Source organism: [Flexibacter] sp. ATCC 35208, from assembly GCF_001975825.1.
Taxonomy (GTDB): Bacteria; Bacteroidota; Bacteroidia; order Chitinophagales; family Chitinophagaceae; genus Chitinophaga.
The window spans coordinates 57,672-115,342 of sequence record NZ_MTKN01000020.1 but is presented as its reverse complement, the minus strand read 5'-3'; the positions used below and the strand labels follow the sequence as shown (position 1 = coordinate 115,342).

General features: G+C 44.4%; 52 protein-coding genes and 1 pseudogene (2 of these 53 cut by a window edge). 24 read left to right on the top strand and 29 right to left on the bottom strand.

All coding sequences use genetic code 11. The annotated features are described in order from the left end of the window. Window positions 1-772, bottom strand: partial view of a DUF3298 and DUF4163 domain-containing protein gene (locus BW716_RS14765; protein WP_083723335.1) — the 5' portion only. The gene continues 314 nt to the left of window position 1, outside the view; only the first 772 of its 1,086 coding nucleotides appear in the window; its start codon is at window positions 770-772; the stop codon falls past the left edge of the window. 120 nt (window positions 773-892) lie between these two features. Between BW716_RS14765 and pdxH the strand changes: the two genes are divergently transcribed. Next, window positions 893-1,537 carry a pyridoxamine 5'-phosphate oxidase gene (pdxH, locus tag BW716_RS14760; RefSeq protein ID WP_083723361.1) on the top strand — a complete coding sequence of 215 codons (645 nt, stop codon included), beginning with the start codon at window positions 893-895 and terminating at the stop codon, window positions 1,535-1,537. Window positions 1,538-1,595: 58 nt separating this feature from the next. On the opposite strand, the gene BW716_RS14755 is transcribed toward pdxH, so the two are convergent. The 6 genes from BW716_RS14755 to BW716_RS14730 all read right to left on the bottom strand — a co-directional run bounded on the left by BW716_RS14755 (window position 1,596) and on the right by BW716_RS14730 (window position 7,459). After that, window positions 1,596-1,724 (bottom strand): 30S ribosomal protein THX, encoded by a 129-nt coding sequence (locus BW716_RS14755; RefSeq protein WP_072362758.1) that lies wholly within the window; start codon window positions 1,722-1,724, stop codon window positions 1,596-1,598. Window positions 1,725-1,927: 203 nt separating this feature from the next. Continuing rightward, window positions 1,928-2,197 carry an HU family DNA-binding protein gene (locus BW716_RS14750; protein ID WP_012788562.1) on the bottom strand — a complete coding sequence of 90 codons (270 nt, stop codon included), beginning with the start codon at window positions 2,195-2,197 and terminating at the stop codon, window positions 1,928-1,930. Between the two features lie 307 nt (window positions 2,198-2,504). Next, the gene (locus BW716_RS14745; protein WP_083723334.1) at window positions 2,505-2,807 is read right to left on the bottom strand and encodes a DUF4286 family protein; all 303 of its coding nucleotides are present in this window, start codon (window positions 2,805-2,807) and stop codon (window positions 2,505-2,507) included. A gap of 15 nt (window positions 2,808-2,822) precedes the next feature. Continuing rightward, on the bottom strand, window positions 2,823-3,587 hold the full coding sequence (locus BW716_RS14740; RefSeq protein WP_083723333.1) for an exodeoxyribonuclease III: 765 nt from the start codon (window positions 3,585-3,587) through the stop codon (window positions 2,823-2,825). 71 nt (window positions 3,588-3,658) lie between these two features. After that, window positions 3,659-6,409 carry a methionine synthase gene (gene metH, locus BW716_RS14735; protein ID WP_083723332.1) on the bottom strand — a complete coding sequence of 917 codons (2,751 nt, stop codon included), beginning with the start codon at window positions 6,407-6,409 and terminating at the stop codon, window positions 3,659-3,661. Window positions 6,410-6,442: 33 nt separating this feature from the next. Beyond that, the gene (locus BW716_RS14730; RefSeq protein ID WP_083723331.1) at window positions 6,443-7,459 is read right to left on the bottom strand and encodes a homocysteine S-methyltransferase family protein; all 1,017 of its coding nucleotides are present in this window, start codon (window positions 7,457-7,459) and stop codon (window positions 6,443-6,445) included. Between the two features lie 272 nt (window positions 7,460-7,731). Here BW716_RS14730 and BW716_RS14720 point away from each other — a divergent pair, with 272 nt between their 5' ends. After that, entirely contained in the window at window positions 7,732-7,932 is a 201-nt protein-coding gene (locus BW716_RS14720; protein WP_083723329.1) for a hypothetical protein, read from the top strand. Between the two features lie 114 nt (window positions 7,933-8,046). Here the strand turns inward: BW716_RS14720 and recR are convergent, their stop codons facing one another. From recR to BW716_RS14705, 3 genes are all read right to left on the bottom strand, one after another. Beyond that, complete coding sequence (gene recR, locus BW716_RS14715) at window positions 8,047-8,664, bottom strand: recombination mediator RecR (protein ID WP_083723328.1); 618 nt, start codon at window positions 8,662-8,664, stop codon at window positions 8,047-8,049. A 47-nt stretch (window positions 8,665-8,711) separates the two neighbouring features. Continuing rightward, window positions 8,712-10,226 carry an Ig-like domain-containing protein gene (locus tag BW716_RS14710; protein ID WP_179091138.1) on the bottom strand — a complete coding sequence of 505 codons (1,515 nt, stop codon included), beginning with the start codon at window positions 10,224-10,226 and terminating at the stop codon, window positions 8,712-8,714. Window positions 10,227-10,309: 83 nt separating this feature from the next. Then, complete coding sequence (locus BW716_RS14705; protein ID WP_083723326.1) at window positions 10,310-13,468, bottom strand: ATP-dependent DNA helicase; 3,159 nt, start codon at window positions 13,466-13,468, stop codon at window positions 10,310-10,312. A 54-nt stretch (window positions 13,469-13,522) separates the two neighbouring features. Here BW716_RS14705 and BW716_RS14700 point away from each other — a divergent pair, with 54 nt between their 5' ends. The 5 genes from BW716_RS14700 (at window position 13,523) to BW716_RS14680 (ending at window position 16,221) form a co-directional block, all read left to right on the top strand. Beyond that, complete coding sequence (locus BW716_RS14700) at window positions 13,523-13,984, top strand: SRPBCC family protein (RefSeq protein WP_083723325.1); 462 nt, start codon at window positions 13,523-13,525, stop codon at window positions 13,982-13,984. Window positions 13,985-14,060: 76 nt separating this feature from the next. After that, on the top strand, window positions 14,061-14,564 hold the full coding sequence (locus tag BW716_RS14695) for an RNA polymerase sigma factor (protein WP_083723324.1): 504 nt from the start codon (window positions 14,061-14,063) through the stop codon (window positions 14,562-14,564). Next, entirely contained in the window at window positions 14,565-15,056 is a 492-nt protein-coding gene (locus tag BW716_RS14690; RefSeq protein ID WP_083723323.1) for a hypothetical protein, read from the top strand. A 47-nt stretch (window positions 15,057-15,103) separates the two neighbouring features. Continuing rightward, complete coding sequence (locus BW716_RS14685; protein WP_083723322.1) at window positions 15,104-15,487, top strand: hypothetical protein; 384 nt, start codon at window positions 15,104-15,106, stop codon at window positions 15,485-15,487. A gap of 230 nt (window positions 15,488-15,717) precedes the next feature. After that, window positions 15,718-16,221 carry a lipocalin family protein gene (locus BW716_RS14680; RefSeq protein ID WP_083723321.1) on the top strand — a complete coding sequence of 168 codons (504 nt, stop codon included), beginning with the start codon at window positions 15,718-15,720 and terminating at the stop codon, window positions 16,219-16,221. A gap of 43 nt (window positions 16,222-16,264) precedes the next feature. On the opposite strand, the gene BW716_RS14675 is transcribed toward BW716_RS14680, so the two are convergent. The 8 genes and pseudogenes from BW716_RS14675 to kbl all read right to left on the bottom strand — a co-directional run bounded on the left by BW716_RS14675 (window position 16,265) and on the right by kbl (window position 23,907). Further along, window positions 16,265-17,167, bottom strand: coding sequence for a LysR substrate-binding domain-containing protein (locus BW716_RS14675; protein ID WP_083723320.1), 903 nt, complete (start codon window positions 17,165-17,167; stop codon window positions 16,265-16,267). 57 nt (window positions 17,168-17,224) lie between these two features. Next, window positions 17,225-17,500, bottom strand: a complete 276-nt coding sequence (locus BW716_RS14670) for a hypothetical protein (RefSeq protein WP_083723360.1) — start codon at window positions 17,498-17,500, stop codon at window positions 17,225-17,227. A gap of 327 nt (window positions 17,501-17,827) precedes the next feature. Next, entirely contained in the window at window positions 17,828-18,472 is a 645-nt protein-coding gene (locus BW716_RS38990) for a flavodoxin-dependent (E)-4-hydroxy-3-methylbut-2-enyl-diphosphate synthase (protein ID WP_368677476.1), read from the bottom strand. 417 nt (window positions 18,473-18,889) lie between these two features. Beyond that, window positions 18,890-19,771 (bottom strand): annotated as a pseudogene (gene ispG / locus BW716_RS38985) ((E)-4-hydroxy-3-methylbut-2-enyl-diphosphate synthase); the annotation flags it as partial. 56 nt (window positions 19,772-19,827) lie between these two features. After that, complete coding sequence (locus tag BW716_RS14660) at window positions 19,828-20,622, bottom strand: tetratricopeptide repeat protein (protein WP_083723318.1); 795 nt, start codon at window positions 20,620-20,622, stop codon at window positions 19,828-19,830. Beyond that, window positions 20,619-21,653: a VWA domain-containing protein gene (locus BW716_RS14655; RefSeq protein WP_083723317.1), complete on the bottom strand. Its 1,035-nt coding sequence runs from the start codon at window positions 21,651-21,653 to the stop codon at window positions 20,619-20,621. The genes BW716_RS14660 and BW716_RS14655 overlap by 4 nt, the downstream gene beginning before the upstream one ends. A 183-nt stretch (window positions 21,654-21,836) precedes the next feature. After that, window positions 21,837-22,649, bottom strand: a complete 813-nt coding sequence (locus BW716_RS14650) for a penicillin-binding transpeptidase domain-containing protein (protein WP_235643709.1) — start codon at window positions 22,647-22,649, stop codon at window positions 21,837-21,839. Between the two features lie 70 nt (window positions 22,650-22,719). Beyond that, window positions 22,720-23,907 carry a glycine C-acetyltransferase gene (gene kbl / locus BW716_RS14645; protein WP_083723315.1) on the bottom strand — a complete coding sequence of 396 codons (1,188 nt, stop codon included), beginning with the start codon at window positions 23,905-23,907 and terminating at the stop codon, window positions 22,720-22,722. A gap of 362 nt (window positions 23,908-24,269) precedes the next feature. Here kbl and BW716_RS14640 point away from each other — a divergent pair, with 362 nt between their 5' ends. The 5 genes from BW716_RS14640 (at window position 24,270) to BW716_RS14615 (ending at window position 30,844) form a co-directional block, all read left to right on the top strand. Further along, on the top strand, window positions 24,270-24,755 hold the full coding sequence (locus BW716_RS14640; RefSeq protein ID WP_083723314.1) for an RNA polymerase sigma factor: 486 nt from the start codon (window positions 24,270-24,272) through the stop codon (window positions 24,753-24,755). A 26-nt stretch (window positions 24,756-24,781) separates the two neighbouring features. Next, on the top strand, window positions 24,782-25,828 hold the full coding sequence (locus BW716_RS14635) for a hypothetical protein (RefSeq protein ID WP_083723313.1): 1,047 nt from the start codon (window positions 24,782-24,784) through the stop codon (window positions 25,826-25,828). A 52-nt stretch (window positions 25,829-25,880) separates the two neighbouring features. Beyond that, the gene (locus tag BW716_RS14630; RefSeq protein ID WP_179091137.1) at window positions 25,881-26,789 is read left to right on the top strand and encodes an outer membrane beta-barrel protein; all 909 of its coding nucleotides are present in this window, start codon (window positions 25,881-25,883) and stop codon (window positions 26,787-26,789) included. Window positions 26,790-27,197: 408 nt separating this feature from the next. Beyond that, window positions 27,198-30,113, top strand: a complete 2,916-nt coding sequence (locus tag BW716_RS14620; protein WP_235643707.1) for a pitrilysin family protein — start codon at window positions 27,198-27,200, stop codon at window positions 30,111-30,113. Between the two features lie 143 nt (window positions 30,114-30,256). Then, on the top strand, window positions 30,257-30,844 hold the full coding sequence (locus tag BW716_RS14615) for a murein L,D-transpeptidase family protein (protein ID WP_083723309.1): 588 nt from the start codon (window positions 30,257-30,259) through the stop codon (window positions 30,842-30,844). A gap of 193 nt (window positions 30,845-31,037) precedes the next feature. On the opposite strand, the gene BW716_RS14610 is transcribed toward BW716_RS14615, so the two are convergent. The 3 genes from BW716_RS14610 to BW716_RS14600 form a co-directional block, all read right to left on the bottom strand. After that, a complete protein-coding gene (locus BW716_RS14610) occupies window positions 31,038-31,973 on the bottom strand; it encodes an alpha/beta hydrolase (RefSeq protein WP_083723308.1) in 936 nt (311 codons plus the stop codon). A gap of 72 nt (window positions 31,974-32,045) precedes the next feature. Beyond that, window positions 32,046-33,959, bottom strand: coding sequence for an acetate--CoA ligase (acs, locus tag BW716_RS14605; RefSeq protein WP_083723307.1), 1,914 nt, complete (start codon window positions 33,957-33,959; stop codon window positions 32,046-32,048). Window positions 33,960-34,187: 228 nt separating this feature from the next. Further along, on the bottom strand, window positions 34,188-34,481 hold the full coding sequence (locus tag BW716_RS14600) for a hypothetical protein (protein ID WP_083723306.1): 294 nt from the start codon (window positions 34,479-34,481) through the stop codon (window positions 34,188-34,190). 372 nt (window positions 34,482-34,853) lie between these two features. Between BW716_RS14600 and BW716_RS14595 the strand changes: the two genes are divergently transcribed. After that, entirely contained in the window at window positions 34,854-35,477 is a 624-nt protein-coding gene (locus BW716_RS14595; protein ID WP_083723305.1) for a helix-turn-helix transcriptional regulator, read from the top strand. A gap of 176 nt (window positions 35,478-35,653) precedes the next feature. Next, window positions 35,654-36,130, top strand: coding sequence for a hypothetical protein (locus tag BW716_RS14590; RefSeq protein ID WP_083723304.1), 477 nt, complete (start codon window positions 35,654-35,656; stop codon window positions 36,128-36,130). Here the strand turns inward: BW716_RS14590 and BW716_RS14585 are convergent. Further along, window positions 36,125-36,646 carry a 5'(3')-deoxyribonucleotidase gene (locus tag BW716_RS14585; RefSeq protein ID WP_083723359.1) on the bottom strand — a complete coding sequence of 174 codons (522 nt, stop codon included), beginning with the start codon at window positions 36,644-36,646 and terminating at the stop codon, window positions 36,125-36,127. The two genes, BW716_RS14590 and BW716_RS14585, sit on opposite strands and share 6 nt — an antisense overlap. 94 nt (window positions 36,647-36,740) lie before the next feature. On the opposite strand from BW716_RS14585, the gene BW716_RS14580 reads away from it, so the two are divergent. The 7 genes from BW716_RS14580 (at window position 36,741) to BW716_RS14550 (ending at window position 47,898) form a co-directional block, all read left to right on the top strand. Further along, window positions 36,741-37,487, top strand: a complete 747-nt coding sequence (locus tag BW716_RS14580) for a DeoR/GlpR family DNA-binding transcription regulator (RefSeq protein WP_083723303.1) — start codon at window positions 36,741-36,743, stop codon at window positions 37,485-37,487. 14 nt (window positions 37,488-37,501) lie between these two features. Further along, window positions 37,502-38,659, top strand: a complete 1,158-nt coding sequence (locus BW716_RS14575; protein WP_083723302.1) for an MFS transporter — start codon at window positions 37,502-37,504, stop codon at window positions 38,657-38,659. A gap of 574 nt (window positions 38,660-39,233) precedes the next feature. Beyond that, window positions 39,234-42,050, top strand: a complete 2,817-nt coding sequence (carB, locus tag BW716_RS14570) for a carbamoyl-phosphate synthase large subunit (protein ID WP_083723301.1) — start codon at window positions 39,234-39,236, stop codon at window positions 42,048-42,050. A 473-nt stretch (window positions 42,051-42,523) separates the two neighbouring features. Beyond that, window positions 42,524-44,464 carry a ComEC/Rec2 family competence protein gene (locus BW716_RS14565; RefSeq protein WP_083723300.1) on the top strand — a complete coding sequence of 647 codons (1,941 nt, stop codon included), beginning with the start codon at window positions 42,524-42,526 and terminating at the stop codon, window positions 44,462-44,464. A gap of 11 nt (window positions 44,465-44,475) precedes the next feature. Further along, on the top strand, window positions 44,476-45,990 hold the full coding sequence (gene purH, locus BW716_RS14560) for a bifunctional phosphoribosylaminoimidazolecarboxamide formyltransferase/IMP cyclohydrolase (RefSeq protein ID WP_083723358.1): 1,515 nt from the start codon (window positions 44,476-44,478) through the stop codon (window positions 45,988-45,990). Between the two features lie 77 nt (window positions 45,991-46,067). Then, window positions 46,068-46,664 (top strand): RNA polymerase sigma factor, encoded by a 597-nt coding sequence (locus BW716_RS14555; protein ID WP_083723299.1) that lies wholly within the window; start codon window positions 46,068-46,070, stop codon window positions 46,662-46,664. Then, on the top strand, window positions 46,639-47,898 hold the full coding sequence (locus BW716_RS14550) for a TonB family protein (protein WP_083723298.1): 1,260 nt from the start codon (window positions 46,639-46,641) through the stop codon (window positions 47,896-47,898). Before BW716_RS14555 ends, BW716_RS14550 begins: the two co-directional genes overlap by 26 nt. Here the strand turns inward: BW716_RS14550 and BW716_RS14545 are convergent. From BW716_RS14545 to mutY, 7 genes are all read right to left on the bottom strand, one after another. Beyond that, on the bottom strand, window positions 47,892-48,101 hold the full coding sequence (locus BW716_RS14545) for a YqaE/Pmp3 family membrane protein (RefSeq protein WP_083723297.1): 210 nt from the start codon (window positions 48,099-48,101) through the stop codon (window positions 47,892-47,894). The genes BW716_RS14550 and BW716_RS14545 overlap by 7 nt on opposite strands. A 24-nt stretch (window positions 48,102-48,125) precedes the next feature. Further along, the gene (locus tag BW716_RS14540; protein WP_083723296.1) at window positions 48,126-49,502 is read right to left on the bottom strand and encodes a LutB/LldF family L-lactate oxidation iron-sulfur protein; all 1,377 of its coding nucleotides are present in this window, start codon (window positions 49,500-49,502) and stop codon (window positions 48,126-48,128) included. 126 nt (window positions 49,503-49,628) lie between these two features. After that, window positions 49,629-50,204: a DUF3109 family protein gene (locus tag BW716_RS14535; RefSeq protein ID WP_083723295.1), complete on the bottom strand. Its 576-nt coding sequence runs from the start codon at window positions 50,202-50,204 to the stop codon at window positions 49,629-49,631. Window positions 50,205-50,267: 63 nt separating this feature from the next. Beyond that, window positions 50,268-50,903, bottom strand: a complete 636-nt coding sequence (gene gldD, locus BW716_RS14530) for a gliding motility lipoprotein GldD (RefSeq protein WP_083723294.1) — start codon at window positions 50,901-50,903, stop codon at window positions 50,268-50,270. Window positions 50,904-50,921: 18 nt separating this feature from the next. After that, complete coding sequence (gene gldE, locus BW716_RS14525; protein ID WP_083723293.1) at window positions 50,922-52,280, bottom strand: gliding motility-associated protein GldE; 1,359 nt, start codon at window positions 52,278-52,280, stop codon at window positions 50,922-50,924. A 167-nt stretch (window positions 52,281-52,447) separates the two neighbouring features. Beyond that, window positions 52,448-52,903 carry a single-stranded DNA-binding protein gene (locus BW716_RS14520; protein ID WP_083723292.1) on the bottom strand — a complete coding sequence of 152 codons (456 nt, stop codon included), beginning with the start codon at window positions 52,901-52,903 and terminating at the stop codon, window positions 52,448-52,450. Between the two features lie 178 nt (window positions 52,904-53,081). Beyond that, window positions 53,082-54,146, bottom strand: a complete 1,065-nt coding sequence (gene mutY / locus BW716_RS14515) for an A/G-specific adenine glycosylase (protein WP_083723291.1) — start codon at window positions 54,144-54,146, stop codon at window positions 53,082-53,084. A gap of 519 nt (window positions 54,147-54,665) precedes the next feature. On the opposite strand from mutY, the gene BW716_RS14510 reads away from it, so the two are divergent. From BW716_RS14510 to BW716_RS14500, 3 genes are all read left to right on the top strand, one after another. After that, window positions 54,666-54,956: an HU family DNA-binding protein gene (locus BW716_RS14510; RefSeq protein WP_072362799.1), complete on the top strand. Its 291-nt coding sequence runs from the start codon at window positions 54,666-54,668 to the stop codon at window positions 54,954-54,956. A 23-nt stretch (window positions 54,957-54,979) separates the two neighbouring features. After that, window positions 54,980-55,822, top strand: a complete 843-nt coding sequence (locus BW716_RS14505) for a M48 family metallopeptidase (RefSeq protein WP_143708856.1) — start codon at window positions 54,980-54,982, stop codon at window positions 55,820-55,822. 434 nt (window positions 55,823-56,256) lie between these two features. Then, on the top strand, window positions 56,257-57,671 hold the 5' portion of the coding sequence (locus BW716_RS14500; RefSeq protein ID WP_083723289.1) for an Rne/Rng family ribonuclease. It continues 136 nt past the right edge of the window; 1,415 of the gene's 1,551 nt are visible here — the first part of the coding sequence; its start codon is at window positions 56,257-56,259; the stop codon falls past the right edge of the window.

Sequence of the window (57,671 nt, the reverse complement as noted above, 5' to 3'; positions counted from 1 at the left end):
TGCCATGTGCGCCACCTGTATACTCATAGGTAAATGATTCAACGCTCAGGTAAGGATAATGGTTATACACTACTCTCATATCAGCATCGGCTGACCAGCTGGCGGTGGCAGGAATTTCCTCTGTGGTATCGATATCTTTTTCAGTCGTTTTGTAAGTGACGAGGAAGGAGTCAATATCCCTTCGGAGGTAGCGAACCGGATTGTCCAGGGAAGGGTTGCCGGTGACCGTGTTGCGAATGAAAGCCTTTGTCTCCTCATCCAGGGTGGGCGCCGGCCAGATAACTGCGTTAGTAGCTACCGCTACCGGGGAGGCAGGATTGCCAGGCAGCAGCTTTGCAGAATCTTCTCCATAATATACACTCAGGGGAGTGGTCTCTTTCATATCAGGTGTAAGGGTGTACTCATAGGTAGTCCCTTTTCCTCTCCATTTGCCCTTATATACACCTGCACTGTCCAGTATACCTGTGAAGAAGCGTTCTTCCTTTTCATCCGTACTCTCATACAATACCAGCATTTTGTTCTGGTCCAGGTTTCCCCAGATGGCGATCGGCTCCCCGGTTTCTTCGTAACTATAATATCCACGGTACATGGCCGGATTGGCTTTGGTCAGTTCCATCGTAATGTTCTTACCTGCCAGCGTACCTTTCAATTGTACATAAAAGTAGGGCGTGGTCTTGAAATTGGGGAGACTTGCAGCAGCCTGTTTGGGATGCCTGTCGCCACAGGATATCAGTAAAATAGCTGAGATAGTAAAAAGGAGTATGGTTCTCATGCGTTAAAATTAATAATTATTCATATTCTTTTATCGCGTTGGATGCTGATGACAATCAAGCATTTTAGCATTTTCATGCAGGGGGCAACCTGTATCTTTGTATCCGTAAAATATTGGCCAATGCTAAATAAAAAAGTTGCTGACCTGCGTAAGGATTATACCCTTGCCGAGCTGGACGAAAAAGAAGTAGCCCAGGATCCCTTTCAACAATTTGAAAAGTGGTGGAATGATGCCATCACCGGAGAGATAGACGAAGCCAATGCGATGACGCTGGCCACCAGTAGCTCCGCAGGTATTCCTACTACCCGCATCGTATTGCTGAAGAGCTTTGATGCAGATGGTTTTGTGTTTTTTACCAATTATGATAGCCGTAAAGGTCATGAAATGGCGGCTAATCCGCATGTATCCCTGTTGTTTTTCTGGAAAGAACTGCAAAGGCAGGTGCGTATAGATGGAATTGTATCCAAAGTGGATGCGGGGATGAGTAATGAATATTACAACAGCCGTCCGCTGGGTAGTCGTATTGGTGCTATTGCTTCTCCACAGAGTAAGGTGATTCCTAACAGGAATTTCCTGGAAGAGCAGGTAAAAACAGTGACTGAAAAATATGAGAAGAATGCGCCTGAGAGACCGGAAAACTGGGGTGGGTATATTGTGAAACCGGTTGCAATTGAGTTTTGGCAGGGCCGCGGTAGCCGGCTTCATGACCGTATCCAGTACAGTCATGAAGGGAGTAGCTGGAAGATAGAGCGCCTGGCGCCGTGATGATAAAAGAAATTATAAGAGGCTGATCATGATTAAGTGGTCAGCCTCTTTAATAATTTTAGGCTTGTTTTGCAGCAGCCTTTGCAGCTTTAACAGCAGCAGCTTTAGCTGGCTTAGCAGGTCTTGATTTTCCGAAAGAACCACTGAAAATCTTACCTTTTTTGGTTTTGATATCACCTCTACCCATTGTTAGACAGTTTGATTGTTTATTATTAATTGGTGCAAATTACGTAAAAAAGGAAGATACCACAAACTGAGGGATTCGTGGCCATTTTACTGACCTGTGGTCGAAGAAGCATCGAAGAAGCATCGAAGACGAGGTGGACCTATATAAAATAAAAAAAGCAAGAAACAGTAATGTTCCTTGCTTGAATAAGGTAAGCTAACAGATTAAAGCTTGTCGGACAGAGCCTTACCAGCTTTGAATTTAGCAACTTTCTTAGCTTTGATCTTGATGATCTGGCCAGTCTGTGGGTTTCTACCGTTACGAGCAGCACGTTTAGAAACAGAGAAAGTACCGAAACCTACTAAGGTTACTTTACCACCTTTTTTCAGGGTATCAGCAACAGCCTTAGTGAAAGAATCCAGTGCTTCGTTAGCTTGGGTTTTAGTGATACCGGCATCTTTTGCCAGTTTGTCGATTAATTCGGCTTTGTTCATAGCTAGTAAGATTTAACTAGTGAATTAAAATGTTTGATGTGAGCAAATATAGCGCGTTTTATCAGATTACCAAATTTTTTGCATCTTTTTTAAGCAAAATTTTATCGGCTGAAAAGGGCTACAGGTAACGGTTACAGCTGATTCGCTCATGATATGGATGTATGAGCAAAACAGGAGTTAACGTCTGAAACCCGCTGCTAGTGGCAATTTGCTACTGGTTTTATAATTAACGTAAGAGTGTTCCAAGTATTGTACCAAACTCACAATCCCTGATAAACAGTGGATTTCCTGTGGATAAGTTTAAATGTTAAACTACCTGCATCACTGTTCTAAAGGCTACAAACTGGCTTCCAAACAGGTCATAAGCCCTTTTTTGGAGCACTGGCGCATACTCGTCTATGTAAGTTTGGTAGTTCTCGAGTGTATCTGCAAAGAATTGTACAGAGTAGGTGAGACCATCTTCCTCATCCTGTTCCAGCAGCCTGCACATGCGGTAATCATGGAATAAACCGGTATTCATGATAGCAGGGATCTGGTCTTCTTTCATCCATTGCATCCATCTGTCGTTGATAGGATGCGACACCATTGTGGTAACGTTAAATATGATCATAGTTGGAAATCCTTGTTAGTGGCTTAATTGCAGGTATATAGGGCAGTGATCAGAGTGCTTTACATCGGCATAAATCTTTGCCTCTTTCAGCTTTTCCTGCAGTGGAGTAGTGACACTGATATAATCGATACGCCATCCCTTATTATTATTGCGTGCATTGGCGCGGAAACTCCACCAGCTATATTGGTGCGGATCATTACAGAAATGACGGAAAGTATCTACGAAGCCGTTTTCATATAACTTGTCCAGCCATGCACGTTCTTCAGGCAGAAAGCCACTGCTGTTTTTGTTGCCTACGGGATCATGAATATCGATTGGTTTGTGCACGATATTGTAGTCGCCACACACAATTATATTAGGTCTTGTGGCTTTGAGTGTATGGAGGTAGCCAAAGAACTCATCCAGCCATTGGTATTTATAGGTTTGTCTTTCGTCTCCACTGGTGCCTGAAGGGATATATGTGTTAATGAGTGTAATATCCCCAAAATCGAGGCGTATTACCCTGCCTTCGGCATCGCTCTGCATGTAGCCATTTCCATATTGTACATGGTCTGGTTTTATCTTAGTGAGTACAGCTACACCGCTGTATCCTTTTTTCTGGGCGGGATACCAGTAGTGTTCATAGCCAAGCTCGTCAAACTGTTGGAAGTCTACATTGTCTTTGTGTGCTTTGATTTCCTGTAAGCAGATGATATCGGCGGGATCAGTTTTGAGCCATTCAGTGAAGCCTTTTGTCATGGCGGAACGGAGCCCGTTTACATTGTACGATATAATTCTCATACTGTAAATATACGAATGCCGGTGATTGCAGCGCAACCACCGGCATTCAGCTAAAAATTATAACGAAGTTTTTACATGTCGTATTCGAGTACCGGTCTAAGCCATTTCTCTGCTTCTTCTACAGTCCAGCCTTTGCGCTCAGCATAATCTATTACCTGGTCTTTCTCGATCTTTCCTATACCAAAGTATTTGGCAGCAGGGTTGGCAAAATACCAGCCACTTACACTTGAAGCAGGATACATGGCCAGTGATTCTGTGAGTGTGATACCAGTGTTCTCAGTAGCATCGAGCATATCGAACATCTTGTATTTCTCTGTATGTTCAGGACAGGCAGGATAACCAGGTGCAGGACGAATACCTGCGTATTCTTCTTTAATCAGGTCATCTTTGCTCAGGTGTTCTTCTGAAGCATAGCCCCAGAATTCCTTTCTTACACGCTCGTGCATCAGCTCTGCAAAGGCTTCTACCAGTCTGTCTGCAAGGGCTTTCAGCATGATGCTGCTATAATCGTCATGGTCTGCTTTGAACTTTTCCAACCATTCTTCAATGCCACCACCTGTAGTAACGGCAAAGGCCCCCATGTAGTCCTGGATACCTGTATCGGAAGGGGCGATAAAGTCTGCCAGTGATATATTTGGCTGACCAGGCGCTTTCTTGATCTGCTGACGCAGACATTCCAGATTTACGGTACCCTGACCTGGTTTTGGCGACAATACGGTGATGGTATCATCTGCTGTTCTGCTGGCAGGAAAGAGGCCAATTACGGCATTGGCGGTTAACCATTTCTCTTCAATGATGCGTTTTAGCATCACTTTGGCATCTTCATACAGGCGACTTGCTTCCACACCGACTACTTCGTCCGTCAGGATCTGCGGGAATTTGCCGTGCAGTTCCCATGAGATGAAGAAAGGCTGCCAGTCTATATACTTAGCTATATCAGCCAGTTCATAGTTCTTAAATACCTGTACTCCAAGTTGTTTTGGAACTACCGGATTGAATCCGGTCCAGTCGCTGATCGCCTTGTTCTGGCGGGCTTCTGCTATAGGCAGGTATTGTTTTACTGGTTTCTTATTGCGGAAGTTATCATTGAGTTTGGTGTACTCAGTTGTTACATCCTTCAGGAAGTTTTTTCTCAGGGCTTTGTTCAGCAGGTTACCTGTTACGGTTACGCTGCGGGATGCATCCAGTACATGTACCACGCCGTGTTCATACTCAGGTGCAATTTTTACAGCGGTATGGGTACGGGAGGTAGTGGCACCGCCTATTAATAATGGTACTTCAAAGTGCTGGCGTTTCATTTCTCTGGCCACGTGCACCATTTCGTCCAGACTAGGGGTGATCAGGCCACTGAGGCCAATGATGTCCACATCTTCCTGGCGGGCGGTCTGCAGAATTTTTTCAGCCGGGACCATTACCCCCATATCGATGATTTCGTAGCCATTACAGCCCAATACCACACCTACGATGTTTTTACCGATGTCGTGTACGTCGCCTTTTACAGTGGCCAGCAGGATCTTTCCGGCTGATTTGATCACGCCACCATTCTCTGCGACCATCCTGGCTTTTTCTTCTTCAATAAAAGGTGTCAGTACGGCCACGGATTTCTTCATCACACGGGCGCTTTTCACTACCTGTGGCAAGAACATTTTACCACTGCCGAAGAGGTCGCCGACGATGTTCATACCGTCCATGAGCGGACCTTCGATCACATCCAGCGGACGGGGATATTTTTGTCTGGCTTCTTCGGTATCAGCTTCTATATAGTCAGTGATACCATTTACGAGTGCGTGGCTCAGTCTTTCTTCTACGGAGCCGTGGCGCCAGGTTTCGTCTTTTTCGATCACCTTGCCTTTTGCCTTTACGGTTTCAGCATAGGCGATAAGGCGTTCTGTAGCATCTTCACGGCGATTCAGGATGGCATCGTCACAGAGCTCGCGCAGCTTTGGTTCAATTTCATCATAGATCTGCAACATACCGGCATTCACAATACCCATGTTCATGCCCGCTTTGATCGCGTAGAACAGGAATACAGAGTGCATGGCTTCGCGCACCAGGTCATTTCCTCTGAAGGAGAAGGAGATGTTGCTCACACCACCGCTTATGCTGGTCAGCGGCATCAGTTCCTTGATACGGCGGGTGGCGTTGATGAAGTCCACTGCGTAGTTATTGTGTTCTTCGATACCTGTGGCAATCGCAAAGATGTTCGGGTCGAAGATGATATCCTGTGGATCAAACCCTACTACTTCTGTCAGGATCTTGTAGGAGCGATGACAGAACGTTACTTTTTTCTCTTCTGTATCTGCCTGTCCATACTCATCGAAAGCCATTACGACTACAGCAGCACCGAAGCTTTTGCAGATAGTAGCCTGTTCAATGAATTTCGCTTCGCCTTCCTTGAGAGAGATGGAGTTCACGATACATTTACCCTGCAGGCATTTCAGACCAGCTTCAATGATGCTGAACTTACTGGAGTCGATCATCACCGGGATCCTTGATATATCCGGTTCTGCGGCGAGCAGGTTCAGGAAGGTGGTCATTGCCAGTTCACCATCGAGGAGGGCATCATCCATGTTTACGTCCAGTACCTGCGCACCGTTTTCTACCTGCTGGCGGGCTACAGACAGTGCTTCTTCGTACAGTCCTTCCCTGATCAGACGGGCAAATTTTTTAGAACCGGTTACGTTAGTACGTTCACCAATATTGATGAAGTTGGTTTCTGGTCGTACTATCAGTGGCTCTAGGCCGCTCAGGCGCAGAAATGGTTTGATGACAGTTTGTTCCTGTCCGGTGGCAGTTTGCGCGGGATTGAGTGTATCGCTCATGGGTAGCTATAGTAATTAGCGGATAAATTAAAATTAAGCCAGTGTTGTTTCCTTTACTGGTAATGGTCTTGGCGCGATTGTCTTCACGTGCTGAGCAATGTGCCGGATATGATCCGGAGTGGTGCCGCAGCAACCGCCAACGATGTTTACAAAACCTTCTTTAGCAAAGTCTTCGATGATGCAGGCTGTATCGTGCGGCGTTTCATCGTATTCTCCGAATGCATTTGGCAGGCCGGCATTTGGATAGCAACTTACATAACAGCCAGCTATCTGTGCCAGTTCCGCCACGTGTGGACGCATCTGCTCACCGCCCAATGCACAGTTTAAGCCGACAGAGAATGGTTTGGCGTGCATTACGGAAATATAGAATGCTTCCAGGGTCTGACCACTCAGTGTACGTCCGGAGGCATCGGTGATGGTACCGGAGATCATGATAGGTAGTTCTGGTTGTTTGATATCCCTGAAGTATTTCTTGGCAGCGTAGATAGCGGCCTTACTATTGAGGGTATCAAAGATGGTTTCGATCAGCAATATATCTACGCCTCCTTCGTGCAGACCACGAATCTGCTCGTAATAAGCAGTCACCACTTCGTCAAAAGTAACGGAGCGGAAGCCTGGATTGTTCACATCGGGGGAGAGGGAGAGTGTTTTATTCAGCGGACCGATCGCACCAGCTACAAAGCGGGGCTTTTCGGGGTTCTTCGCTGTATAATCGTTTGCAGCTCTTTTTGCAATTTGTGCAGCAGCTATGTTCAGTTCAAAAGCGAGTGCCTGCATATCGTAGTCGGCCATGGCGATGGTAGTGCTACTAAATGTATTGGTTTCGATGATGTCGGCGCCAGCTTCGAGGTATTCCCTGTGAATGGCTTCGATGATCTGTGGCTGAGTCAGGTTGAGCAGGTCATTGTTGCCTTTTACATCCATATGGTAATCCTTGAATCGCTCGCCTCTATAATCTGCTTCTTCCAGCTTGTAGCGCTGGATCATGGTACCCATAGCACCATCTATGATCAGAATACGTTCTGCCGCACACTGGGATAATGATTTCATATCGATAATGTGTTTACTATTTTTTCTGGAAAGACATACAAAGATACTTATTAATTGCCTCATTATATGAAATATCACCAGCGGAAGATGTATTTGCAGAATTTTTTACTTTATTCAGGAAAATGAGAGAAAATTTTGTTTGAAACCAAAAGTCTACTATATTTGTAGGGTAATACAACAATGGATCAGTATACCACCATCTGATTACTACCAGGGAATCCACCACTTTGCCCGCATAGTTAACAACCTGCTTAAACAAAAAATTTAAGACAATGAGCATTGCGAAGCATGTACAGAGCTTACAAAAGCATTTAGCGCAATTTGGTTTATACCCGGTTCCTGAGGATGCTGAGAATGAGGCCTCCACTGTATTTAGAATCTGCTTTCTGAATAAGTATGAGATTGAGCGCTGGCGCGAGCTGCGCAATGAGGAAGAGGGCGGCGGAAAACTTAAAGACAAAGACCAATCATAGCTTTTTCATAACGTGGAATTACAGGTTAAACACACACGGGTGTTGTTGAGCACTCGTATCTTATTTAAAAAACGCTGAAAGGCAGCTGCAGAACGCTGACACCTTCAGCGTTTTTTATTTCTGTACATAACTTTCAAGTGGTAAACGATTAGAGATGGATCTGGCCAGCGTCATTTCATCCGCATATTCCAGTTCGCCGCCGAAGGCGATACCACGGGCGATGGTGGTGATCTTTACAGAGAAATCCTTCAGCTTTTTAGAGAGGTAATAAATGGTTGTGTCTCCTTCGATTGTCGGGCTCAGCGCCATGATGATCTCTTCCACATCTTGCTGCTGTACCCTTTCAACCAGAGAATAAATATTCAGTTGGTCCGGACCAATACCATCGATAGGGGAGATGATGCCTCCAAGTACATGGTATACCCCGTTGAACTGCTGGGTATTTTCAATTGCCATAACATCGCGGATGGTTTCCACGACACATACCAGTGCTTTATTGCGGGAAGGGCTGCTACAGATAGAGCAGATTTCATCGTCAGAGACGTTGTGGCAGTATTTGCAGAATTTGATCTGGTCACGCATGCGGGTAACCACCTCGCCGAATAGCTTCACCTGGGCCGGGTGCTGTTTGAGGAGGTGTAATACCAGGCGAAGCGCTGTTTTCTTGCCTATACCGGGCAGCCGCGCAAATTCATTAACAGCATTTTCTATCAGAGCGGAAGAAAAGATCATGGTACAAAAATAATGATTTTTCGTGGGGGCAGTGTGCCCCCGGCCGGTTATAACTGCAATTTGATCGGGACTCCCCAATTGGCTTTGATGTTCTCCTTTTTAGGGAAGTTCACTACTCTTTCGGGTTGTTTTTTGGGTGTACCATAGTATACCCCACGATCCCATTTGCCATTATTGTTATCATCAATCAGGATCCTTACTTCATATTCTGCAGGGATAATGCGCTTTTGGATCCAGGTGCCATTTACAATTTTGCCCGAGTATTTTATGTCTTTTTCTTTCACCAGCAGTGCCACAAAGTGCATGGTATCTCCACCTGCAGCTTTCAGACTATCGCTGAGTGTGAGTGAGAGCATTGCACTGCCGTAATCTGATTCTTTTTTGGCAGTGAAGAGGATCGTATCGGCTTTGGACTTTTCCTGACCAAGGGTATCTAGTACGGCCTCTTTAGGAATGGTGAGGCGGTATAGGGTACCTTCTTTCCAGTTGTAAACCAGGTGCAGCACTTTGCGGGTAGAGTCGAAGAAAGTGGTGAAGGCCACTGGTTTGAATGTAGTATCTTCTGCCAGGAGTATGTGGGTGGTATCCAGTGTTTTTACAGGTGCACTGAAGTTCACGATCAGCGGTTGGCCAAGATCCTGGGAGTTTTTCTCGCCCAGGGTAGCTGCCAGGAAGATCTTTCTTTTCTTTTCTTTCTCTTTTTCTTCTTTGCTCTTGTGGTCTTCTTCTTCAGGAGGGGCATTGTTACTACCTGAAGGAGGGCCACCTGCTTCGCCACCAGGGCCGCCCATCTCGTCCGGACCACCTTTGAGGGTAGAATCTTTTTCCAGGAAGGTGAGCAATGGTACATCGTACAGGTTTGTTTCGCGCAGGTGTATCAGGCTATCATGGAAGGCGATCAGTTCTTTGGGGTCGTTGTATTGTAAGTCTTTGTTCTCTTCTTTGATGGCGAATAATTTATAATCGCCGGGAGCCAGGTTTTTGAACCAGAATGCACCATTGCCTTTGGAACGGGCATAGTATACCGGCTTTTCCTTGGAAACCACGGAGTCTTCCAGGTGGCGGTACATCATAACAGATACGTTACTATCCGGTTTACCAGTTTCGGCATTGATGATGAAGCCTTTTACCTGCAGAGAGTCGAGGTAGTCGCCGGTAGATATTACGTAGGCATAGTCCAGAATGGGGTTATGCTCGTTGATATCGCGGATGGCGTCTGCAAAGTTGAATGTATAAGTGGTGTTCTTATCCAACGTATCCTTGATGACCATGGTGATAGTTCTCAATTTGGCTGTCACGGTCGGGGTACGCTTCAGGGTCGGGGATACGATCAGCTTTTCGAAGATGTTGTCCAGCTCTATGTATTCATTGAAAGACAGGACAACCTTGTGGGAGTTGAAATGCAGACTGGAATCCACTGGACTGGCATTGAGTAATACAGGAGGTAAAGTATCCTTAGGGCCTCCACCGGGCGGAACAATATTCGCACAGCGGGGGAATAAAAGTACACTTGCTATGATTACAATAAGCAGGGAAACCCAGCCACGGAAGTTCTGATTCATTTTTATCATATTATGCCAAAAACCGGGTCCAAAGATCAAATTTGAATCAGTAATATCCAAATATTGCCGGAGCGCAGGAAATGTTAAAATTGTAATTCACTCTCTTCCTCGAGGTCATGCAGTGCGATGTGCAGCTTATGATCCTTCACAAAGTTGCACCATACGCAGTCTTCTTTACCACATCCGGTATAGAAGTCTTTGTTCTGGATTTTGGTCCAGGTGTCCACGATCTGCTGTGTTACAGCTGCGATATCGTCTGCTGTGATAAACACTTTTTCCTTGTGATAAACCTTTTGCTTATTTGGCTCGATGAAGTCAAATTCTGTACTGGATACCTGCCAGCTCTTGGAGCGGTAGTTGTCCAGCATGATCTTATAAAATACAGCCTGGCGCCAGTAGTCGCCGCCGTTTGGATTTTTCTCGTTTGGACGGTCAAACTTTTTGTAGTCTTTGATGGCTTTTTCGTAATCACCGGTTTTGTAGTCCACTACATTCACCTGATTGCCTTCAAATTCCAGTTTATCCACCTTTCCTTTTAGCGGTACGCCACTCACTACGATATTGCGCACATTCCTTTCCACACTTACAATTTTGTTCCAGGTGCCGATGTAGGTATCGTAGTAGTTGGCCAGAATATCCTTTCCATACTCCATCCTTCTTTCAAAAGATTCGCGGGTAAAGCATTCGCGATTACGGCGCATGCTCCATACGAAGTCTTTGATGAATTCTTCGCGGGTAGGGAAGGCGTTGTTGCCCGCTTCCTGCATTTTCTGGAAGAGTTTTTCCAGTGCATAGTGTACGGCAGAACCAAATTCGGTATTCTCTGAGCGTCCTGTGGGGATGCGTACGAGGTTTTTATAGAAGAAGCCCAGTGGGCAGTCCAGGTAATTGTTCAACGCAGTCACGTTCATGGTAAAGCTGGAGAGCAGGTTGTCGATGAACAACTGATCTGCACGGGCAATTTCCGGTGCCAGGTTTTTGCTGTAGTGGAGAGATTCGAAGGCGAAAAGCGCTTCGTCGGAAAGTTCCACTTTTTCGTTTGGCAACTGGTGTTGTTCCAGTATTTCGGTGATGAACATGCTGGGTTCCAGTGGCTTTCCGTCCAGTCTGAATTCCGGGTAACTGATGTACAGGTATTTTTCTGCACGGGTGATTGCCACATAAAAGAGGCGGCGCAGTTCCTGTTCATCTGAACTGATGGATTGTGTAGCAAATACCGTATCGGGGAAGGAGAAACCGCTGTTGTTTTTCTTCTTCTTTTCCCAGAGGTGGGAGTTGGTGCCTGCCAGGAAAATATATTCGAATTCCAGGCCTTTTGAACCGTGTGCTGTGATCAGGTTAATACCCTTTTCATTGCCGGACACCTGTACCAGTGGAATCGGAATTTTATTGGCTTCCATGAGGTCTACCATTTCTACAAATGGTACGAGGCTCAGGTCAGGATTACGGCGGGTTTCTTCTTTGATAAAATCGAAGAGTGCCTGCAATACTTTCATTAGCCACATCTTCTCAGGCGAATCCATAATATGGGAGAGGATACCTCCTTCGCTGATAATGCTGGCAAAGAGTTGTTGCAGGGTGAGATTATGTGCTTCTTTGATCCATCCTTCCAGCATTTTGCTCATCTCCATCATGGCCTGTTCAGGGGCTTCAGTAAAGAGTGTGAGGTTACGGGTGGCCTGCCACTCCTGCAGGTATTGACGCATGGAAGATTTCTCTGCATATCCTTTTTCGGCAACCCGTATACTTACTTTCGCTATTTCGACAGGTGGTATATCGTAGAAATCAAAGTGCATGATTTTGAAGAGCAGATCGTCTCCGCTGTAAGGCGTATCGAGTTCAGCTGCCAGGTAGCGAAGTATGGTGAGTACTTTTCGTGCAAACGGATTTTCAAAAATGTTCACATGCTTTTTGGAATAGAATGGAATGCCTTTGAGCCGGAAGTATTGCGCCAGCTCTTCGCCAAAGCGGTTCTCACGGTAAATCACTGCTATCTTGCCGGCGGGAACGCCTTTTTCAAGCAGTGCTACCATGGTGTTTGTCAATCCGGCCATTTCATCGCGGGGCGTGTTATAGCGCTGGATGACGGGTGTGATATTGAGGTGCATCAGCTTCTCGTTGCTGGACGTTAGTTGTTTACTAAGGCCAGGCAGCTGATTTACCAGACGGGAATCGCCGTTATTGTCAATCAGGGTCATGGAGGCATCCAGGATATTCTGGACAGAACGGTAGTTCTGTGTAAGCACGATGGTGAGCAGGGTTTCTGCAAAGCCCCCGGCAAACTGTTCCATATTCTCAATATTTGCACCCTGAAAGCGATAGATGGATTGATCGTCATCGCCTACTACGAATACGTTTGGCAATTCCTCGCCATTGATGAGTTGCTGTATGAGTTTATTCTGGGTACCACTGGTATCCTGGTACTCATCGACGAGTATGTATTGAAAGCGTTCTTTGTAGTCAGCGAGTAGGTTGGGGTTTTGTTCAAAAGCCCTGATCACCCAGTTGATCATATCGTCAAAGTCATACCGGTTAGCGGCATGCATGAGGGAGGTGAACACGAGGAACTGCTCTACAGCAGCTTCCAGGCGGGCTATCTTTTCCGCTTCGGCTTCAATTTTATCAGTGCGGATATCGCCTTTTTTAAAATTTTTGGTCGCTCTTTTGCAGATAAATTCATCACGGTTAGGCAGGTCGTCTATATAAGCTTTAATGGCGCCTTTGATGTAATCAACAGTCCAGCCTTCCCGCTTCATGGTGGAGAAGAGGTTGGAAAGGTTGTTCATATCAAAGTATACATCGCCACGATAGCGTTTCAGAGGATTTTGCTTATCAAATCCGTCGATAAGTTTTTTGAGCAGCTGTATTTTTTCCAGCTCGGATATCGGATCAAGGCTGTTCTTTTCAAAAAAGCCAAGGTTGTCCTGTATCACTTCGTTACAGAAGGAGTGGAAGGTATGAATATTGACACGGTAAGAATCGGGGCCGATGAAATCGGTGAGTCGTTTACGCATGGCGACGGTACCCGCATCGGTGTAAGTAAGGCAGAGAATATTTTGTGGTAAAAAGTCTGTATCGCGCAGAATTTTGCCGATACGCGATGCCAGGATCTGCGTTTTGCCGGTACCGGGACCGGCTATCACCATCACAGGGCCTTCGGTATTATCAACGGCTTCCCGCTGTCGTTCGTTCAACCGATTATATACTTCCTCGAAACGTTGTTGATATTGATCTCTGGACATGACTATATTTGAAAATGGATTAGCATCTGGCGACACTAAAATATATATGAAGTTATGGCAAAAATCTATCGGTTGCGGTATGAGCAGGTATTAAATACATCAATATCGGAGGCATGGACGTTTTTTTCCCGGGCAGATAACCTGGAAAAAATCACGCCCTCGTATATGCGATTTGACATTACTTCGCCTGTGACAGATCAACCTATTTACGCAGGGGAAATTATTACTTACACTATTCATCCTGTATTGGGTATACCACTTAGCTGGATGACGGAAATTACACATGTGAAGGACGGTGTGTACTTTGTGGATGAGCAGCGGAAGGGGCCCTATGGTCTGTGGCATCACCAGCATCATTTTGAGGAAGTGAAAGAGGGCGTAAAGATGACTGACATCGTACACTACTCACTGCCATTAGGTCTTTTGGGTAGGGTCGCACATGCTCTTTTTGTACGGCATCAGCTAGAGGGAATCTTTGCCTACAGGCGAAAGAAGATTCAGGAGTTCTTTGTATGACATTTATATGTTATAACAAGAAAGTTGATGGTTATTGGAAGAATAGCTATCTTAGTTATAGTTAAACCGACAACATTTGGGACAGGCTGCTGTTCATATTGATGAGCATTTACTGATTGAACGCTTGATTGCTGATGACCCCGGGGCCAGGGAGTTATTGTATGACTACTATGGTCCAGCTCTTTTTAGTTTAATTTTACAAGTGGTTCCTGATAATAAAAAGGCTGAGGACATCCTTACTACTGTGTTTGTACGTATATATAGTGAGGTATATACCTACAAGCAGTCCGGCAACGCCACGCTCTTCGGATGGATGATGCGCCTGACAAGGGAAATAGCCCTTTCGGAGGGGTGTCATACAGATGGGAAAATAGTGGGTGGAGTCACTATTCAGGGACAACATTCGCTACAGCGATTTACCAACACCCTGCCACAGGGAAAACAAAAAATCTTTTACCTGTGCTACTTCAAAGGCTTGCCTAAAGAAGCAATCGCTAGGATGATGGGGGTGGAAGCAGAAATGATAGCCGGACAGATGAAGGAAATTATGGTGGCTTTCAGAAATTTTTTAAGAAATTAATTGGAACTGGATCACTACATACAAAGCGGTATCATAGAGAGCTATGTACTTGGGCTTGCTACCAACGTAGAGGTAGAAGAGCTTCAATATATGCGCAGGCTCTACCCGGAACTCAACAGTGAAATAGCTGCTGTGGAGAAGCGTATGGAAAGACAGGCGTTTGCAGAGGCTGTATTGCCTCCTGAGCGTCTGAAGGACCGGATCTTCCAGCGGATCAACTGGCGGGAAGAAGATTATCATGACACCACTGATTATCGCAGATCCAATCAAAACCAACAGGCTAATTACAATAACACCTATATCAATATCCAGCCAAAGGATAATCAATACATCACCGTGCACAAGTGGTGGAAAGTGTTTTTCATTGCTGTATTTATTCTCTCAAAGGTTTGTCTGGCTTCTGCAATTTACTTCTACCTGAAGTACCAGATGCAGGACAAAAAGCTGGAACAAGTAGCTCCCCGTGCAGAAGTACCTGCCAATTCCAGGTGATTTTTCCTATCAAGAGCACAAAAAAGTAATATAATTCAGATTTTAATTTGACATTTGCGAAGGCATGTGAAGTTGACCTTGGGGGGAACACATGGTTTCACCTTCTTATTTATCACCCTCTGGATTTACAAGATTACATAGATAGTGGCATTATTGAAAGCTATCTGCTGGGGCTTGCCTCAGTAGAGGAGGAAGCATTGCTGGAACGCATGCGTTACATCTACCCTGAGCTGGAAACAGAAATCGCCATGGCCGAGTACCGGCTGCAAAGAATCACCGAAGCGGGAAGTGTGACTCCTCCCGCAAAAGTCTGGAATAAGATTGCTGCTCAAATCAGCTGGGAAAAACCTCCCAGGGATAAAAGGCCGTCGCCTGAAAATCCGACCTATATTTTACAGCCCCGCAACTATACGATGACAGTAAGCATCTAGTGGCGTTGTGCAGTTATTGCGATGGGTATGATTATTATAGCTTTAACAGCTACCACCATTTATTTTTATAACCGTTTTCATCAGATGGAAGACCGATTTCTCCGCACGCTGTCCAACATAGAACAGCAACAGCAAACCCATAGGTAGGTTTGGTACACTTCTTGTCTTTTCTTATCTCTAGCTGGTAACTAATTGCGTTACTGCCTTTTTAACATTTAAATATTTCTTACATGAAGCATCTTACATTAGCAGCATTGTGCTTGCTGGCATCTCTTTTCACCATATCCTGCAAGACCCAGTCAGGGGCAGCTACCAATACGAATGTGAGCGCAAGCAAGGGTAATATAAAAGGAAACTGGGTTATCACTGATATCAGCTTTGAAGGGATTCCACAGCATTCAAAAGTTACTGTTTTTGACCAGGCTTCTTATAGTTGCTTTAAAGGTAGCCAGTGGATATTCCCAAATAATGAGACAAACGGTTCTTTTACACTGACGAATACCGACGACGGTTGTAGCACAGCTTCACAGCCTATTGTATGGTCTATTTACAAAGCAGGGGGTGTAGAAATGTTACAGTTCAAAAAGATTGGTGGTGGTGTAAAAGCGAAGAATGTGGCAGAAGGATACCGTCTCGAGATCAGCTCCCTGGATAAAACTACTATGGTATGGAGAGCTGCGGTGAACTACGAGGACAAAACAGGATATATCATTTACACGCTACAGCGTAGCTAAGGAATAAACAACTGAAACCGGCTGAAAGGGCCGGTTTTTTATTTTATAGTTGTTGTGGTTCGGCATGTTGTCTGGCAAAGCGCATAAACAGTTGCGCTAATTTATCCTGCTGTCCCTGCAGGTATATAAAATGGAACTTTCTCACCAGTTTAAAGTTCTTGACTGGCAGGATCTTGAATTCTCCTGCTTCCAGCTCCCGCTGTACTGCTTTGAGGGAGAGAAATGCAGCGCATGGTGCATGGTGCAGGTAAGATTTTATACTCTCTGTACTACCCATGTACATAGCTATCTGCAGGTCGGTCAGCTTTAGTTTTAATCTTTTCAGTTCATCCGTAATTACTTCCAGTGTACCTGAGCCGTGTTCACGCATGAGCAGGGGAATATTTTTAAGATTTGCTGCATTTAATGGAGTATTGTCACCGTAGTTGTAGTTGACATTTCCAATCAGGACTATTTCGTCTTTTGCAATTTCCACATACTTGAGGACCGGATTTTTTGAACGGCCTTCTATGAGACCCAGTTGAATATTTTTGTCAAAGAGGGCCTGTTCTATCTGTTCGGTATTGCCACTGATCAGGGAAGCTGTGATTTCAGGATAGCGTTGGTTAAACTGTGCCAGTAAGGGTGGTATGAAGTATTGTGCGATAGTGGTACTTGCACCTAAAGCCAGCAGGCCGCCCTGTTCATGTTTGAGCTGGTTGATCTCGTATTCGAGATTGCGGTAGCTGGTAAAGATATCGTCTGCATGTTTGAGCATCACCTGTCCTGCACGGGTAATCTTGATACGGTTGCCTATTCGTTCAAAGAGGGCCATACCCAGCTGTTGTTCCAGTTCGTGAATGTGTTTGGTCACGGCGGGCTGGGAAATAAATAACTCTTCGGCTGCTTTGGTAAAGCTGAGGCGCCGGGCTACTGTATAAAACACTTTTAACCTGAAGTCCAACATGCGATAAATGTACGAAAATAAAAAAGCTGGCCTGTAATAGCCAGCCTTTTACAATAATTAAGCTTTCTTTTTAGTGTTAGTTGCTTTAACGTCTTTGTTCTCCTTGAAACGTTTGTCAGGAGTACCATCTTTCTTTTTAGGTCCACTGGCAGTCTTAGTTTCTTTGTTCTCCTTATAACGTTTATCAGGCGTACCGTCTTTCTTCATCTTTTGAGCATCCTGTTTAGCTTCAGTTTTTGGCTTGTCTTGTTTTTGCTGTGCGGCAGGAGTCTGTGCAAACGCGATAGAAGCACCCATGAGCAGGGCGAATACGCCAGTCAGAAACTTTTTCATAGTGTTGTTCATTTTAAATTAAAAAGTATAGAAAATATTACTTCAATGCTGGTTTAAGCGACTGGTACTTAGAATTTTAAACCGTAGTTCTCACATATAAAATACGTATATATACGCTTGACTCAGGGCCTCTGTCAGGCGTACCTTTGTATCATCTGACAATAAGATAATTAACCCCAAAAACTTATTTGAATGTTAGAGAAAACGATGTATCGATTGTCTGACTATATATTATAACCCCAACTATTGATTTTAGTTCGTCCGTTAACCTCAAGAACACGCATAAAGATGCGAGGGCTGTTGGTTCACAACAGCCCTTATTTATTTTTAGTTATTTGTATCTACCCACATGCCGTTTTCCCTGATCAGGTTGATCAGTTCATCTACAGCTACGTCACTATTCAAACCACGTTTTACCACTTCTTTACCTTTATAGAGGGTGATTTTACCAACGCCGCTACCTACATAACCAAAGTCAGCATCAGCCATTTCGCCGGGGCCATTTACGATACAACCCATGATAGCGATCTTCACTCCTTTGAGATGATTGGTTACAGCTCTGATACGTGCAGTTGTTTCCTGCAGATCGAATAGGGTACGACCACAGGAAGGGCAGGAGATATATTCAGTTTTAGAAATTCGGGTACGGGTAGCCTGCAGGATACCAAAGGCTACGTTATTCAGCAATGTACGATCTACTGTGTCATCGGCAGTATTTGTCTTCTCCAGCCATAAGCCATCGCCAAAGCCATCCAGCAGTAAGGCGCCGGTTTCTGTAGCGTAGTGAATCAGGTGTTCATCGTTTGTCTGTTCTGCAGCCAGGCAACGAAGTATTACCGGCAGCTGTACATTTTGCTGTATCAGAGTCATGAATGTCCTTCGTATTTCAGGCATTGCATGCTGATTGGATGAATGCAGGCAAAGCACTACGGGTTTGCCATTGTTCAATTGCAGGAGCAGTTCTTCAGGCATTGCAACACCGGTATTGATGTCTACAAAGTTTAGAATTGCAGAAGTATTTTTTGCCTGTAAAAACTCTTCGGTAGAGAAGAGTGGCATGTATTTTTCCTTGTCTTCAGCAGTTTCCCAGAGGGTGTTGGGAACGATCACTTTCAGTGTGCCAGGCAATGCAAAGGAAAGGACCTCATGGCAGAACAGGTAGTCTGCTGCTGCATCGGCAATATTCCATTTGTCAGTATCTGCATCGTAATTATAGCCGATACTCTTCAGGTCTTCGGGTGTGATGTTATTGACTTCGCTCAGGTCAGCTACTACTACCGGTACCTGTTTGCCACCTACATTGTTAAAGGCGATAGATTCACGGCGTTTGTAATTGAAAGGAGAGTAAGGCACCTGTTCAACCGGAGGGACAGGTGCGTGTTGCTGACGGTTGGTATAGCGCTTTATCAGGTCGCGGCATACAGGCAGTTCGAATTCCGGATCTTCTGTGAGAGAGACACGAATTGTATCGCCGATACCATCTTCCAGCAGGGTGCCGATACCAACGGCCGATTTGATACGACCATCTTCACCATCACCAGCTTCCGTTACACCGAGGTGCAGTGGATAGCAATGACCCAGTTCATTCTGCATGGTTTGAATGAGCAGGCGGTAAGCCTGTACCATTACCTGCGGATTGCTGGCCTTCATACTGAGGATGATGTTGCGGTAGCTCATGTCTTCTGCGATACGGAGAAACTCCATCGCGCTTTCCACCATCCCCATGGGAGTATCGCCGTAGCGGCTCATGATACGATCGCTGAGGGAACCATGGTTGGTACCGATACGCATAGCGGTACCATATTCTTTACAGATGTTCACCAGTGGGGTGAATTGCTTGCGAATACGGTCTGTTTCAGCCATGTATTCACTGTCTGTATAGTTGATGGTCTCAAATTTCTTTTTATCTACGAAGTTGCCGGGGTTGATACGCACTTTTTCCACGATGCGGGCTGCTACTTCAGCAGCATTGGGCGTGAAGTGGATATCGGCCACAAGGGGGGTATGATAGCCTCTTTTACGCAGTTCGTTTTTGATGGGCAGCAGGTTTTCTGCTTCTTTTTTGCTGGGCGCAGTGATACGCACCAGTTCGGAGCCCGCTTCGATACAACGGATTGCCTGCTCTACAGTAGCCAGGGTATTCATTGTATCTGTAGTCGTCATGGTCTGGATACGCACAGGGTTAAAATTCCCTATCAACAAATCTCCTACCTTAACTTCAAGCGTAGCCAACCTTTTATACTCCGTCAGTGAATTACAATATAACTGCATAGTTCGAAAAAATATCCAGGACAAAGGTAACAAAAAGCATCACGTGGGATGTTAAATCACCAATCCTTATCAACTGGCACAATCTGTCCTTTGGCCTTTTTCATTTTGTCCTGCAGTTTCTTCTCCTCCTGCCCTAAAGCCTGCAGGTATCGTTCTGCTTCCTGCTTGTCCAGTTTGCTGGGTTGCGGTTGCGGCTTTTCATCCTGCTGATCTTTATTCTGGTCTTTGTTCTGATCTTTTTTGTCTTTATTCTGCTGGTCTTTGTTGTCCTTATTCTGTTGATCTTTGTTCTGGTCCTTATCCTTATTGTCTTTGTTCTGATCTTTCTTGTCCTGTTTCTTATCCTTGTTCTGCTGGTCTTTTTTATCCTTGTTATCCTTATTATCGCCGCCGCCACCCTGGTTTTGTTTTTTCAGCATGGCCTGGGCATAGGCAAGGTTGTAACGTGCCTGTTCATCGGAAGGGTTCATCTTCAGGGCTTCTTTGTAAGCCTTGATGCTTTCTTCCCATTTCTTACCTTCCATAAAGGTATTCCCGATATTGTAGCTGGCATCCGCTTTCTGTGCTTTGTTTGGCGCCATCTTGAAGCTGTTCAGGTATTGAGCGCGGGCATCGTCGTAGCGTTTTTGCTCGTACATGGAGTTACCAAGGTTATACCTGCCTTCTACAGATGCCTGGTTTACATCCAGGGCTTTCTTATAGTTGGCTTCAGCATCAGTATATTGCTTTTTTTCATACAGGTCATTGCCTTTACGGATGTACTTATTACCATTCTGAGCGAAGGAATAGCTACAAATGGAGAGGAACATGCCAGTCAGCAACAGGTGATATGTCAGGTTATTTTTTCTCATGGTTTTTCTGTAGCAGTGACAACATTGGCGCGGGTGCTGCGCTTAATTTCCGGAATAAAAAACTCAGCTACAAGCAGTATTAAGCTAATAACGAGAAAATATTGGAAATAGCTGTTGTAGTCTGTAAAAATATTCTCTCCGAACTCTTTCTGTTCCATGCTATCTATTCTATGGATCAGTGAATTCACTACTTCTTCAGTATTATTATCCAGGTGTTCATAAATGCCTTTACCTGCGGCAGCGATTCGTTTCAGCTCCTCTTCATTCAGTTTGGAGATAACGGTATTGCCATCTTTATCTTTTTTGTACGTTCCTGTTTCAGGATCGGGTAATGGAGATCCGGTTGCAGAGCCAATACCAATAGTATTGATTACCACACCTGCATCGAAGGCTGCATTTGCTTTAGAAATAGCGGCTTCGTCATGATCTTCCCCATCGGAGATAATGATGAGTGATTTGTGTTTACGTTCCTTCTTATTGAAGGCGTCATCACTTACCTGAATAGCCTGACCGATCGCGGTACCCTGTGTAGGGATCATGTCTGGACTTACGGTGCTCAGGTACATTTTGGCGGCTGAGTAATCGATGGTCAGGGGCATTTGAAGGTAAGCATTACCAGCAAATACAACCAGGCCGACGCGGTCGTTATCCAGTTTATCAACCAGTTTAGAAATTAATTGTTTGGCGCGGGTAAGGCGGTCGGGTTTTACATCGCCGGCCAGCATACTCTTACTAACGTCCAGCGCAATGACTACATCCACCCCTTTGCGGGTAATTTTTTCCATTCGGCTTCCTTTCTGGATGTTGGCTAATCCCAAAACGCCGAAGAAGAAGGCCAGGAAAATGAGCAGGAAGCGGAATGCAAAACGCCGGCGGGAGTAGCCGGTAAATAACTTCTCTACCAGTACAGGGTCACCCAGTTTGCGGATTGAGCTGCGCTTCCACCAGGAGATGCTGATGAATGCCAGTTGCAATACCAGCAGCAGTGCTAAGGCCCATAAATATTCGCTATGCTGAAAACGTAACATCATAGGGATCAAATATAATTTTTTTAGTACGTTTTACACTATTAGGAGGTAAGGATTTAGGAGATTTTTAACGTAGACGGGGGGAGAAGTGGGGATGGTTGACGAAGGCAAACAGTTGATTGACAGAGTCAAATGATTTTTTTAGGCATAAAAAAGGCCGTTTTTAGCGGCCTTTTTCTAAATTATTTATTTATGTCCTTCCATATAACCGGCATCCTGGAGAATGCTTTTTGTGATATTCATTCTCACTTTTTCCATGTCAATGTTCGGATTATCTGTTTCGAGATTGAGTGTAAAGAAGGCAGGATGTCCGTTTTCTTCAATCCAGCCTACCATCCAGCCAATTTGTTTTTTGCCTTCCTGGCCCCAGCCGGTTTTGTAGCTCAGTTCGTACTTAGGAGTTTTTTCCATCAGCATCACAGCACGTGTCCATTGCATGGTCAGCTTATGGAAAGGCAGCTCGTCGAAGTACAGTTTCTTTACAAAGCCCAGTTCTTCATCGGGGGAGATGCGGAGGCTATTGTCCAGCCAGAAGGTATCGATACGGCTTATTTTCATATTGCCATATTTTACGGTATCCAGCCAGTGTTGCATCACTGGTTTGGTAATACGGCGGGCCACTTCCTGGAAGTAGGGAACAGCCGATAAGTGGAAAGCCTGTTGCAGGCTCAGGTCACGGTCCCATACAGAATCAGCGCCTTCGTGGTGTACGCCATTCCAGGGAATGACAGTAGCAGTATCTTTGATAACACCGGTTTCCAGGCCTACGAGGGTATTGAAGATCTTGAAGGTAGAAGCCGGCAGGAAGCGTTCTTTAGCGCGGTCGATATTGTATACTTTAAAAGAGCCCTGTCCGTTGTCAAACAACATGAAGGTGCCTTCTACCTTATTTTCAGTAAAGTACTTTTCCCATTCTTTCTGAATATGTACGTTGTTCGGTGCGCAGGCATTCACCAGGATCGCCATCAGCAGTAGCAGCCAACCGGTTTGTTTCATCATAGCAAAATTTTGATCCTGCAAAAGTAATATATAAAAGGAAGAAGCCCACCTGAGGGGGCGGGCTTCTGAATTATTTAATCACACCTAATTCCTTTCCTACCTTGGTGAAGGCGGCAATGGCCTTGTCCAGGTGGGCTTGTTCGTGCGCAGCACTGAGCTGAACGCGGATACGTGCCTGCCCTTTTGCTACCACCGGGAAGAAGAAACCGATGACATAGATCCCTTCTTTCAGAAGTTTTTCGGCAAATTGTTGGCTGAGTACGGCATCATACAACATCACAGGTACGATCGGGTGATCGCCTGGGCGGATGTCGAAACCGGCCTCTGTCATTTTGGTGCGGAAGTATTTGGTATTGTATTCCAGTTTATCGCGGAGTTCGGTTGTAGAGCTCAGCATATCCAGTACGGCGATGGAAGCGCCTACGATGCTGGGGGCAACGGAGTTGGAGAAGAGGTAAGGACGGCTACGCTGACGGAGCATGTCGACGATCTCTTTTTTACCACTGGTGAAACCTCCGGAGGCACCACCCAATGCTTTACCGAGGGTACCAGTGATGATATCGATACGGCCCATTACATTTCTGTATTCGTGGGTACCGCGGCCGGTTTTGCCCAGGAAGCCGGAAGAGTGGCTTTCGTCGATCATCACGATGGCATCATATTTATCTGCCAGGTCACAGATCTTATCGAGCTGGGCGATGGTGCCGTCCATGCTGAAAGAGCCATCTGTGACAATGATACGGCTTCGAAGGCCGGCCGTTTCCTGCAGTTTAGCTTCGAGGTCAGCCATGTTATTATGTTCATAGCGGTAGCGCTGAGCTTTACACAGGCGAACGCCATCTATAATAGAAGCGTGGTTGAGGGCGTCGGAGATGATAGCATCCTGCTCGTTGAACAGCGGCTCGAATACACCACCGTTAGCATCAAAAGCCGCAACGTAGAGGATCGTGTCTTCAGTACCAAGGAATTGCGCGAGTTTTTGCTCTAATTCTCGGTGAATATCCTGGGTGCCGCATATAAAGCGCACGCTGCTCATTCCATATCCATGTGTATCGATCGCATCTTTTGCAGCCTGCACCACCCTGGGGTTACTGGAAAGGCCGAGGTAGTTGTTGGCGCAAAAGTTGAGGACTGTATTGCCACCTACCTGGATTTCGGCACCTTGTTCGGAGGTGATGATCCTTTCGTTTTTAAAAAGGCCGGCAGTTTGGATCTCATTTAGTTCCTCCTGCAGGCGGGCAATGAATTTTTCGTTCATAGTAGCAGATTTTGTAACCGGGTTCAAAGTTATGGCAATAAATGTATTACGATTCAAGGACCTGGGGCGCGAATTCTGGAAGTTCTATAAAAAGTTTGACTGGGCTGTAACATTTGGTTGAAGCTCTGCGTCATAATAGTGTCTGCACCCTGATCCTGTTAACCCAGGAGTAATGATCCGGACTGTATATTTCCGCGCTGTATGTAGTAAAGATGGCTTAAGCGCCCGCGGGAATTGCTGCCATCCGGAGAAAGCGGGGAAATATAGCAGAAAATTATGGTACGTAGTTGGGCATGACAAGAGGAAGAGATCGCGTTAAAAGTAATTGTCGGACATTAGCACTAAAATCCTGCAACACCTGGATGACGGAAAAGGAGTACAACAAATGCGTGGATCTGTACGCGGATAATCTCTTCCGGTTTATAGTAAAGAATTTAGACCATACAGAGGATGCGAAGGACGTGGTACAGAATGCGTTTGAAATATTGTGGAAACATTGTATAGATGTGCCTTTTGAAAAGGCAAAGTCATATCTCTTTACAGTAGCTTACCACAATATGATCGACCATGTCCGTAAGATAAAGCGGATAACCCTGGTAGATGAGTTCAAGGAAGAGATGAGGATCAGCGAGCAAAAAGTGAACGACGCCAGGAAAGTATTGGAGAAAGCGCTGGATAAGCTGACGGATGTACAGCGGTCCCTCATCCTGTTAAAGGACTATGAGGGATACAGCTACGAAGAGATCGGAGAAATTATGCAGCTAAACCCATCTCAGGTAAAAGTATACCTGCATAGGGCGAGGTTACATCTGAAGCAGTATCTTGGGAAAATTGAAAATGTAATTTGATCTGATTATTAATTATTTATCAGAATTTGGCGATAAATATTGACATATCTAACTATGAGGAGTACCTGCTGAGTGCCGTGGACGGTGAACTAAGTGAGGAAGAGCAGGCTGCGCTGGAGGTTTTCCTTCAGCAGCACCCAAAATACAGGCAGGAATTGCTCCTGCTGCAATCGGCGCGTTTGGTACCGGATAGCGAAGTGCACTTTGATGGGAAAGAAATGTTGTACAGGCAGTCGGATGCCAACACACTTTCTGCCGGAAACTACGAAGGCTTCCTGCTGGAGTATATAGATAATGAACTAAATAAGGATGATCAACAAAAGGTTGAAGTGCTTGCTCAGCAACATCCACACATCAGCCGGGAGCTACGCCTGCTGGAGGCATCCAGGCTGAAACCGGATATGACCGTCAGATTCCCGGATAAGTCAAGGTTATACAGGAATACGACACATGTACGTGCTATCTGGTGGTGGGCTGCCGCAGCTGCGGTAGTGGCAGGAATAGCGTTGGTAACCATTCCTCCGCGTCACACGGATAAACAGGGAACAGAGCTGGCGGTGCAGCAACAGAAAAAGCAGCAGCAACAACTGCCAACTGTTTCAACACCAGTTCCTCAGCCATCAGTGACAGAGAAGCAGCCAGTCAATAATACGCCGCAGATCGCGAATGCCCAGCCTGTGGCAGCTCAGCATGCAACGCCTGTACCAACAGCTCTTCAACAAGCTCATGCCACACCTGTTGCTACAAATCTGGAAGACAGTCATCCGGCTTCTGTAGCTTTGAACAAGCTGCCTCAGCCTGAAAGCACGACCAGTGAGATTGTACAGCAGCTGAAAGAACAGAAGGAACAGCAACAAATTGCGAATGCCGGAATAACCAATGAAACTGATAAGGCGCCAGTTATTGCAAAAACGGAGAACAATAATAAAGAAGATGCTATGAATACCCGGGTTACTGAAGCGGCCAGGCCCGTTCAAGGAGAACTTGTTGTGTCAGTGACAATGAGAGGAGATAGTAAAGTATTAAATGGAGTTGCAAACGTAGCGCGATTCTTTTCCAAAAAGAAGAAATAAGCAGGCAATGCTGTTGTCAGGACGGCAATATCTTGATGTAAGAATTATTAATATGAAGTGTAAAGTATTACGCTGTTTAATTTTATTGCTTTTCATCTGCGCGGGAGTTCATGCCCAGACAGCGGATACCATCCAGGTGAAAGGATTGATTATTGTACAGGGAAAAGATGCCAAAGGCAAGCGCATCTTTAAAGTGTATAATGATACGGCATATGCACGTACTCAACTGAAACGCAATTTACAGACACGTTGGTTCGTTTTGGATCTGGGATATAATAACTATATAGACCGAAGTGATTATAACGGGGCTGCTGCGTATGCTTTATATGGTTCACCCAGCGATATATATTTTGATGAGCTGAATAAGTCATACACCTATTCTGCAGCCGGGTTAAACACCCTGGCACCCAGAACGGGGAGTTCACCACTCACACCATCAGAGTTTAAGTTGATTGCCGGTAAGTCGGTAAATGTCAATATCTGGTTATTCCAGCAGCGGCTGAACATATACAGGCATAAGCTGAACCTGATTTATTCGCTGGGGGTGGAGATGAACAATTACCGTTTTGCCCGTAATATTACTTATGTTCCTGGTTATCCTACTACTATTATGAGGGATACAGTGAGCTTTTCAAAGAATAAGCTGTTTGTAGAGTATTTGAGTGTACCTGTCATGTTGAACTATAACAGCAATCCAGCCCGCCCTTCACGTGCTTTCAAAATGAGCATGGGTATTATGGGAGGCTACCTTATCAAAGCCCGTACAAAGCAGATCAGCAAGGAACGGGGCAAAGTAAAGAAAGTTGACGATTTTAACCTTAATAAATGGAGACTCAGTATTACCGGAGATGTGGGATATGGTCCTGTTAAGCTGTATGGAAACTTTGCATTGACGCCATTACATGATTACGGTCTTGAGCAATACCCATTTTCAGTGGGGTTACGCTTCAATGGTTTTTAAGTACTGAGGATCAAATATGTGTTAGTATGCGCTCATTCATTACGTTTATGGTTTGTACCGGGTTTATAATCTGGGCCCACTCATGTGATAAGAGAATAGTAGGTGTGAAGATTTATGGTCATGGGCCAGATTCGAATCCAGGTCAGGATGGTTTTGCTCAGAAAGAATCACGTTCACCTTTACCAGTCTTTTTTGCAAATGCCGCTAACAGGCATTATGCTGACTCTATTCTGTTGCTAAAAAAGGATCTCTTCATATTGAGATAGGGGCAGGGAGGCCCCCCGTCCGTTGCTCACCTTTATACTCCTTTTAACAATTTTCCCCTTGTAGGAAGTTGAACATTACCGTTATATTTGGTTTTTATTCAAAAACCAACAAATGAACCTCGTTAAAAAAACAATTTTTTTAATGCTGCTAGCCAGTTGCATTATTCAACTGTCTATTGCCCAGCAGAAGTACGAATGGAAGGAGGCCAAATCTGGCGGGTATACCTATAAGTATATCACCAATGACCCCATGCAGGCCCGATTCTATACCTTGAAAAATGGTCTGACTGTAATTCTGAGCGTCAACAAAAAAGATCCTCGTATTCAGACCCTTATCGGCACAAGAGCAGGTAGTAACAATGACCCACATGATCACACTGGTCTTGCTCACTACCTGGAACACCTTCTTTTTAAAGGCACAGAGCAATATGGATCTCTGGACTGGGCTAAGGAAAAACCTTACCTGGACAAGATAGAAGGTCTGTATGATACCTACAATCATACAACCGATGCTATTGCCCGCAAAACTATCTACCATCAGATAGACAGCGTATCAGGTCTGGCCGCTAAATATGCCATTGCCAACGAGTACGATAAAATGATGACCGGTATGGGTGCACAGGGTACAAACGCGCATACCTGGGTTGAAGAGACCATTTATGAGGAAGACATTCCTTCCAATGCCATCGACAAATATCTTGCTGTACAATCAGAACGCTTTAAAGATCCTGTATTCCGTCTCTTCCACACAGAACTGGAAGCTGTATATGAAGAAAAGAACAGAGGTCTGGACAATGATAGCCGTAAGTCTTATGAGCTGATGCTGTCTTCTCTGTTCCCTACCCATAACTATGGTCAGCAGAGCACCATCGGTACGGTGGAGCACCTGAAAAATCCTTCTCTGAAAGCGATCCGTCAGTTCTACAACACTTACTACGTGCCGAACAATATGGCCATCGTAATGGCGGGGGACTTCAATCCTGATTATGTGATCAAGAAGATTGATGAAGACTTCGCTTACATGAAGTCTAAACCAGTTCCAGAATACAAAGCTCCTGTAGAAGCGCCTATAAAAGCGCCGATCGTGAAAGAAGTAGTAGGTCCTGATGCTGAAAATGTAATGATTGCATATCGTATGCCTGGTGCATTGGATACCAAATCCTCTGTACTGCTGGGTGTAATTTCTGAAATCATGAACAATGGTAAAGCGGGTCTGCTGGATCTGAATGTGAATAAGGCACAGAAAGTACTGAGCTCCAGTGCTGGTGTAATGGGCTGGAAGGATTATGCTGTGTTCCAAATGAGTGGTAAACCTAAGCAGGGTCAAACCCTTGATCAGGTAAAAGATCTGTTATTGGGTCAGCTGGAAATTCTGAAAAAAGGTCAGTTCGACGAAACCCTGGTAAAGGCGATTGTGAACAATGCCAAGCTGTCTGAATTACAGGGGCTGGAAAACAATAACAACCGTGCTAGTTCCCTGATGGATGGTTTTATCAAGCACAGGGGCCAGAACTGGCTGGCTGATGTAACCTATGTGGATAACATGGGTAAGGTAACCAAGCAGCAGATCGTTGATTTCGCCAATAAATATTTTAATGATAACTACGTACTGTTGTACAAGCGTAAAGGGGAAGACAAGAATATTGAAAAGGTAGAAAAGCCAACGATCACGCCTGTTGCAATTAACCGCAATGATCAATCTGCTTTCCTGAAAAAAGTAGATGCCATCCCGGCTACACCAGTACAACCACAGTGGCTGGATTTCGACAAGGATATTCAGAAAGGTAAAGCTGGTCAGGCAGACGTACTGTATGTACAGAACAAAGACAATGGTCTGTTCCGTCTGTACTATCGTTTTGACATGGGTAGCTGGAACAATAAACTGTTGTCACTGGCTACACAATACCTGCAATTCCTGAGTACTGATAAATATACTTCTGAGCAGATCAGCAGGGAGTTCTATAACATCGCATGTAGCTTCACCGTAACTTCAGGCAATGAAAACTCTGTGATTGCTATCTCTGGCTTACAGGAGAATTTCGATAAGGCTGTTGCCCTGTTTGAGCATCTGTTAACACATTGCCAGGTGAATGAAGATGCACTTGCTGCACTGAAAGGTCGTATTGGTAAATCACGTACGGATAGCAAACTGAATAAAGGCAATATCTTGAAAGGCCTGGCTAACTATGCAATGTATGGTGCCAAAAATCCTTTCAACAATGCGCTGAGTCAGGCTGACCTGGATGGTGTAACCGCCAGCCAGTTGACAGACATGTTGCACTCTATGGGTAACTTCAAGCACACAGTTATCTATTATGGTCCTCAGTCCATGAATGAAATGATTGCTGCTGTACAGAAAGAGCACGTGATTCCTGCTTCGTGGAAGGAAATACCTCCTCAACAGAAATTTGATAAAATAGATCAGACTAAAAACCAGGTGCTGTTTGTAAACTATGATATGGTACAGACAGAAGTAAACTGGGTAAGGAATGATGAAGTATATAGTCCTGACAAAACAGCGCTGGTAAGCATGTTCAATGGATACTTTGGTGGAGGTATGGGATCTATCGTATTCCAGACTATCCGTGAATCCAAGGCGCTGGCTTATTCTACTTATGCTTTCTATTCTACACCTGATAAGAAAGGCGCACGCTATTCTACCGTTGCTTACGTAGGTAGTCAGGCAGACAAGATGAATGATGCGATCAACGGCATGAATGAATTGCTGAATGATATTCCTCGTTCTGACAAGCTGTTTGAAACTGCAAGACAGAGCCTGAAACAGGATATTGAAACTGAAAGAATCACACAGGATGGTATCATCTTCACTTACCTGGCTGACCAGAAACTGGGTCTGCAGGAAGACAACCGTAAGAAGGTATACGAAAAGATCGATAAGATCACCTTTGATGATGTGAAAAAATTCCATGACGATGAGCTGGCAAATAAGCCATATACTTATTGCGTGGTAGCATCAGACAAACGTGTGAACCTGGACGATCTGAAGAAGTTTGGTGATGTGAAAGTATTGACGCTGGAAGAAGTATTCGGTTACTAATTCCTCCAAAAAATATCAGCCCTCCGGTGCCTTGTGTGGTGCCGGAGGGTTTTTTATTTACCTTTGCGACGTCAATTTTTTTAACCCGTTGCAATAAAGAGTTGACGCTCAACGTTAAGTAACCAGCTAAATACCCTGTGAAAATGAATCGCTATTGCCTGTTACTATTATTGATATTACTGTATGTGCCAGTATCAGGATTTAAAACCACAATTACTACTAACATTAATAATGACAGTTATCTTTATTCAGTGAAAGTGAATCCGGGGAATATAGACCCTGACAAGATCTTTCTGCTGATAGACAAAAGCGACTATAGGCTTTACTTATATGAGGATGTGACACTTCGAAAAATCTACAAGGTAGTATTTGGTAATAATGATCAGTCTGATAAGTGCAAAGAAGGTGACCGGTTGACGCCGGAAGGAACTTTCCATATTCAGAGCAAAAGGCCCGATAAGTTATGGAACCGGTTTATGCTGCTGGACTATCCGAATGAAGCGTCTCTGGAGCGTTTTCATCGTTTGCAAACTGAAGGATATCTGCCTTCGGTGGCAACACCGGGTGGTGGTATTGGCATTCATGGTGTAGAGTGGAATTCCGGCATTCGTGACAACTATGTAGAACAACGCATTAACTGGACGCTGGGTTGCATTAGTATGAAGAATAGTGATGTGAGTGAGTTGTACGAAGTGATCAAAGTAGGTACACCGGTAGTGATTAGAAAATAAGAGCTGCATGTTAGATTGCAGTAAGAGATATTAAATTTGTATTGCTGTACAGCATAATTATTAGAAGATCTTACAAGCTTTAGGTTAGCATCGTAGTGACATCAGCAACGTTCTGTGGCTGGTGGCATGAATTAACATAAAGACGGGTATTGGTCTTGTGAAGGCATGCTTCATTCGGGTGAAGCATGCTTTTTTATTTTGTGGTCAGGAAAGTAGTGATTGCATTTTTCCATTTAGGTCCTTCATGTCTGCAAAAAGATTGATGACCAGATCCGGTAAATACGACCAGTTGTTTTTGTGAACTGCCCAGGTGTTTGAAAACGGAATTCGTTTCCTGCCTGGTCACCCTGATATCATGCTCACCCCAGCAAAGTAATACGGGCATTTTCAACTTTTCTCCCTCTCTTGCAGGTTGATATCCCAGTCCCCAAAATCCCTGTTCTAAGCCGCCCCAAATTGCCAGCAATTGGGAGAGTGGTGTCTCTGGTAAATTCACTGCGCGCATACGACTCTTCACAGCATCAGTAAGGGTTGCGAAGGGGCATTCCAGGATCAGCTTTTGGGGTTGCAGGTGATAAGTGGGTACAGCTCTCATAATGGCTGCGGCTCCCATACTTGCTCCCCATAGGATGATCGGTTTGTCATTCTGTTTGCTGATATAATCATAAGCGGCTTTTACATCATATGCTTCTTTGTAACCTATAGAGCAGGTATTGCCTTCGCTATCACCATGACCTCTGAAGTCAGTGAGGAAAGTACTATATCCTAAATGGCGAAACCATGCTGCTTCTGAAAGGCAGGGGCCTTTGTTGCCACCGTAACCATGAAATAATAATACCGTGCCTTTGGAGTTGGGTACAGGTATATACCAGCAGGAGAGGTGCAGGCCATTGGATGTAGGCAGACTGACAGGAATGTAAGCTGTATCAGGGTGAGTGGTAGCAACGGTTTTAGACATGCGTACACCGAAGAAGATGATCTTTAGTTTTCCGAGAGCATTCATCTGCTCTGGCTTACGGTTGTCTGATGTACCAGGTGCATAGAAATGAGTGAATTTATAAGCATGAAAGGCAGCTACAATATTGAGCGTGATGAAGAGAATAATCAGGGTACGTTTAAGCAGCTTCATGGGGAACAAGGTATAGGAATTTTCTTTTTAAAACAATGCTTCTGCCAGTGGCAGAAGCATTGTTGGGTTGTATTATTGCTTTCCTCTTTTGATCTCATCGACTACGTTCGGATCCAGCAGGGTAGAGGTATCGCCCAGGTTCTCCATTTCACCTTCAGCGATTTTGCGGAGAATACGACGCATGATTTTTCCTGATCTGGTTTTAGGCAATCCGCTTACAAACTGGATCTTATCTGGTTTGGCAATAGGGCCAATGATGCGGGATACAGTTTGCAGGATGTCTTTCTTTGTCAGTTCAGGATCATGCACCATTTTTTCTGCAATGACGAAGGCATAGATACCTTGTCCTTTGATATCGTGCGGATATCCTACCACTGCGCTTTCTACTACGCCTGCGTGCATGTTGATCGCATTTTCAACTTCGGCGGTACCTATACGGTGTCCGCTTACATTCAATACATCGTCCACACGGCCGGTGATGCGGTAGTAGCCATCTTCATCGCGGAGACAACCATCGCCGGTGAAGTAGAGGTTGTCGTAGGTAGCGAAGTAAGTGGTACGGCAGCGTTCATGATCACCGTAAGTAGTACGGAGCATGCCTGGCCATGGGAATTTTATACAGAGGTTACCATTCACATTGTTGCCGGTGATTTCCTGGCCTCGTTCATCAACGAGGATAGGTTGAACGCCTGGCAGTGGGAGTGTGGCGTAACCGGGTTTTTCTGCTGTGATGCCTGCGATTGGCGTGATCATAATACCACCGGTTTCAGTCTGCCACCAGGTATCTACTATTGGACAACGTCCTTTACCTATATTGTCTTTGAACCAATGCCATGCTTCTTCATTGATGGGTTCACCTACACTGCCCAGTTTTTTCAGGGAGCTCAGGTCTTTGTGGTTCACTGGTCCCAGGCCATAGCCCATGAGGCTGCGGATGGCAGTAGGCGCGGTGTAAAGGGTATTGACACGGAATTTGTCGGTGATAGACCACAGGCGGCCTGCATCAGGCCATGTAGGCACTCCTTCGAACATAACGGTGGTCGCGCCTGCGCTGAGCGGACCATAGATGATATAGCTATGGCCAGTGATCCAGCCTACGTCTGCAGTACAGAAGTATACTTCACCTGGCTGGTACTGGAATGTATTAACGAATGTGTAGTTGGCGTAAACCATATAGCCGGCGGTGGTATGCACGACACCTTTTGGCTTGCCGGTAGAGCCGGAAGTATAGAGAATGAAGAGCATGTCTTCTGCATCCATTTCTTCGGCAGGGCAGGGAGGGTTGCCCATGGTTTCTACCTGTTTGATTTCATCTTCCCACCAGAGGTCGCGGCCTTTGATCATACTTACAGGCGTACGGGTGCGGGTACATACGATTACTTTCCTGACGGAGGGGCAGGCGATGAGAGCATCGTCGATTACAGATTTCAGGGGAATATCTTTATTACCACGGAAGGCGCCATCGCATGTAATAACGAGGCTGGCCTGGGCATCCTGAATTCTATCGGCGATAGATTGTGCGCTGAATCCACCAAATACCACGGAGTGAATAGCACCGATACGGGCGCATGCCAATACGGCAATAGCCAGTTCCGGAATCATACCCATGTAGATGCAGACACGATCACCTTTCTTAACACCATTATTTTTCAGAACGTTTGCGAACTGGCAAACTTTGTTATACAGGTCTCTGTAAGTAATAACGCGGTGACGTTCTTCCGGATCATTCGGTTCCCAAATGATGGCGGGTTTGTTGCCTAATGTGCCAAGGTGGCGGTCGATGCAATTTTCAGTGATATTGAGTTTGCCACCGACGAACCATTTTACATCTGGCTCTTTGAAGTTCCATTCCAGGACTTTATCCCATTTGCGGCGCCAGTAAAAATGATCAGCTACATTCGCCCAAAATCCCTCGGGGTCTATGATGCTCTGCTGATACTGCTGTTGATACTCTTCTAAGCTTCTAATCTGGTAAGGATAAGCCATGGCTGCAATCAGTTTTTGTGTTGGTCAATAAGTAATAACGTGCGCGTAATATGTGCAGCTTAAATTTAATGAAATTGGGGAATACGGTGGTAGTGATTAATCGTTTATAAGCAAATATTAACGTAAAAAAAGGGGAATAACTGATATGCCTTTCACTACGACCTTTTGGTGGAGGTAGTGAATACCCTCCGGACAGGAGGCTAAAACTACAGGTAAAAGAAGGAGCAATTAGTGCTTCCCATTCTTTTTGCGATACTTGTCGCAGTAATCCCAGAATTCCTTGTACACTTCGTCTGATACTGAAATGATCTTTTCCTTTTCTGCATTACTGAGTAAAGGGTTGACCTGTTCTTTCTCTCCATTGACCGTTTTGGTGGACGGGCGCATTTTGCGATAGAAGGTTGGAACGCTCCAGTTACATTCGATGCAAACGCGTTCGCGGAATGTAAGTGGCAAGTTGATCATTTTGGTGTGCAAGTCCTGCATGAGGTTGACTGCTTCAGTGCCTTTTGATTTTGACATTTTGTTTTGGTTTTATACCTTGGGACAATTGGTTGCAACTTGTTGATAGTGATGTCATTAGTATAAAAGCCGTGCACGTGTTAACAAATGTATTTATAAAATTATAAATGACGTAAAATATGCACATAAATTTTATAAATTATTAAAAGACTTGTTATTATAAATTTATATAGCTTATAAATGTCAACATTTTACCTCGAATTTGATGGAAGACTGCTTGATTTAGAACGGAGTTTGTCACTTTATTCCCCTAATTATGACGTAACTATATTGTCTATATGAAAGACCAATTAGGAAAATGAAATGGAAATTATTATTATATTGTATGAATTGCACATAAAAGCGATAAACAGTTAGTAAAATCAAGCATACATGTCCAGGTTAATCCATATGGGCCAGCGCCTGAAGCAAATCTTAAAACAGAAAAAGGTTAAGATTGTTGACTTTGCTGATATGGCCGGTTTCACGAACCAAATAGCCCATTACCATTTACGAAAAAGCGATATGAAGCGAAGTACATTAGAGAAGTTCTGTGAGATCATCAGTATCTCGCCGGAAGAATTCTATGAATGGAACAGCGTTTCTGTCATTAACGGCGAAAAGCCTCCTGCTTCCTCAGTATTACATCATGGTCACAGATTGATGGAACTTATCAGCGAACGGGGATTGAATAAAACCAGGTTAGCCAAGCGGCTGGGAATGTCGAGGCGAACCATGTACAATCTCTTTGATAAAGAATTATTCGGAAGTGAAGAACTGGACAAGGTATCCAGGGCACTTGAAATTAGTTCTACCGGTTTCCTTCATCCGGGCTCATTGGATGATACACGGATTGCTGATAATGATGAGATGCTCGCTTTAAGAGAAAAATATTACAAGTTGCTGGAAGAGCACAATTTATTATTGAAAACCCATTCTTCAACCAAAGAAGCACTCGAACAGCTCAAGAAAGAAAATTTACAATTACGTAAACAAGCCCGGTCCAAAAAGGGCTAAAATGAACCAGTGTTTATCAACCTATCAGAAGACCTATTTTGAAAAGCCTATTCTGTATTAAATAGAGAGCCATTTTCTTAATTCCATCATCGAGCGTATTTTATTGTACTATTATTTTGCGATAAATTACATTTTGCTAATCCCGATTTCAGGATTTTAAAATAAATGTCACTGATATGAATTATTTGCCTGGTGCATTCGATGTTCCTATGTGGTATATCGTTATGCACTTAAAGGGGGCATCTGGTATTCTCACGCAAAAGAGATATTGCGATGTGCTGGCCCGCAGACTTAACCGTGATCAGGAGAATAGTCTGATCAGGGTTGATGATTACCTGCTATTGCCTGACGCTTTATACCTGATGGTGCAGGAAGAGGCTTTGCAACTTGATGTATGGTGGCCAGCTTTCAGGGATCAGTTGCTGGAAGATCTGAAAGGATTATATATCTCTGAATTGGTAGCCGGAGGGGCGACTTCTCCTGCAGTGGATATGCTGTGGGAACCTCTGTCTCATGAGTTGATCACTGGTCCGGAAGCCTTTGAGCACAGGGTAAATGAAATGTTGTTTTTACCTGTGCGCAAAGGGTTGGCTCCAGATCCGAACTACTATCCTTATAACAGTGTAAATAATAAAGCAGGGATAGATCTATAATAATAACTGACCTACTTCTTCCCAGGTGTTTACACGTTTGTAGCCAGAAATATTGACATTGTGCGGTGCTGTAAACATCAACGGTTCGCCTTTGAAATATTGCAGATTTTTCACATGATCATCGATCATGTAATCGGCATGAACAATGGTCTTGGATCCACAGAAAACGATACGTTCCCACCCAATGAATGGAAAATGCTCCTGTAACCAATCCAGCTTTTCAACGAGTGATTGTGGAAACTCCATGGCTGCAGATACGATGAATACATCATGTTTGTCAAATAATGCTTTGACTACCTCCTGGCAGTCTTTGATGACTGGCTTGTTCCTGAAGAACCCTGGTTCGTAAAGGAATCCTCTGATCACGTCTTTACCGGCAGGGAAGCCTTCTGTTTCCGGTAAGCCCATGAGGGAGTTTTTGTCAATTGTTTCACCGTAGCGTGCTGCGTACCAGTCGATGTATTGCTGGCATGTATCTGCCATAACTCCATCCATGTCTATTGCTATTCTTGCCATATTTTGCAATTTATTGCAAAATATGGCAAATAGTACAAAATTCATAGCAAAATATTGCATGTTTTTACTTAATATTGCAGGAAATTGCAACAACATGCTGAAAGAGGAACGTTTTGAGTACATCCTCAGAAAGTTACAGGCAGATCATAAGGTGTTACATACGGAGTTGAGTAATGACTTAAATGTGTCAGAAGATACCGTGCGTCGTGATCTGGAAGCCTTGGCGCAAAATGGTTTGTTAATCAAAGTAAGGGGAGGGGCCATTCCTCATTCTCCCAATCCGTTTAATTTTACAGAAAGAATCACCATTCACGAAGATGATAAAAGAGCGATAGCCGACAAGGCCCTCTCATTTTTACACAATGGTCAGACTATTATAATGGATGGAGGTACTACCACTTATGCACTCGTCAAGTTATTCCCACCTGCATTACAGCTAACCGTCGTTACTCCCAGTATTCCCATTGCCATGCAATTGATGGAACATCCGGGTGTAGACGTTATTCTTACCGGGGGGCGTATTTTCAAGAGTTCGCAGGTAACTGCGGGTATTGAAACGATTCGTATGCTCGAGAAGCTGCGTGCTGATATTTGTTTTATGGGTGTATGCAGTTTGCATACAGAAGTAGGCGTGACGGGGCCTCACCTGGATGAAGCCAGCGTAAAAAATGTGATGGTACAATCATCAAGCAAAGTGATTGCCCTGGTGACGAGCGATAAGATGGGAACAGCGGAACCATACAAAGTATGTGATATAAGAGAGATGGATACGATTATAACCGACGAGGCAGGATTAGCCATGGCAGGACCTTACAGAGAGCTGGGTATTAACGTGATCTGATTTTAATTATCTATATGTTTCAGGTATTGACAGCAGGCCTTCCGCAGCGGCGGCAGGCGCGCATAGCAGTGAGCGCACTATTTTTTCTGACGGGATTTTGCTTTTTCAGTTGGGCTACCCGTATTCCGGACATTCAACAAAAGTTACATCTTTCTGAAGGGCAGTTAGGTGGATTATTATTGGCTTTGCCGATAGGTTCCCTTTTGTCTATGCCAGCAGCTGGTGCGCTGGTCGGTAAGTATGGCAGCAGGCAGATCCTGCTGGTGTTTGGATCTTTGTATGGTTTGATTTTGCCGACCCTTGGACTGGCAGGGGAGACCTGGATACTCTTTACATTGTTGGTAGTGTTTGGTTTTTGTGGCAACATTGCCAATATTGCGGTGAACACCCAGGCGGTATTTGTAGAGAAAATGTATGGCAGATCTGTGATGGCTTCCTTTCATGGTTTGTGGAGTTCTGGTGGGTTGGCAGGATCTCTGCTGGCGTGGGGAATGCAGAAGTGGCATGTATTGCCCTATCAGCATTTTCTGGTGAGTATGGTGATTGTATTTATCATCCTTGCGGTGAATATCAATCATGTGGTAAGGCATGATGACAAAGCCGGTGAGCGAGAGGAGAAGCAGCCGCTATTTGTATTGCCTGACAAGTTCCTGATGATCCTTGGCATTATTGCGTTTGCATCTATGATTTGCGAGGGAGCTATGTTTGACTGGAGCGGGGTATATTTCAGAAAAGTGATTCATGTTAATATTGCGGTAGTAGGTACTAACGCCTTTATGAGTACCATGGCGTCTTTTCGCTTCCTGGCAGATTATCTGAAGTTGCGTTTTGGCGTAAAGCGGGTATTACAATTGAGTGGCGGACTCATTGCCGGCGGGCTGTTGCTGGCAGTTGTATTTCCATATTTTACTACTGCTATTATAGGATTTCTGATGGTCGGCGCAGGGGTATCTTCAGTTGTTCCTCTGGTATATAGTGCAGCAGGGCGGAGTAATACTATGACTCCGGGAATGGCGCTGGCGGCGGTTTCTACGATTGGTTATCTCGGATTTCTGTTTGGTCCGGTATTGATTGGGTTAGTTGCTCAGATCAGTAGTCTGAGGGCGTCTTTCTTTCTCATTGCTCTGATGGGGTTATCTATTGCAGTGATGAGTAACCGTGTCAAAAATTAGAAAGCATATCCAGGAATGGATATGCGTTAGCTCTTACAAAAAGAAAAAACATTATTATTATCGGGGAAGGCACTTGTCTAAAAGCAGGTGCCTTCCCTGTTTTATAGTTATTATTATTTGCCGGATTGTGAATTTCCTGCCCAAGCCATAGGCCACCTTCATGCAGATGGTTGGCATATCTGGATCTGACTTTGTTTGCTCAGTAAGAAAATAATTTGGGCGTTAAGAAATTATTACGTGTGCAAACATACAATGGACAATGGTGTTATTTTGTGTGTGGATGATAATTGGTAGATGCCCCAAACAGTAATCTGCTGGTATTTAACGGATTATTTAAAAACAATATATATATCCATTGGATAACTGGTATTGCGGCGCTGCAAATTTATATATGTTTAAATATTATTCATCAAGGGAATTGCAGACCATTATTGGGTTTCAGGCGATAGATTCCATCGCGTTTCAAAGTTTATTGCGACAATAAAATTTATAACCCTTAATTTTGCACGATTTTTTTGTCGGGTGAATGAGAAGAAAATCAGCCAGGTTTTAATTTTTTCAATGAAATACGCAAATGCCTAAAGACTCTTCTATCAAATCTGTTCTTATTATTGGTTCTGGTCCTATTATTATTGGTCAGGCATGTGAATTTGACTACTCCGGTTCTCAGGCAGCACGTTCTCTGCGTGAGGAAGGTATCAAAGTGATCCTGATAAATTCCAATCCGGCCACTATCATGACTGACCCTATGATGGCCGATAGGGTATACTTACTACCCCTGACGGTGGAGAGTATAGAACAGATACTGGAAGAGCAGCAGATAGACGCTGTGTTACCTACCATGGGTGGTCAGACCGCCCTGAACCTTTGTAAGGAGGTAGATGAACTGGGTATCTGGGAAAAATACAATGTTCGCCTGATTGGGGTGGATATCAAAGCTATCGACAAAGCAGAAGACCGTGAACAGTTCCGCCAGTGGATGATCCAGCTGGGTGTACCTGTAGCACCTGCAAAAACAGCTAACTCCTTCCTGGAAGGTAAAGAATTCGCACAGGAAATCGGTTTCCCGCTGGTAATCCGTCCTTCCTTCACCCTGGGTGGTACCGGTGGTGGTTTTGTGCACACCAAAGATGATCTGGACGAAGCTTTGCAGCGTGGTCTTCAGGCATCTCCGATCCATGAAGTACTGGTAGAGAAAGCCGTACTGGGTTGGAAGGAGTTCGAACTGGAACTGTTGCGTGATTCCAAAGACAACGTAGTGATCATCTGTACAGTGGAAAACCTGGATCCAATGGGTATCCATACAGGTGATTCCATCACTGTGGCACCTGCCATGACGCTGAGTGACACTGCTTATCAGCTGATGCGTAACAAGGCGATGGAGATGATGCGTGATCTTGGCAACTTTGCTGGTGGTTGTAACGTACAGTTCTCTCTGAATCCTGCTACTGAAGAGATCATCGCCATAGAAATCAATCCTCGTGTGAGCCGCTCTTCTGCACTGGCTTCCAAAGCAACTGGTTATCCAATTGCAAAGATTGCTGCTAAACTGGCAATCGGTTATACACTGGATGAACTGGAGAACCAGATCACCAGAACCACCTCAGCTTTCTTCGAACCAGCACTGGACTACGTAATCGTAAAGATGCCACGCTGGAACTTCGATAAATTTAAAGGTGCTGATCAGACACTGGGGCTGCAGATGAAGTCAGTAGGTGAGGTAATGGCAATTGGCCGTACTTTCCCTGAGGCTTTGCAGAAGGCTTGTCAGAGTCTGGAAAACGATGCACTGGGTCTGGGTTACTATGGTAAATCCCAGATGAAGAGCGAGCAGCTGCTGGAAAGAATGAAGACACCTACCTGGGACAGGATTTTCCGTATCAAGGATGCCCTGATGGAAGGTGTATCTGTAAAGCACCTGCACCAGCTTACTTATATTGACAAATGGTTCCTGCACCAGATCAATGATATCGTGACCCTGGAAAAACAACTGATGGAGCACGATCTGGATACAATACCTGTTGATATGCTGCGCGAAGCAAAACGTATGGGCTTCTCTGATGCACAGCTGGTACACCTGTTGGGTAACTGTGAAGAAGAAGAGGTATACGCAAAACGTAAGGAACTGGGCATCACCCGTACTTACAAAATGGTAGATACCTGCTCTGCGGAATTTGAAGCAAAAACTCCTTATTTCTACTCCACATTTGATTCTGTAAACGAAAGTCAGCCTTCTGAAAATAAGAAAGTAATCGTACTGGGTTCAGGTCCTAACCGTATCGGTCAGGGTATTGAATTCGACTACTGCTGTACGCATGGTCTGCAGGCGATACAGGAATGCGGTTACGATGCTATCATGGTAAACTGTAACCCTGAAACTGTATCTACTGATTTCGATATGGCGAACAAGCTGTACTTCGAACCAGTGTTCTGGGAACATCTGTGGGAGATTATCGAGCTGGAAAAACCTGAAGGGGTGATTGTACAGCTAGGTGGTCAGACTGCGCTGAAACTGGCTAAAAAACTGGAAGAAAAAGGAATCCGCATCATCGGTACATCCTTTGACAACATGGATATTGCCGAAGACCGTGGCCGTTTCTCCGACCTGCTGAAAGAACTGAACATTCCTTATCCTAAGTATGGCACTGCCTACAATACGGACGATGCGATTGAAGTAGCGAAAGAAGTTGGTTATCCGGTACTGGTTCGTCCTTCATATGTATTGGGCGGTCAGCGTATGCGTATCGTAATTAACGAAGAAGAACTGGAAAGCTCTGTACTGAGCCTGCTGAAACACTTACCAGGTAACAAGATCCTGATTGACCACTTCCTGGATCGTTGTCAGGAGGCGGAGATCGACGGTATCTTTGATGGCGAAAACTTCCATGTAATGGGCGTAATGGAGCACATCGAGCCTGCAGGTATTCACAGTGGCGACAGTAATGCGGTACTGCCAGCGTTCAACCTTTCTCCAATGGAAGTAACAACAATGGAGTACTACGCTGAGAAGATTGCAAGGGCACTTGATATCCGTGGATTGATCAACATTCAGTTTGCCATCAAGAATGGTCAGGTGTTTGTGATCGAAGCTAACCCACGTGCATCGCGTACTACACCATTCATCGCAAAAGCTTACCAGGTGCCATACCTGAACATAGCTACCAAAGTGATGCTGGGTAAGAATAAACTGACCGATTTCACCATCGAGAAGAAACTGGACGGTTTTGCAATTAAGGAGCCTGTGTTCTCTTTCAATAAGTTCCCAGGTGTGAACAAGGAATTAGGCCCTGAAATGAAATCAACAGGTGAAGCGATCCGCTTTATTAAAGACCTGCGTGATCCATATTTCAGAACCTTGTACAAGGAGAAGAGCATGTATCTGAGCAAATAACTTGTTACAGCATATTTTTGAAAAGGGGTGTATCTCAATAAGATGCATCCCTTTTTTATGCTATTACTGCATGTTTAATGCATTGAATAAAGTGAAGTATTAATGCAGTGGGAGTATAAAAAAATCAGAGCCTGATGAAGATCAGGCTCTTTCTTTTCCCTCAAAATAACCATTAAAGACACGACTATTTACTTACATAAATAGCGTGACCGGTAATGCAGTTTACTATAAATATTAAATATTAAAAAGATGTTAACTAATCAATAACAGATGAAAATAGTGATAATTCTTATTTATATGATTAGTAATTATATAATAAATATTTATTAATTCATATGTGTAAAACATCTTTTAAAGGCATGAATATTTTCATCTTATTAACTTATCATGATGACTTTCCGGGTATCAAATTTTTACTCCTGAGATTGGTTAAGTAAATTGCCGTATTCCATTTTGTTAACCAATATAAGGTCATGTTTGTTTACATTCTGAAAACCGCTCCTTTTTTGCGGATTGTGATTCCATTTATGTTGGGAATCATCTGGCCATTACCATTGTTGTTTGTTATTCCGGGTGTGTTATTTCTTTTAATGCTTCATGTAGGAATTGGTTATCTGCCGCTATGGGTAAGGTTTAAACTGGATGTGTACAGGGGAATAATTCTACAATTATTACTTGTATGCATGGGATGTATGCTGGTAGATGCAAAAGAAAAATGTAAACATCATCTAATCAAAGCGGTGCCTGATGAGGTGTTGGTGGGTACGATAGCAGCCCCGATACAAAGTAGTCAATATGGATATAGAACAGTAGTTGAACTACAAACGAAAGAACAGTTACTGATTTATTTTCCTCCGGATAGCGCTGTCATGGCTATTCAGGAAGGAGACCGGTTATTGTTCAACGGCGCCGTACAACTCATTTCTTTCAATGGTAATCCTGGTTCATTCAATTATCGTGAATACTGTGCAACACGATATATTTATCAGCAGGTACACCTGCAAACAGGCCACTGGCGGCATATTTCGCTACCTAAAAGTATCTTGCTGCGTTGTCGCAATAGTTGTCTGCAAATCATCAACCAATATATAGGTGGCCGGGAAGCTGGTCTGGCAGCGGCTTTACTAATAGGGTACCGATATGGTTTAGACAGAGAAATGGTGAATGATTATATGCAAACGGGCATTGTACATATCATCGCTATTTCAGGTATGCATCTGGCATTGATATATGGTTGTCTGATCTGGAGCCTGCAATGGCTGCCGATACCTTCTCTGAAAGGAGTGCTGATCATCGTGGTGGTATGGGGGTTTACTTTGCTTACAGGTGCTTCTGCTTCGGTATTGAGAGCTGCCGTGATGCTGACTGTAGTGACTGTCGGGAAGTTCTTTTTAGACCGTGATTCTTCTACTTATAATCAGCTTGCGCTTTCTGCATTTCTGTTGCTATGTTATGATCCTGCGCTGATAAAAGATGTAGGTTTTCAATTGTCTTACCTGGCGGTGTTGGGCATCCTGTTACTGAATAAGCCCTTCGATAGTAAATCTTATTGGTGGCGGAAACTAAGGGAAGCCATCACAATCGCTATCGCTGCACAAGCTATTACTTTCCCTTTGTGCCTTTACCTCTTTGGACAGTTTCCACTTTATTTTCTGCCAGCGAATCTACTGGCGGTACCCTTGTCTACCTTAATCCTGTATGGTGAAATAATGTTATTGTGTGTGCAGACACACTGGCTGGGCGCATGTCTGCAATGGTTATTGATCATGATGAATACTATTGTTGAATGGATAGGACATTTGCCGGGCGCATTAATTACAGGGTTGCATATATCAGTGTATGGAGTCGTGGCATTGTATGTTTGTATTGTTGCATACTTAGCAGGCAAGAAAGGGATTGTTTACATGATGGGCGCTCTTTGTCTGTGGAGTCTGATTGTACTGCCAGAAAAGTTACAGCGGCAACAACAGCAGGTCATGATTGTGTACAATCAGCCACGGCATACGGGCATTGACTTTATCCAGGGGCATGTAGTTCAGTTCGCAGGTGATGATAGCATATCTGCTGATATGCTGCGGGCAGCAAGGGATTTTTACGACGCTGATACAGGAAGGTTAGCAGGGTTTGAACAGCTGGGGCATTTTATTTGTTGTGGAAACAAGCGCGTGGTAATAGTAGACAGCGCACTGCCTGCTGGCAGACCCACAAAAAAATTCAAGACAGATTATCTTTTACTGTCACATAATCCACGTGTGGCAATCAAAGATTTGCAAGGGTTTTACGATGTGGGCTGCTTTATTTTTGACGCATCCAGTTCCCGCAGCAGGATAGAGGAATGGAAAAGTGAATGTTACGCGCTAACTTTGCGCTTCCTTTCGGTTCCGGACCAGGGAGCCTATGTTGTAAATTTCTAATGTTTCCATACATGCAAAAGCAAATAAAATCAGCATTGATCTCCGTTTTCTATAAAGACAACCTGGAGAACATCGTTAAAAAATTGGGTGAACAGGGTGTAACCATCTATTCTACCGGTGGTACACAAAAGTTTATTGAAGACTTAGGTGTTTCCTGTGTGGCTGTAGAAAACCTGACAGCTTATCCTTCCATCCTGGGAGGCCGTGTAAAAACATTGCATCCTAAAGTATTTGGTGGTATTCTGGCTCGTCGTGATAATCCACAGGATCTGGAACAGCTTGCACAATACGAGATTCCTGAACTGGATCTGGTAATCGTGGATCTGTATCCGTTCGAAGAGACTGTAAAGAGCACGAAGGAAGAACAAACTATCATCGAGAAGATCGATATCGGTGGTGTATCTCTGATCAGAGCTGCCGGTAAGAACTACAAAGATGTTGTGATCGTTGCTTCCAAAGACCAGTATGCTGATCTGGAAAAAGTACTGACTGACAACAATGGCGCTACTTCACTGGAAGATCGTCGTGCTTTTGCTGCCAAGGCATTTGAAGTATGTGCTAACTATGATGTAGCAATTTCACAGTACTTCCTGAACAATGAGCCAAATGCTTATTTCCAGGTATCTGCACCTCAGGGTCAGATCATGCGTTATGGAGAAAATCCTCACCAGAAGGGTGTATTCTATGGTGACCTGTCTGAGATCTTCAACAAGCTGCATGGTAAAGAACTGTCTTACAATAACCTGGTAGACGTAGATGCGGCCTGCCAGCTGATTCAGGAATTTAAAGACATCACTTTCGCTGTCATCAAGCATACCAACGTATGCGGTATCGCTAGTCGCTCTACCCTGAAAGAAGCTTGGGATGCTGCGCTGGCTGGTGATAAGGAAAGTGCATTTGGTGGCGTACTGGTTTGTAATGCTATAGTAGATAAAGCGACTGCTGAGTCTATCAGCGAGATCTTCTTTGAAATCCTGATTGCTCCGGGTTTTGCGCCTGATGCACTGGAAGTGCTGCAGGCTAAAAAGAATCGCATCTTATTGGAGCAGAAAGCACCTTTCGTAGCTCCGTATGTATATAAGAATGTGCTGAACGGCGTACTGTTGCAGGGCAATGATAAGGGTAACTTCCAGGACTGGAACGATGTAGGTGCTAAACCTGCTACACCGGAAGAGAAAGCAGACCTTACCTTTGCTAACATCGTATGTAAACACCTGAAATCTAACGCTATCGCACTGGTGAAAAACCAGCAGCTGATTGGTAAAGGTTGTGGCCAGACTTCCCGTATCGATGCGCTGCGCCATGCTATTGAAAAAGCAAAGCAATTCAATTTCGATCTGAGAGGGGCAGCTATGGCGTCTGACGCATTCTTCCCTTTCGATGATTGCGTACGTATCGCTCATGCTGAAGGTATCGTATCTATCATTCAGCCAGGTGGCTCTGTTCGTGACAACGACTCAATTACTTACTGTAAAGAAAATGATATGGTGATGGTTATGACCGGTATGCGTCATTTCAGACACTAAGTCTTTCTAAACAGAAAGAATAATATTTTGTAAGCACCGGTTATGCCGGTGCTTATTTTTTATATTTGTTACGGGCTATGGCATTTATACATCACAATAGTGACAACGGGGCGGACGATGCACAGATGATCCGGATATACAAACAATCCGGCAAGCTTGAAGATCTCGCTACCCTTTACCAGCGTTACATGAACCTGGTATATGGGGTCTGTTTGCGTTATTTTGATGAAGAGGCCAGTAAGGATGTTGTGATGCAGATCTTTGAAGAACTCATCGTGAAAGTGCAACAGTATGAGATACAGAACTTTAAAAGCTGGCTACATGTCCTGACCCGCAATCATTGTCTGATGAAACTGCGGGCGATGAAGAACAAAGAAATCCGTGAGATCTCCCTTGATGTGCTCCCTGTTATGGAAAACGAGCAATTTACACATCATGATGGCGGTACGGCGCTGGAGACAAATCTCCAGGAGATGGAAAGGTGTATGGAGACCTTGCCGGAAGAACAGAAGCGTAGTGTCGATCTTTTTTACCTGAAGGAAAAGAGCTACAAAGAAGTAGCCGATCTGACAGGATATGAGATGAAAAAGGTGAAAAGTTATATTCAGAATGGGAAGCGCAATCTGAAAAATTGTATGGAAGAACATAATGCAGCAGCAAAGCAATCATATTAAACCTGTGGCAGATCCTGATCTGATACGCCGTTATCTGGCTGGAGAGCTGGATCACAAGGCTATGCACGCCCTGGAGCGGCAGGCTTTGGATGATCCGTTCCTGGCAGAAGCACTGGAGGGCTTTGAAAAGCATGCTCCGGATCAGCGTATGAACCTGGCTGACCTGAGCAAACGAGTGGAGCAAAGGGTACAGGCGCCTGCTAAAAGGAGGGTGATTCCAATGTATCTGCGTTGGGCAGTTGCAGCATCGGTCTGTTTTGTAGTTGGGTCCAGCATTATCTGGTTGTGGCCTGCAGGGAATAAAATTGAAATAGCGAAGGTGGACGTTAAGACGGATACCATTATTCCGGCTGAGGTACCAGCGATGGTACAGGTGCCGGAAAGTGCGACGATGTTTAAGAAGGAACAGAGTACCAATAAAAGTTTTCAGGCACCTGCTGTAACGGCTCCAATAGCAACTCCTCTCAATGAACCCAAGGCAGAACCACAGCCGCAGGCAGAGGTCACATTGGCACCAGCACCAGCTTTGACTCCTTCTATTAATGTAGCTAAAGATACTGTTGATGTATTGGCTAGTCAGAATTACCGTAAAGTTTATGATGAGTATAAATCATCCTCTAATGCGGCGATGACAATGAACCAGATATCCAGGTTTTCTACTTATGATCAAAACCTCATTAAAGGAAGGGTCCTTAATTGGAAAGGAGACAGTGGTATTGCCGGTGTAACCGTTACTACCGGAATTTATGGAGCAACTACAGATCAGGAAGGATATTTCTCTCTCCCGGCCGCAAGAATGAGTAAGAAAATGGGAGGTAATCAACTGTTCACTGCCTATGCTCCCGGATATGAAAGTAAGAGCCTGAATTATTCAGGCAGCGAGCCATTTGTAAGAATGCAACTGAAACGAACTACAGATACGACAACCGTAATCGGTAATTCAGGCAATAATGATCCATCTCCTATGGGTGGATTTGAGAAGTACGAAATATACCTCACTAAAAATGTACAATATCCTGCAGGTCTTATCGTAAGTGGTAGAGTCAGGGTACAATTCTATGTACAGCCGGATGGTTCGTTGACTGATTTCAGGGTGCTGAAAAAGCTGCAGGCTGAATGTGATCAGGAAGCTATCCGCTTAATCAAAGTCGGGCCGGCCTGGTTACCAGCAGCAAATGGAAAAGCTGTAAAAGTAAAAGTTGATGTGAATTTTACCCCGGAAGCGCATCAATAGCTGGCTTTGTGCTGCTTTATCGCCTTAATCAGTTTCCTGTTTCTTCTATCTGCGCGACTATCATTTAATGATACGACTGCCCAAATTGCAGCCGGAATCCACCCGAGTATTGTGCATTGGAGTATCAGGCATAATATGCCGGAAAGAAGCTTGCCTCTCAGCAAAAATGATAGCCAAGGTAACAATATTGCTATCAGCGTCATGTTGTGGTGTTTTATTGGAATTTACTACTTTTTGCGGTCTTTCCACATCTGGTTGAAGGATTTAGGGGCAAATACAGGCAATTCCCTGTCTTCTCCCCATGCTTGGGTAAAGAACCTTTTCATGAAGAAGTTCTTCATATTTCCACTGGCAAGGTTCATCATGCGCCGGCTTAGACTGGCTTGTTTCCAGCCAAACCAGGATATCTTTTCAGCACCGGAAGTATGGTTTTCTTCTACGGCTTTATGTCGGTTGTGGAGTAGTAATTCATGGAGGTTGATGCGTACCGGGCATACTTCTGTACAGTTTCCGCAAAGGGATGAAGCATAACTCAGGTGCATATAATTTTCAACACCCTTCAGGTGAGGGGTAATAACAGAGCCGATCGGACCGCTATAGGTTGTGCCATAAGTATGACCACCAATGTTTTTATAAACAGGGCAGGCATTCAGGCAGGAACCGCAGCGAATACAATACAGCGCTTCTCTGGCTTCAGTATCCGCAAGTAAATTAGTACGACCATTATCCATCAGGATCACATACATTTCTTCAGGACCATCTATTTCTCCTTCCTGACGTGGACCGCTAAAGATGGAGTTATATACAGTTACCTGCTGACCGGTACCATAGGTCGCCAGCAATGGCCAGAAGAGTGCCAGGTCATTGATAGATGGGATCATCTTTTCGATGCCCACCAGTACGATATGTGTTTTGGGAAAGGCGGTGCTCAGACGTGCGTTTCCTTCATTTTCAGTTACGGCGATACCACCGATATCTGCAATGATGAAGTTTGCCCCCGTAATGCCGATTTCGGCATCCAGGTATTTCTGACGGAGTTTTTCACGGGCTACCATGGTCAGCTCCTGGGGAGTGAGGTTGGGAGGCGTGCCCAGTTTTTCTTCGAACAGACGGGCTACATCTTCCTTGCTTTTGTGCATGGCGGGTGTTACGATGTGGTAAGGCGGCTCACCATCCAGCTGTTGGATGTATTCTCCCAGGTCTGTTTCTACACACTCAATATTATGATCGGCCAGGAAGCTGTTCAAATGAACTTCTTCTGTCGCCATTGATTTGCTCTTTACGATGCTTTTGCAATTCTTGGCTTTGCAAATGTTCAGTATTTCTTCCAGCACCTGCTCCGCATTTTCCGCCCAGATCACTTTGCCACCACGACGGGTCAGGTTGGATTCAAACTCTTCGAGGTGTTTGTCCAGCTGCTCAATAGCTCTCCATTTGATATTCTTGGCGCGTTCGCGAGCAGTCATCAGATCGGAGAACTGATTTTTTCCGGCTTTTACAGCTGTATTATACTTGCCTATATTATAATTGATTGTCTGGCGATGACCGAGGTCTGTCGCTTTCTTCTCGCTCTTGTCCAGGAATGTGGAGGCATTCTGATGCATACTTTGTTAGAATTGCTGATTGCGAATGACAAAAGCCATACCGGAAAACGGTATGGTGGTGTATTTAGACAACTTATTTAGTAAAGATAGGGAATTACCAATGGATAATACCACAGGCCGTCAGCCTTAATCTGCGCGGTATTTTTTGGTCGCTATTTTATCCAGCACGGCGTAAAATTCTTCCCCGTATTTGCGGATGATAGCTTCCTGGAGGAAGCGGTACACCGGTACTTTCAGGCTTTTGCCATTCTTGCATGCTGGTTTACATATGTCCCAACGGTCGTAGTTGACCGCCTCAAAAGATTCGTATTTAGTGACCCGGATGGGGTAGAGGTGACAGGAGATCGGCTTTTTATAATCTACGATGCCGTCTTTGTATGCTTTTTCTATACCGCAACCTACTACGCCATATTCGTCGATGCTGGCATAGGCACAGATACCACCATCCACGATAGGGGTTACATACCCATATTCATCATCAATAGTATTGGTCCCGGTTTTTTCTATTTCGGCGATCCCTTCCGGGCGCAGGTAAGACTTGATTTTTGGATAGACCTTCTTCAGGATCTTTACTTCGTCTTTGTCCAGTGGAGCTCCACAGTCCCCTGCTACGCAGCAGGCTCCTTTGCAGGCCCCCAGGTTGCACACGAACTTTTCTTCCACTATTTCGTCACTGATATATTTATCGTCTATGATGATCATTGGTAGGATAATGACCGCAAAATTACAACAATCTGGTTGCTTTTGCATGGTTCGGTTCGGAGTCTAACGCCATTTCAGTGTTTCCACCAGGTGCAGCATATCTTCCTGCAGGAATTTATGTACTGGTGCAAGGGAGTCTGCATTTGGTGCAGCGTCGAAATAAAGGGCGCCACGCAGGAAGTGTTTTACGGAATCTGTCATATAGAACTGCTTGGCAGAAGCCGCGTTACCTCCTACATCGTAGAAAAGACCATAAATGTGGTTGGCTGGGTTACCGATGTTTTTTTCTTCAATGTATTCTGCCTTATAAGTATGCTTATAAGTCATCTTAAAGGCATCATTAATGAGTTTCTGGAAGTCGTTTTCCCCTTTCCCGATTTCTTTATAGCTCATGTATATTTTCCCATTGAGGGTAGGAAACTCTACATTTATCCAATAGGGATTTTCAGTTTTTTGTCCAAAGAAGAGGCTGTCCTTGACTATATTGGCGTAAACGGGATATTCGAATGTATATGGATATCCGGGTTGGTCAAATACGCGATATTCTCTTTTAGGAAAATTGATCTGGAAGTATCCTCTTGGTTTAGGAGTATATGTTTGGTCACAGGCAGTATACAGCAACGGCAGTAATAACAGCATGAAACAGCCTTTCAGCCGGGCGGTAACAGTTGACAGGCTTCTTTTTCTCTTACAGTTCATTGCTTCTATGTTGTGATATTATTCTTCTTCCACGTTTTGCCTTACGCTTACCTGTACTTTCTGGATGCGCATCTTGCTCTTTTCCAGTACAGTAAAGTCATAATCTCCATAGGTGATCACGCTGTTTTCTTCCGGGAATTTACCAGCCAGTTCAAGGATCAGGCCTCCGATGGAGTCGCTTTCACCCTTTACAGTTTCGAAGGTATCCGGAGGAATGTTCATGATACGGCAAACGTCGTTGAGCATGGTTTTGCCCTCGAACACGTAGGTATAGTTGTCAACTTTGGAATAGTTGAATTCTTCTTCGTCAAATTCATCTTTGATATCTCCGATCACTTCTTCTACAATATCTTCCAGGGTTACGATACCGGAGGTACCACCAAATTCATCTACCACTACGGCAAAGTGCATTCTCCTGGTTTGGAATTCAGATAGCAGGTCTTCGATGAGCTTGTGGCCGTGAACGAAGAATGGCTGGCGCATTACGGTATGCCAGTCAAAAGTATTGCCTTTGTCAAGGTGTGGGAGCAGGTCTTTGGTATGTATAACGCCAACGATATTGTCCAGATTGCCTTTGTAAACAGGCAGGCGGGAATAGTGGAGGTCAGCTACATGTTTGACAACTACATCGAAAGGGGCGTCGTATTCCACACCGTGCACATCCAGACGGGTATGCATGATTTGTTTTACGGTGATATTGCCAAACTTCAGGATGCCTTTCAGGATGTTTTTTTCCTCCTGTGAGGCGGTCGGGTCCACACTCATTTCGATGGCTTCGTCTATTTCCTGGTAGTTGACAGCGCCGCTGCCACGATGGAAGAAGCGGGCTTCGATGCTTTCGCTCATGCTTACATAGAAGTCGCTGACTGGTTCGAGGGTAGCATGAATAATGCTTACAAACCAGGCGAAGTAGGTAGCAAAGCGAATGTTGTTTTGGGCGGCCCATACCCTGGGGAGTACCTGGCCAAAGAAGAGGAGTACAAAGATGATGATGGCTATGCGCACCACGAAGGAAACGACAGGCAGGGTCTGCAGGTCTTCCATTTGGGTGATGAGGTAGCTGGTCACCATGATGAATGCCAGGGAAAGGAGTATACCTGCTATCTGGAGGGATGCCAGCAGGGAGCGGGGCTTTTCCAGGAGTTTGGTAATGAGTTTTCCACTGGTGTTTTGCCTGGTTTTCAGAGCGTTCAGGTCCTTGTAATTCAGGGAGAAGAAGGCTACTTCTGCGCCGGAGACGATGAAAGCCAGGAGTAAGAGTATGAAGATTACAAGCAGGTAAATCACCACGTTTGGCGTGGCAATTGGTGCCGAGGCTTGTAACAGGGTGAGCTTACCAGAAATAATGCTTGCCGGATAGGTGTACAAATTGTTCAACTTTTCGTTAAGGAATTAAAAACCAGCATTACACTGCAAAGCAGGTTCCAAAAAAATGGGAAAGAAATTCAGGTATTAAATTGAATCGCTTTCCCTATATGCAAATATAAGTAATACCCCATTACGGGGTTATCAAGCAAAAAGAATTAATATTTTAATTGGATAGTTTAAAAGGGCAGATCGTCAGCTGCGTCACTAATTTGGGGGGGGATGTCCATATTGGGGAAATTGTCACCGGTAGTGCTGCCTGTATTACTATGATGGATGGCATGCTCTGAATTATTAAGATCCATGCGTTTATCCAGCATAACGAGGTTATCACCTACAACTTCGGTAGCAAATTTTTTATTTCCTTCCTTATCTTCCCAGCTACGTGTGCGCAGACGTCCTTCAATGTAAACCAGGCTGCCTTTGTGCAGGTATTTCTGCGCTAATTCTGCCAGTCCACGCCATAAAACTACCGTGTGCCATTCTGTTTGGGAGATCAGTTTACCGGCCCTGTCCTTAAATGTCTCCGTAGTAGCCAGAGAAAATTTAGCTACTGCGATATTGCCTTCTAAAAACTGTACATCCGGATCTCTACCCAAGTTGCCAATCAGGATTACTTTATTAACACCTCTCATTGTTGCAGGTTTTAATCTATTGATTTTAACGATGGAAATATACTGTTTCTTTAAATAAACAACCTTCTTAAAGTTAACATTTTTTTCAAATCGTTGTGAAAAAAATGCTGACTAGTTTTAGCTTCAAATACCTTGCCGCAGCAAGTTGGGCGCACTTTGTCCTCAGAGAGTTTTTGCATCAGAACAAGCTCAATTCGCCACGTTTCAGGAAGTCTGTAATGGTTTTTGGGAATGCATACCTATCCAGTTGATCCTGAGGAACTGCTGTATAGCCGGGCATCTCAGGCTTTTTAGTCACTGACAGCATAATGAACTGACTATAGATGGTTTGATGGGTCAACTGCTGTTTAGACGAGGCGGACACTGCATCTATGTTATAACGTATATCTCCTACTTTTTCTTTGAATGCGGGGAGTTTTTTTATTTCACTGATATCGGCAGGTGTGCTGGTTTCGATGAGTACGAACTCATGTAGGTTTTGCCAGATATCGTTTTCCGTACGCTTACGGATATAGAAATCGTCTTTATGTCTTACAATCAGGTAGTTGAAGTAGCGTTTTTTGATCACTAGTTTTTTTGCCTTTACTGGTAGCAGGCTAATAAGGCCCAGGTGAAGGGCTTTACACTTTTTAGCCAGGGGGCATGATTTGCAGGCGGGTTGCTGAGGTTTACATACAACAGCGCCAAAGTCCATGATACTCTGGTTATAAGTAGCTGATTCTCCATGGGGGAGAAGTTCGGCAGCCAGGGTAGCGAACTGTTTTTTGCCGGCGGTGCTATCTATAGGTGTATCGATGTCAAAGAAGCGGGAAAGTACACGGAATACGTTGCCATCCAGCACAGCATGTGGAAGGTTGAACGCAAAGGAAGCAATAGCAGCGGAGGTGTAAGGGCCAATACCTTTGAGGGACTGAATGGCCTCGTAGGTATTGGGGAAGTGCCCGTGATACTGGGAAACGATCTGGCGGGCGGCTGCCAGCATATTTTTACAACGGGCATAGTAACCCAATCCCTGCCAGAGGCGGAATACTTCTTCTTCCGGAGCAGCGGCTAACTGCTGTACGGTAGGGTAAGCCTGTATAAATTTCTCGTAATAAGCCCATCCTTGTTCCACGCGGGTTTGTTGAAGGATGATTTCAGACAGCCATATCCGATAGGGGTCCTTTTCGCCTTTCCATGGCATTGAGCGTGAATTATCATCACGATTCCATTCGAGGAGGGCGCTAGTGAAAAATTGTTTCATGAAATGCAAAGATAAGCGAGTCGGGAATGATAAAATGAGTAGATGAAAAGGGAGGTGCGGTGAAAATATATATAATCATCTATCACATATGAAAATAACCGTTCATCTGAATACTTTTTTAACAGAACTAGCTGATAAATAGACTAATGTGTAGATAAATGCGTTATATTTAGGTAGGATCCCGAATTTGATTTTGCTAAAATGAACACAACTTTTTCATTAAGAGCAGAAAAAAAAGACAAAATGAATATTATTTTTTGTATATTCGTTAAGTAGTGGTTTAGTGAAATATTCTGCTTCATACCTATCGATGTGAGCATATACTGATCACAGAATATGACCTTTGCTAAAGTTGTACCCAATGCTATAAAATTCGTTAAAGCTTAGTACACAAAGACTTGTAGAGTGATTATTAAAAAGATATAAGGTATAAGAAAAAAAGATAAAATTTATTTGCTTAAAATTCAGCAATTAAAAAAAATTAAATAATTTTGGGACAAGTAATCCTTCGCTTCAATTATGAGAAAAGCTGACTTAATTAACAATATTGCTGAAAAAACCGGCATACCTAAAGTAGATGTGTTAGTAACACTAGAAGCCATGTTTAAGGAGGTCAAGGAAGCGTTGGCTAATGGCGAGCATATCTATATTAGAGGTTTTGGTAGCTTTATTACAAAGAAGAGAGCGGCCAAGATTGGTCGTAACATCAAGAAGAATGTGGCGGTAGAAATTCCAGAGCACTTTATTCCTGCATTCAAACCTTCGAAAGAATTCGTTGCTGAGGTAAAGAAGCTTAAAAGTTCTTCGTAATTTTGCAGCCTAATATTTAAGGCGTGCAAAAATCACAAGTTCTATTGGTAGGTGCCGCGGTGGCATTACTAGTTGTATTGGTCGCCTTCGGCCGCACCATACCACATTCGGAGAAGAAAGCGATGCCAACTGCCGGCCCTATGATGGGCGGTCAGGAGCAGCAACCTATTGCCTTTAGCGAATTGCTGGCTACTGCCAAGCAAAAAGTCCCTGCTGATAAATTACTTTTGATCAATTCTTTGGAAAATAAAGTAGTGCGGGGTGATGTTAAAACTCAGCAAATAGCCGCTTATAAACAGCTTTATGCCTCCTGGGATAGCCTTAACCAACTACCCATAGCTGCGCATTATCTTGGCGAAGCCGCCAAGTTGGAAAATTCCGAAAAAAGCCTCACCTTTGCAGCCAATTTATTTTTGGAACACCTGGAACATGCTCAGGACCCGGCAATTAGTAAATGGGAAAGCCAACAGGCGCTCTCATTGCTGGATCAGGCTATTAAACTTAGCCCGAACAATGATTCCCTTAAGATTCAACAGGCGCTGTTGTATATGAATACAGGCGAACCTATGGTGGGTGTCCAGAAACTCAGGGAAGTGGTGGCTGCCAATCCCGACAATCTTGAAGCTCAGTTGACACTGGCCAATCTTGCTATCCAATCCGGACAGTATGACAAAGCCATCCAACGTATGGATACACTGTTGCAACGCCATCCGGACGAAGCGAAAGCTATTTTCGTCCAGGCCGAAGCTTACCGCTCTAAGGGTGATGTAAAAAAAGCAGTGGAACTGTTTGAGCAATGCAAAAAACTGCTCAAAGACCCAGCCCTAAAGGCTGAAATTGACAATTATATTAAGAGTATTCAATAATATTCTATTTTTTAAACATTTTAAACTTTTTAGCATGCCTTGCGGTAAGAAAAGAAAGAGACATAAAATTGCCACTCACAAACGTAAAAAAAGACTGAGAAAGAACCGGCATAAGAAAAATAAGAAATAGTTTTCTCCTGTTTCCCGCCATTTATACTAACCAGGTTTTATTTGCGGCGTGTTAATCGGATAAATTTTTTTATATACCCTGCATGATTTTAGCGATTATTCTTAAATTGCTGAAGTCATGCAGGTTTTTCCACAATTCCCGCTTAGCATCCCGGATATTACCTGCTAGATCGCTAAACCCTTAAGCAATCCATCATCATGTATGCTAACGTCATTGTTAGCTATAATCTGGTATGCAGTAAGCTGTTATTAAATAGTCGTGCATAACATAAAGGTGAAGTTATAATGGTTAAAATTTTGGACGCTTGAACAAGGAACTAATTATAAATGCGGCACCTACTGGTGTGGAAATAGCGTTGCTGGAAGATAAAAAATTGGTCGAATTGCATCATGAAAGTGGCAACCCCAATTTTGCTGTAGGAGATTTATACCTGGGGCGGGTTAAAAAACTAATTCCAGGCCTGAATGCGGCGTTTGTCGATGTTGGCTTTGAGAAAGATGCCTTTTTGCATTACACTGATCTTAGCCCTTACATACGCTCAATACTAAAATTTACCCAGCAGGCTATTTCTGATAAAACCCCCGAGGGGTTTGATTTTACAAAGTTTAAGAACGAGCCGGAAATTGTAAAAACCGGTAAAATCACAGACGTACTGGGCGGTAAACCCAATATTCTTGTGCAAATTCTGAAAGAGCCCATTTCTTCAAAAGGCCCCCGTCTGAGCTGCGAGATTTCTTTACCAGGAAGATTTATCGTGTTAACACCCTTTAATGACATTGTAGCTGTATCCAAAAAGATACACTCTTCCGAAGAAAGAAAACGCCTGCAAAAGATCGTCGAAGCTATCAAAACACCCAATTTCGGTGTGATAGTCCGCACAGCCGCTGAAGGAAAGAAAACTGCAGAACTGCACGAAGACCTTACCACCCTGGTCGAAACCTGGAAAAATATTCAGTCAAATCTGAAGGGCGCACAACCTCCACAGAAAATACTGAGCGAACAGGCCAAGACTACCAGTATTCTCCGTGACCTGCTGAACGAAAGTTTTAACAGGATCGTGATTAACGATAAGAACATGTACACTGATACCCGGGCGTATATCCAAAAGATAGCTCCCGAGAAGCAGGATATTGTTACTTATTATCATAATGGCGCACCCATTTTTGATCACTACGGCATTACCCGTCAGGTAAAAGCTTCCTTTGGCAAAACTGTCAACCTGGATAGTGGTGTATACCTTATTATTGAAGCAACTGAAGCCCTCCATGTCATCGACGTGAACAGCGGCTACAAGAGCTCCAGTAATAACCAGGAACAAAATGCCCTGGCATCCAACCTGGAAGCTGCTGCCGAAATTGCCCGACAACTACGTCTGCGCGACCTTGGAGGTATCATCATCATTGACTTCATCGATATGAAGCTGCCTGAAAACAAAAAGGTAGTGTATGAAGCAATGGAGAAATTTATGGCCCAGGATAGAGCTAAACACACCATCCTGCCTATCTCCAAGTTCGGACTCATGCAGATCACCCGCCAAAGGGTGAAACCGGAAGTCACAATTTCTGTAGCAGAAGATTGCCCTACCTGTCATGGTACCGGCAAAATCGGCGCTTCTGTACTGATCATTGATGACATCGAAAAGAACCTGCAATACCTGATTAACCATCAGCATAAGGGACTCTCCATCCATGTGCACCCCATATTTAAAGCTTTCCTTAC

Excerpts from the sequence above, each read along its gene's own strand:
- BW716_RS14580 (WP_083723303.1), top strand. The coding sequence starts at position 36,741 with ATGCTGAAAGAGGAACGTTTTGAGTACATCCTCAGAAAGTTACAGGCA.
- metH (WP_083723332.1), bottom strand. The coding sequence starts at position 6,409 with ATGAGCGATACACTCAATCCCGCGCAAACTGCCACCGGACAGGAACAA.
- BW716_RS14540 (WP_083723296.1), bottom strand. The coding sequence starts at position 49,502 with ATGCATCAGAATGCCTCCACATTCCTGGACAAGAGCGAGAAGAAAGCG.
- BW716_RS14575 (WP_083723302.1), top strand. The coding sequence starts at position 37,502 with ATGTTTCAGGTATTGACAGCAGGCCTTCCGCAGCGGCGGCAGGCGCGC.
- BW716_RS14610 (WP_083723308.1), bottom strand. The coding sequence starts at position 31,973 with ATGAAGCTGCTTAAACGTACCCTGATTATTCTCTTCATCACGCTCAAT.
- BW716_RS14660 (WP_083723318.1), bottom strand. The coding sequence starts at position 20,622 with ATGAGAAAAAATAACCTGACATATCACCTGTTGCTGACTGGCATGTTC.
- purH (WP_083723358.1), top strand. The coding sequence starts at position 44,476 with ATGCAAAAGCAAATAAAATCAGCATTGATCTCCGTTTTCTATAAAGAC.
- BW716_RS14650 (WP_235643709.1), bottom strand. The coding sequence starts at position 22,649 with ATGATGAAACAAACCGGTTGGCTGCTACTGCTGATGGCGATCCTGGTG.
- BW716_RS14705 (WP_083723326.1), bottom strand. The coding sequence starts at position 13,468 with ATGTCCAGAGATCAATATCAACAACGTTTCGAGGAAGTATATAATCGG.
- BW716_RS14615 (WP_083723309.1), top strand. The coding sequence starts at position 30,257 with ATGAATCGCTATTGCCTGTTACTATTATTGATATTACTGTATGTGCCA.
- recR (WP_083723328.1), bottom strand. The coding sequence starts at position 8,664 with ATGATCTTTTCTTCCGCTCTGATAGAAAATGCTGTTAATGAATTTGCG.
- BW716_RS38990 (WP_368677476.1), bottom strand. The coding sequence starts at position 18,472 with ATGCCTGAAGAACTGCTCCTGCAATTGAACAATGGCAAACCCGTAGTG.
- gldD (WP_083723294.1), bottom strand. The coding sequence starts at position 50,903 with ATGAACTGTAAGAGAAAAAGAAGCCTGTCAACTGTTACCGCCCGGCTG.
- BW716_RS14510 (WP_072362799.1), top strand. The coding sequence starts at position 54,666 with ATGAGAAAAGCTGACTTAATTAACAATATTGCTGAAAAAACCGGCATA.
- BW716_RS14590 (WP_083723304.1), top strand. The coding sequence starts at position 35,654 with ATGAATTATTTGCCTGGTGCATTCGATGTTCCTATGTGGTATATCGTT.
- BW716_RS14555 (WP_083723299.1), top strand. The coding sequence starts at position 46,068 with ATGGCATTTATACATCACAATAGTGACAACGGGGCGGACGATGCACAG.
- BW716_RS14600 (WP_083723306.1), bottom strand. The coding sequence starts at position 34,481 with ATGTCAAAATCAAAAGGCACTGAAGCAGTCAACCTCATGCAGGACTTG.
- BW716_RS14550 (WP_083723298.1), top strand. The coding sequence starts at position 46,639 with ATGCAGCAGCAAAGCAATCATATTAAACCTGTGGCAGATCCTGATCTG.
- BW716_RS14520 (WP_083723292.1), bottom strand. The coding sequence starts at position 52,903 with ATGAGAGGTGTTAATAAAGTAATCCTGATTGGCAACTTGGGTAGAGAT.
- BW716_RS14740 (WP_083723333.1), bottom strand. The coding sequence starts at position 3,587 with ATGAGAATTATATCGTACAATGTAAACGGGCTCCGTTCCGCCATGACA.
- BW716_RS14750 (WP_012788562.1), bottom strand. The coding sequence starts at position 2,197 with ATGAACAAAGCCGAATTAATCGACAAACTGGCAAAAGATGCCGGTATC.
- acs (WP_083723307.1), bottom strand. The coding sequence starts at position 33,959 with ATGGCTTATCCTTACCAGATTAGAAGCTTAGAAGAGTATCAACAGCAG.
- BW716_RS14595 (WP_083723305.1), top strand. The coding sequence starts at position 34,854 with ATGTCCAGGTTAATCCATATGGGCCAGCGCCTGAAGCAAATCTTAAAA.
- mutY (WP_083723291.1), bottom strand. The coding sequence starts at position 54,146 with ATGAAACAATTTTTCACTAGCGCCCTCCTCGAATGGAATCGTGATGAT.
- BW716_RS14535 (WP_083723295.1), bottom strand. The coding sequence starts at position 50,204 with ATGATCATCATAGACGATAAATATATCAGTGACGAAATAGTGGAAGAA.
- kbl (WP_083723315.1), bottom strand. The coding sequence starts at position 23,907 with ATGAACGAAAAATTCATTGCCCGCCTGCAGGAGGAACTAAATGAGATC.
- BW716_RS14745 (WP_083723334.1), bottom strand. The coding sequence starts at position 2,807 with ATGATCATATTTAACGTTACCACAATGGTGTCGCATCCTATCAACGAC.
- BW716_RS14700 (WP_083723325.1), top strand. The coding sequence starts at position 13,523 with ATGGCAAAAATCTATCGGTTGCGGTATGAGCAGGTATTAAATACATCA.
- BW716_RS14655 (WP_083723317.1), bottom strand. The coding sequence starts at position 21,653 with ATGATGTTACGTTTTCAGCATAGCGAATATTTATGGGCCTTAGCACTG.
- pdxH (WP_083723361.1), top strand. The coding sequence starts at position 893 with ATGCTAAATAAAAAAGTTGCTGACCTGCGTAAGGATTATACCCTTGCC.
- BW716_RS14675 (WP_083723320.1), bottom strand. The coding sequence starts at position 17,167 with ATGTTGGACTTCAGGTTAAAAGTGTTTTATACAGTAGCCCGGCGCCTC.
- BW716_RS14620 (WP_235643707.1), top strand. The coding sequence starts at position 27,198 with ATGCTGCTAGCCAGTTGCATTATTCAACTGTCTATTGCCCAGCAGAAG.
- BW716_RS14640 (WP_083723314.1), top strand. The coding sequence starts at position 24,270 with ATGACGGAAAAGGAGTACAACAAATGCGTGGATCTGTACGCGGATAAT.
- BW716_RS14755 (WP_072362758.1), bottom strand. The coding sequence starts at position 1,724 with ATGGGTAGAGGTGATATCAAAACCAAAAAAGGTAAGATTTTCAGTGGT.
- BW716_RS14545 (WP_083723297.1), bottom strand. The coding sequence starts at position 48,101 with ATGACGCTGATAGCAATATTGTTACCTTGGCTATCATTTTTGCTGAGA.
- BW716_RS14630 (WP_179091137.1), top strand. The coding sequence starts at position 25,881 with ATGAAGTGTAAAGTATTACGCTGTTTAATTTTATTGCTTTTCATCTGC.
- BW716_RS14710 (WP_179091138.1), bottom strand. The coding sequence starts at position 10,226 with ATGAATCAGAACTTCCGTGGCTGGGTTTCCCTGCTTATTGTAATCATA.
- BW716_RS14720 (WP_083723329.1), top strand. The coding sequence starts at position 7,732 with ATGAGCATTGCGAAGCATGTACAGAGCTTACAAAAGCATTTAGCGCAA.
- carB (WP_083723301.1), top strand. The coding sequence starts at position 39,234 with ATGCCTAAAGACTCTTCTATCAAATCTGTTCTTATTATTGGTTCTGGT.
- BW716_RS14730 (WP_083723331.1), bottom strand. The coding sequence starts at position 7,459 with ATGAAATCATTATCCCAGTGTGCGGCAGAACGTATTCTGATCATAGAT.
- BW716_RS14585 (WP_083723359.1), bottom strand. The coding sequence starts at position 36,646 with ATGGCAAGAATAGCAATAGACATGGATGGAGTTATGGCAGATACATGC.
- BW716_RS14565 (WP_083723300.1), top strand. The coding sequence starts at position 42,524 with ATGTTTGTTTACATTCTGAAAACCGCTCCTTTTTTGCGGATTGTGATT.
- BW716_RS14670 (WP_083723360.1), bottom strand. The coding sequence starts at position 17,500 with ATGAAAAAGTTTCTGACTGGCGTATTCGCCCTGCTCATGGGTGCTTCT.
- BW716_RS14680 (WP_083723321.1), top strand. The coding sequence starts at position 15,718 with ATGAAGCATCTTACATTAGCAGCATTGTGCTTGCTGGCATCTCTTTTC.